Source organism: Paractinoplanes rishiriensis (assembly GCF_016862375.1).
GTDB lineage: Bacteria > Actinomycetota > Actinomycetes > Mycobacteriales > Micromonosporaceae > Actinoplanes > Actinoplanes rishiriensis.
Map to the genome: position 1 here is coordinate 1 of NZ_BOMV01000040.1, position 55558 is coordinate 55558.

General features: G+C 71.1%; 54 protein-coding genes (1 of these 54 cut by a window edge). 18 read left to right on the top strand and 36 right to left on the bottom strand.

Features of this window, described 5'->3' with window-relative positions:
• The coding region (locus Ari01nite_RS18205) for a WD40 repeat domain-containing protein (protein ID WP_203782456.1) at positions 1-921 on the top strand (921 nt) is incomplete at its 5' end.
• Between the two features lie 4 nt (positions 922-925).
• Here Ari01nite_RS18205 and Ari01nite_RS18210 read toward each other — a convergent pair.
• The 6 genes from Ari01nite_RS18210 to Ari01nite_RS18235 form a co-directional block, all read right to left on the bottom strand.
• Positions 926-1711: a prenyltransferase/squalene oxidase repeat-containing protein gene (locus Ari01nite_RS18210; RefSeq protein ID WP_203782457.1), complete on the bottom strand. Its 786-nt coding sequence runs from the start codon at positions 1709-1711 to the stop codon at positions 926-928.
• A gap of 117 nt (positions 1712-1828) precedes the next feature.
• Positions 1829-3010, bottom strand: coding sequence for an adenylyltransferase/sulfurtransferase MoeZ (gene moeZ / locus Ari01nite_RS18215; protein WP_203782458.1), 1182 nt, complete (start codon positions 3008-3010; stop codon positions 1829-1831).
• A 108-nt stretch (positions 3011-3118) separates the two neighbouring features.
• Positions 3119-3964 (bottom strand): DUF3152 domain-containing protein, encoded by an 846-nt coding sequence (locus tag Ari01nite_RS18220; protein WP_203782459.1) that lies wholly within the window; start codon positions 3962-3964, stop codon positions 3119-3121.
• A 128-nt stretch (positions 3965-4092) separates the two neighbouring features.
• A complete protein-coding gene (locus tag Ari01nite_RS18225) occupies positions 4093-4896 on the bottom strand; it encodes a DUF3152 domain-containing protein (protein WP_203782460.1) in 804 nt (267 codons plus the stop codon).
• Between the two features lie 58 nt (positions 4897-4954).
• Positions 4955-5917: an alpha/beta fold hydrolase gene (locus tag Ari01nite_RS18230; RefSeq protein WP_203782461.1), complete on the bottom strand. Its 963-nt coding sequence runs from the start codon at positions 5915-5917 to the stop codon at positions 4955-4957.
• Positions 5914-8034, bottom strand: coding sequence for a hypothetical protein (locus tag Ari01nite_RS18235; RefSeq protein WP_203782462.1), 2121 nt, complete (start codon positions 8032-8034; stop codon positions 5914-5916). Before Ari01nite_RS18235 ends, Ari01nite_RS18230 begins: the two co-directional genes overlap by 4 nt.
• Positions 8035-8473: 439 nt before the next feature.
• Between Ari01nite_RS18235 and Ari01nite_RS18240 the strand changes: the two genes are divergently transcribed.
• The 3 genes from Ari01nite_RS18240 to Ari01nite_RS18250 all read left to right on the top strand — a co-directional run bounded on the left by Ari01nite_RS18240 (position 8474) and on the right by Ari01nite_RS18250 (position 11449).
• Complete coding sequence (locus Ari01nite_RS18240; protein WP_203782463.1) at positions 8474-9133, top strand: TetR/AcrR family transcriptional regulator; 660 nt, start codon at positions 8474-8476, stop codon at positions 9131-9133.
• A gap of 38 nt (positions 9134-9171) precedes the next feature.
• Positions 9172-9396, top strand: a complete 225-nt coding sequence (locus tag Ari01nite_RS18245) for a DUF3107 domain-containing protein (protein ID WP_097322850.1) — start codon at positions 9172-9174, stop codon at positions 9394-9396.
• Positions 9397-9652: 256 nt separating this feature from the next.
• The gene (locus tag Ari01nite_RS18250; protein WP_203782464.1) at positions 9653-11449 is read left to right on the top strand and encodes a DEAD/DEAH box helicase; all 1797 of its coding nucleotides are present in this window, start codon (positions 9653-9655) and stop codon (positions 11447-11449) included.
• Between the two features lie 63 nt (positions 11450-11512).
• Here the strand turns inward: Ari01nite_RS18250 and Ari01nite_RS18255 are convergent, their stop codons facing one another.
• Complete coding sequence (locus tag Ari01nite_RS18255) at positions 11513-11815, bottom strand: DUF2470 domain-containing protein (protein WP_203782465.1); 303 nt, start codon at positions 11813-11815, stop codon at positions 11513-11515.
• A gap of 14 nt (positions 11816-11829) precedes the next feature.
• The gene (locus Ari01nite_RS18260; RefSeq protein WP_203782466.1) at positions 11830-12495 is read right to left on the bottom strand and encodes a biliverdin-producing heme oxygenase; all 666 of its coding nucleotides are present in this window, start codon (positions 12493-12495) and stop codon (positions 11830-11832) included.
• Positions 12496-12586: 91 nt separating this feature from the next.
• Here Ari01nite_RS18260 and Ari01nite_RS18265 point away from each other — a divergent pair, with 91 nt between their 5' ends.
• Positions 12587-13726: a class I SAM-dependent methyltransferase gene (locus Ari01nite_RS18265; protein ID WP_203782467.1), complete on the top strand. Its 1140-nt coding sequence runs from the start codon at positions 12587-12589 to the stop codon at positions 13724-13726.
• Here Ari01nite_RS18265 and Ari01nite_RS18270 read toward each other — a convergent pair.
• The 5 genes from Ari01nite_RS18270 to Ari01nite_RS18290 all read right to left on the bottom strand — a co-directional run bounded on the left by Ari01nite_RS18270 (position 13715) and on the right by Ari01nite_RS18290 (position 18979).
• Complete coding sequence (locus Ari01nite_RS18270) at positions 13715-14722, bottom strand: DUF8832 domain-containing protein (RefSeq protein ID WP_239162829.1); 1008 nt, start codon at positions 14720-14722, stop codon at positions 13715-13717. The genes Ari01nite_RS18265 and Ari01nite_RS18270 overlap by 12 nt on opposite strands.
• Before the next feature lie 96 nt (positions 14723-14818).
• Positions 14819-15031 (bottom strand): heavy-metal-associated domain-containing protein, encoded by a 213-nt coding sequence (locus Ari01nite_RS18275; protein ID WP_203782468.1) that lies wholly within the window; start codon positions 15029-15031, stop codon positions 14819-14821.
• Between the two features lie 27 nt (positions 15032-15058).
• Positions 15059-15364, bottom strand: coding sequence for a metal-sensitive transcriptional regulator (locus Ari01nite_RS18280; RefSeq protein WP_203782469.1), 306 nt, complete (start codon positions 15362-15364; stop codon positions 15059-15061).
• A 58-nt stretch (positions 15365-15422) separates the two neighbouring features.
• A complete protein-coding gene (locus tag Ari01nite_RS18285; RefSeq protein ID WP_239162830.1) occupies positions 15423-17579 on the bottom strand; it encodes a RecQ family ATP-dependent DNA helicase in 2157 nt (718 codons plus the stop codon).
• A 65-nt stretch (positions 17580-17644) separates the two neighbouring features.
• Positions 17645-18979 carry a glycosyltransferase gene (locus Ari01nite_RS18290; protein WP_203782470.1) on the bottom strand — a complete coding sequence of 445 codons (1335 nt, stop codon included), beginning with the start codon at positions 18977-18979 and terminating at the stop codon, positions 17645-17647.
• 74 nt (positions 18980-19053) lie between these two features.
• Between Ari01nite_RS18290 and Ari01nite_RS18295 the strand changes: the two genes are divergently transcribed.
• Positions 19054-19452, top strand: coding sequence for a hypothetical protein (locus Ari01nite_RS18295; protein ID WP_203782471.1), 399 nt, complete (start codon positions 19054-19056; stop codon positions 19450-19452).
• A gap of 4 nt (positions 19453-19456) precedes the next feature.
• On the opposite strand, the gene Ari01nite_RS18300 is transcribed toward Ari01nite_RS18295, so the two are convergent.
• From Ari01nite_RS18300 to Ari01nite_RS18345, 10 genes are all read right to left on the bottom strand, one after another.
• Positions 19457-20182, bottom strand: coding sequence for an SDR family NAD(P)-dependent oxidoreductase (locus tag Ari01nite_RS18300; protein ID WP_203782472.1), 726 nt, complete (start codon positions 20180-20182; stop codon positions 19457-19459).
• 9 nt (positions 20183-20191) lie between these two features.
• Positions 20192-21895 carry a serine/threonine-protein kinase gene (locus tag Ari01nite_RS18305; RefSeq protein WP_203782473.1) on the bottom strand — a complete coding sequence of 568 codons (1704 nt, stop codon included), beginning with the start codon at positions 21893-21895 and terminating at the stop codon, positions 20192-20194.
• Between the two features lie 91 nt (positions 21896-21986).
• Positions 21987-23480 (bottom strand): fused MFS/spermidine synthase, encoded by a 1494-nt coding sequence (locus Ari01nite_RS18310; protein ID WP_203782474.1) that lies wholly within the window; start codon positions 23478-23480, stop codon positions 21987-21989.
• On the bottom strand, positions 23477-24490 hold the full coding sequence (locus Ari01nite_RS18315; protein WP_203782475.1) for a coiled-coil domain-containing protein: 1014 nt from the start codon (positions 24488-24490) through the stop codon (positions 23477-23479). Before Ari01nite_RS18315 ends, Ari01nite_RS18310 begins: the two co-directional genes overlap by 4 nt.
• 63 nt (positions 24491-24553) lie before the next feature.
• A complete protein-coding gene (locus tag Ari01nite_RS18320) occupies positions 24554-25315 on the bottom strand; it encodes an SDR family NAD(P)-dependent oxidoreductase (RefSeq protein WP_203782476.1) in 762 nt (253 codons plus the stop codon).
• Between the two features lie 9 nt (positions 25316-25324).
• Positions 25325-26134, bottom strand: a complete 810-nt coding sequence (locus Ari01nite_RS18325) for an inositol monophosphatase family protein (RefSeq protein WP_203782477.1) — start codon at positions 26132-26134, stop codon at positions 25325-25327.
• A complete protein-coding gene (locus Ari01nite_RS18330; RefSeq protein WP_203782522.1) occupies positions 26127-26570 on the bottom strand; it encodes a response regulator in 444 nt (147 codons plus the stop codon). Before Ari01nite_RS18330 ends, Ari01nite_RS18325 begins: the two co-directional genes overlap by 8 nt.
• An 11-nt stretch (positions 26571-26581) precedes the next feature.
• A complete protein-coding gene (locus Ari01nite_RS18335; protein WP_203782478.1) occupies positions 26582-28189 on the bottom strand; it encodes a sensor histidine kinase in 1608 nt (535 codons plus the stop codon).
• Complete coding sequence (locus Ari01nite_RS18340; protein WP_203782479.1) at positions 28186-29391, bottom strand: PP2C family protein-serine/threonine phosphatase; 1206 nt, start codon at positions 29389-29391, stop codon at positions 28186-28188. Before Ari01nite_RS18340 ends, Ari01nite_RS18335 begins: the two co-directional genes overlap by 4 nt.
• Before the next feature lie 79 nt (positions 29392-29470).
• Positions 29471-29806 carry a hypothetical protein gene (locus Ari01nite_RS18345; RefSeq protein ID WP_203782480.1) on the bottom strand — a complete coding sequence of 112 codons (336 nt, stop codon included), beginning with the start codon at positions 29804-29806 and terminating at the stop codon, positions 29471-29473.
• Between the two features lie 75 nt (positions 29807-29881).
• Between Ari01nite_RS18345 and Ari01nite_RS18350 the strand changes: the two genes are divergently transcribed.
• The gene (locus tag Ari01nite_RS18350) at positions 29882-32233 is read left to right on the top strand and encodes a M28 family peptidase (protein WP_203782481.1); all 2352 of its coding nucleotides are present in this window, start codon (positions 29882-29884) and stop codon (positions 32231-32233) included.
• A 39-nt stretch (positions 32234-32272) separates the two neighbouring features.
• On the opposite strand, the gene Ari01nite_RS18355 is transcribed toward Ari01nite_RS18350, so the two are convergent.
• Together Ari01nite_RS18355 and Ari01nite_RS18360 are read right to left on the bottom strand one after the other, a co-directional pair.
• Positions 32273-32557: a Smr/MutS family protein gene (locus Ari01nite_RS18355; RefSeq protein WP_203782482.1), complete on the bottom strand. Its 285-nt coding sequence runs from the start codon at positions 32555-32557 to the stop codon at positions 32273-32275.
• Between the two features lie 10 nt (positions 32558-32567).
• Positions 32568-32939: a tetratricopeptide repeat protein gene (locus tag Ari01nite_RS18360; RefSeq protein ID WP_203782483.1), complete on the bottom strand. Its 372-nt coding sequence runs from the start codon at positions 32937-32939 to the stop codon at positions 32568-32570.
• Between the two features lie 136 nt (positions 32940-33075).
• On the opposite strand from Ari01nite_RS18360, the gene Ari01nite_RS18365 reads away from it, so the two are divergent.
• On the top strand, positions 33076-35241 hold the full coding sequence (locus Ari01nite_RS18365) for a hypothetical protein (protein ID WP_203782484.1): 2166 nt from the start codon (positions 33076-33078) through the stop codon (positions 35239-35241).
• On the opposite strand, the gene Ari01nite_RS18370 is transcribed toward Ari01nite_RS18365, so the two are convergent.
• A complete protein-coding gene (locus tag Ari01nite_RS18370) occupies positions 35186-35548 on the bottom strand; it encodes an RCC1 domain-containing protein (protein WP_203782485.1) in 363 nt (120 codons plus the stop codon). The two genes, Ari01nite_RS18365 and Ari01nite_RS18370, sit on opposite strands and share 56 nt — an antisense overlap.
• A 116-nt stretch (positions 35549-35664) precedes the next feature.
• Between Ari01nite_RS18370 and Ari01nite_RS18375 the strand changes: the two genes are divergently transcribed.
• The 5 genes from Ari01nite_RS18375 to Ari01nite_RS18395 all read left to right on the top strand — a co-directional run bounded on the left by Ari01nite_RS18375 (position 35665) and on the right by Ari01nite_RS18395 (position 42429).
• The gene (locus Ari01nite_RS18375; RefSeq protein WP_275410857.1) at positions 35665-36402 is read left to right on the top strand and encodes a response regulator transcription factor; all 738 of its coding nucleotides are present in this window, start codon (positions 35665-35667) and stop codon (positions 36400-36402) included.
• Between the two features lie 55 nt (positions 36403-36457).
• Positions 36458-37906, top strand: a complete 1449-nt coding sequence (locus Ari01nite_RS18380) for a sensor histidine kinase (RefSeq protein WP_438872194.1) — start codon at positions 36458-36460, stop codon at positions 37904-37906.
• A 188-nt stretch (positions 37907-38094) separates the two neighbouring features.
• The gene (locus tag Ari01nite_RS18385; protein WP_203782487.1) at positions 38095-39177 is read left to right on the top strand and encodes a 3-deoxy-7-phosphoheptulonate synthase; all 1083 of its coding nucleotides are present in this window, start codon (positions 38095-38097) and stop codon (positions 39175-39177) included.
• A 64-nt stretch (positions 39178-39241) separates the two neighbouring features.
• The gene (locus tag Ari01nite_RS18390; RefSeq protein WP_203782488.1) at positions 39242-41203 is read left to right on the top strand and encodes a glycosyltransferase family 39 protein; all 1962 of its coding nucleotides are present in this window, start codon (positions 39242-39244) and stop codon (positions 41201-41203) included.
• Positions 41200-42429: a bifunctional glycosyltransferase family 2/GtrA family protein gene (locus tag Ari01nite_RS18395; protein WP_203782489.1), complete on the top strand. Its 1230-nt coding sequence runs from the start codon at positions 41200-41202 to the stop codon at positions 42427-42429. Before Ari01nite_RS18390 ends, Ari01nite_RS18395 begins: the two co-directional genes overlap by 4 nt.
• Here Ari01nite_RS18395 and Ari01nite_RS18400 read toward each other — a convergent pair.
• The 4 genes from Ari01nite_RS18400 to Ari01nite_RS18415 form a co-directional block, all read right to left on the bottom strand.
• Positions 42418-44133, bottom strand: coding sequence for an alpha/beta hydrolase (locus Ari01nite_RS18400; RefSeq protein WP_203782490.1), 1716 nt, complete (start codon positions 44131-44133; stop codon positions 42418-42420). The two genes, Ari01nite_RS18395 and Ari01nite_RS18400, sit on opposite strands and share 12 nt — an antisense overlap.
• Positions 44134-44592: 459 nt before the next feature.
• Positions 44593-44877 carry a DUF3040 domain-containing protein gene (locus tag Ari01nite_RS18405; protein ID WP_203782491.1) on the bottom strand — a complete coding sequence of 95 codons (285 nt, stop codon included), beginning with the start codon at positions 44875-44877 and terminating at the stop codon, positions 44593-44595.
• Between the two features lie 164 nt (positions 44878-45041).
• Positions 45042-46136 carry a winged helix DNA-binding domain-containing protein gene (locus Ari01nite_RS18410; RefSeq protein WP_203782492.1) on the bottom strand — a complete coding sequence of 365 codons (1095 nt, stop codon included), beginning with the start codon at positions 46134-46136 and terminating at the stop codon, positions 45042-45044.
• A 38-nt stretch (positions 46137-46174) separates the two neighbouring features.
• Positions 46175-46792: a GNAT family N-acetyltransferase gene (locus Ari01nite_RS18415; protein ID WP_203782493.1), complete on the bottom strand. Its 618-nt coding sequence runs from the start codon at positions 46790-46792 to the stop codon at positions 46175-46177.
• A 123-nt stretch (positions 46793-46915) separates the two neighbouring features.
• Here Ari01nite_RS18415 and Ari01nite_RS18420 point away from each other — a divergent pair, with 123 nt between their 5' ends.
• Positions 46916-47554, top strand: coding sequence for a TetR/AcrR family transcriptional regulator (locus Ari01nite_RS18420; RefSeq protein WP_239162831.1), 639 nt, complete (start codon positions 46916-46918; stop codon positions 47552-47554).
• A gap of 16 nt (positions 47555-47570) precedes the next feature.
• Here the strand turns inward: Ari01nite_RS18420 and Ari01nite_RS18425 are convergent, their stop codons facing one another.
• Positions 47571-48809, bottom strand: a complete 1239-nt coding sequence (locus Ari01nite_RS18425; RefSeq protein ID WP_203782494.1) for a saccharopine dehydrogenase family protein — start codon at positions 48807-48809, stop codon at positions 47571-47573.
• Positions 48810-48895: 86 nt separating this feature from the next.
• Between Ari01nite_RS18425 and Ari01nite_RS18430 the strand changes: the two genes are divergently transcribed.
• Positions 48896-49531 (top strand): cysteine hydrolase family protein, encoded by a 636-nt coding sequence (locus tag Ari01nite_RS18430; protein WP_203782495.1) that lies wholly within the window; start codon positions 48896-48898, stop codon positions 49529-49531.
• Here Ari01nite_RS18430 and Ari01nite_RS18435 read toward each other — a convergent pair.
• Positions 49515-49880 (bottom strand): YybH family protein, encoded by a 366-nt coding sequence (locus tag Ari01nite_RS18435; protein WP_203782496.1) that lies wholly within the window; start codon positions 49878-49880, stop codon positions 49515-49517. The genes Ari01nite_RS18430 and Ari01nite_RS18435 overlap by 17 nt on opposite strands.
• A gap of 70 nt (positions 49881-49950) precedes the next feature.
• Here Ari01nite_RS18435 and Ari01nite_RS18440 point away from each other — a divergent pair, with 70 nt between their 5' ends.
• Complete coding sequence (locus Ari01nite_RS18440) at positions 49951-50841, top strand: LysR family transcriptional regulator (RefSeq protein WP_203782497.1); 891 nt, start codon at positions 49951-49953, stop codon at positions 50839-50841.
• Positions 50842-51020: 179 nt separating this feature from the next.
• Positions 51021-51383: a GatB/YqeY domain-containing protein gene (locus Ari01nite_RS18445; RefSeq protein ID WP_203782498.1), complete on the top strand. Its 363-nt coding sequence runs from the start codon at positions 51021-51023 to the stop codon at positions 51381-51383.
• On the opposite strand, the gene Ari01nite_RS18450 is transcribed toward Ari01nite_RS18445, so the two are convergent.
• Positions 51358-51936 carry a TetR/AcrR family transcriptional regulator gene (locus Ari01nite_RS18450; RefSeq protein WP_203782499.1) on the bottom strand — a complete coding sequence of 193 codons (579 nt, stop codon included), beginning with the start codon at positions 51934-51936 and terminating at the stop codon, positions 51358-51360. The genes Ari01nite_RS18445 and Ari01nite_RS18450 overlap by 26 nt on opposite strands.
• A gap of 55 nt (positions 51937-51991) precedes the next feature.
• Here Ari01nite_RS18450 and Ari01nite_RS18455 point away from each other — a divergent pair, with 55 nt between their 5' ends.
• Positions 51992-53047: an FAD-dependent oxidoreductase gene (locus Ari01nite_RS18455; RefSeq protein WP_203782500.1), complete on the top strand. Its 1056-nt coding sequence runs from the start codon at positions 51992-51994 to the stop codon at positions 53045-53047.
• Between the two features lie 139 nt (positions 53048-53186).
• Here the strand turns inward: Ari01nite_RS18455 and Ari01nite_RS18460 are convergent, their stop codons facing one another.
• The 3 genes in view from Ari01nite_RS18460 to Ari01nite_RS18470 are tightly spaced (at most 51 nt apart) and all read right to left on the bottom strand, a layout consistent with a single transcriptional unit that may run on beyond the window.
• Positions 53187-53735 (bottom strand): kinase, encoded by a 549-nt coding sequence (locus tag Ari01nite_RS18460; RefSeq protein ID WP_203782501.1) that lies wholly within the window; start codon positions 53733-53735, stop codon positions 53187-53189.
• Positions 53723-54427, bottom strand: coding sequence for an FAD-binding oxidoreductase (locus tag Ari01nite_RS18465; protein ID WP_203782502.1), 705 nt, complete (start codon positions 54425-54427; stop codon positions 53723-53725). The genes Ari01nite_RS18460 and Ari01nite_RS18465 overlap by 13 nt, the downstream gene beginning before the upstream one ends.
• A 51-nt stretch (positions 54428-54478) precedes the next feature.
• Positions 54479-55558 carry the 3' portion of an NAD(P)/FAD-dependent oxidoreductase gene (locus Ari01nite_RS18470; RefSeq protein ID WP_203782503.1) on the bottom strand. 120 nt of this gene lie beyond the right edge of the window, so only the last 1080 of its 1200 coding nucleotides appear in the window; the start codon falls outside the window, past its right edge; its stop codon occupies positions 54479-54481.

Genomic DNA, 55558 nt, shown 5'->3' on the forward strand with positions numbered 1-55558 from the left:
GCAAGCGACGACCAAACCGTCCGCATCTGGGGTGCCCCAGCGGCACGACCGACCGTGGCTTCGACCGGCCGCTCCGCCGGCCCAGTTACTGCCGTCGCAGCTCCACCTGGCGGCGCCTGGATCGTCGCCACCGGCGAGGACCGGACCGCCCGCATCTGGGACCCGGCCACGGCACAAGTCCGCGTCACACTCACCGGCCACGAAGGGCGAATCACCGCGGTTGCCGTCGCGCGAGACAGCGGGATGGTTGCCACCGCGAGCACCGATCGGACGATTCGCATCTGGAACCCGGCTGACGGTACGGCGAGCCAGACTCTGACCGGGCACAGCGAGACCTCCACCGGTGTCGTTTTCACGCCCGATGGTCAGCTCGCCAGCACGAGCAACGACCAAACCGTCCGCATCTGGGATCCGGCCACCGGACAAACCCGCGCCGTGTTCACCGGTCACACCGACTGGGTCACCGCCGTCGCCGTCGCACCCGACGGCCGGTGGCTTGCCACCACGAGCAACGACCGCACCGTCCGTATCTGGGACCTGGAAACGGGACGGACGCGAGCGGTGCTGGCCGGCCATACGGACTGGGTAACTGGCGTGGACATCTCCGCCGACGGCCGATGGATCGCCACCAGCAGCAACGACCGAACCGCCCGCATCTGGGATCCGGTCACCGGCGAAACCCGCACCGTTCTCACCGGCCATACCGATCGGGTGTCATCGGTCGCGTTCACACCTGACGGCCGATGGGTCGCCACCACCGCCGCGGACAACACGATCGTCCTCTGGGACCCGGACACCGGCGAACGGGGTGCCCTGATGCGCGTCGCGCGACGCCCCCGCGCATGCCACTGGGTCAGCGGCAGCACGCTGGCAGTCGCCGGCGAGGGAGGGCTGTACCTCTTCGAACTGTGGCGGCGGTAGCCACTCAGCGGCAGGCGCGCAGCACCGTGAGGGTGGTGTTGACGTCGAAGTTCGGGCCCTCGGCGCTGTCCCAGCCGCCGTCGATGCGCTGCGTCTCGGCCAGCCGCTTGCGGGCGCTCTGCAGCAGCCAGTCGTCGCCGAGGTTGAGCCGGCGGAGGGCCGCGGCCATCGACGCCACGTCGGCCGGCTCCATGTCCGGGAGCCGGTCGCCGAGCACCAGCTGGACCCGCGCCGACTCGTAGAAGTACTGCTGGCCGTGCAGCAGGCCGGCGGCGTGCCAGCCGGCCGCGAGGAACGACGGCCAGCGGCCGTCCGGGCGCAGTTGCTGGACCAGCCAGGCGGCCGCGGTCGCGGCCGTGTTGCCGAAGCGCGGCGGCTCGGTCTCAGCCACCGTGAACCAGAACCCGGTGACCGCGGTCAGGTAGAGCGTCGCCTCCGGGTCGCCGGGCATCGCCCAGGCCGGCGCCTCGGCGGTCAGCGACTCGTTTTCCTGCCACGTGCCGTCCGGACGCTGGTTGGCGGCGAGCCAGCCGAGCGCCCGGCCGACCACGTCGGTGTGCAGGCTGCCTAGGTCGTCGAGCTCGCTGATCCGGAAGCAGGTGGCGTCCACCGAGGGAATCACCCCGTCGGTGGACGCCGGCCAGCCACCGGCGGGCATCTGACCGGCAGCGATCCGTTCGACGATCTCGTCGGGCGCCCGCTGACCCGTGCGCAGGTAGGAAAGCCGCGCCCGTTCCACCGGATCGCCGTGCGCGACGACGTAACCGATCGCGGCATCAATATCGACCACGTCGGTTGACGCTACCTTCCGGCCCGGCGATCCGCTGCTGCGTCTCGACTGTTGTCTAAGTCTTGTCGGGGTCTGTCCGTTCCGTCACCCCAACATCACGCTGGGGAGTTACCCCCATCAGTACGACGGGAGGGACGGATCGACGGTGTTCACCCACGAGACGACGCCACCCTGGACGTGTACCGCGTCCTTGAAGCCGGCCGCCTTGAGGGCCGCCAGCGCCTCCGCCGACCGCACACCCGACTTGCAGTGCAGGACGATCTGCCGGTCCTGCGGGAAGCGGGACAGCGCCTCGCCGGACAGGATCTCGCCCTTCGGGATGAGGGTGGCACCGGGGATGCGGACGATCTCGTACTCCGCGGGCTCGCGGACGTCGACCAGGAACAGGTCCTTGCCGGAGTCCTGCCACTCCTTGAGCTCACGGGCCGTGATCGTGGCGTCGGCCGCGGCCGCCTCGGCCTCGGGCGAGACCGCGCCGCAGAAGTCCTCGTAGTCCTCGAGCAGGTCGGTGACCGTCGGGTTCTCGCCGCAGAGCGCGCAGTTCGGGTCCTTGCGGACCTTGATCTTGCGGTATTCCATCTCCAGGGCGTCGTAGACCATCAGCCGGCCGACGAGCGGCTCGCCGATGCCGGTGATCAGCTTGATCGCCTCGTTGACCTGGATCGAGCCGATCGACGCGCACAGCACGCCGAGGACGCCGCCCTCGGCGCAGCTCGGCACCATGCCGGGCGGCGGCGGTTCGGGGTAGAGGCAGCGGTAGCACGGGCCGTGCTCGGACCAGAAGACCGACGCCTGGCCGTCGAAGCGGTAGATCGAGCCCCACACGTACGGCTTGCCGAGCAGCACGGCCGCGTCGTTGACCATGTAGCGGGTCGCGAAGTTGTCGGTGCCGTCGACGATCAGGTCGTACTGGCTGAAGATCTCCTTGACGTTGTCGCGGTCCAGCGCGGTGTTGTGGATGACCACGTTCACCAGCGGGTTGATCTCGCGGATGCTGGAGGCGGCGGACTCGGCCTTGGGCCGGCCCACGTCGGAGACGCCGTGGATGATCTGGCGCTGGAGGTTGGACTCGTCGACCGTGTCGAAGTCGATGATGCCGAGCGTGCCCACCCCGGCGGCAGCCAGATAAAGCAATGCGGGCGAGCCGAGCCCGCCGGCGCCGACGGCGAGCACCTTGGCGTTCTTCAGCCGCTTCTGCCCGTCCATCCCGACGTCCGGAATGATCAGGTGTCGCGAGTAGCGGCGGATCTCGTCGATGGACAGCGCGTCGGCCGGCTCGACGAGCGGGGGCAGTGCCACGGTTTACTCCCCGGGTTGGTGGTAAGGATCGCTAGCCATTGTTGCTCGTTCGCGGCCCGGCGAGCCATGACGTTGCCCACCGGCCCGACATGCGAGACACGGAATATTTCAGGGCCGGGCGGCATCCGGGTACGGCCACGGATTGGCGAGACAACCCTTCAAGCCGTACGTCTGCTGCATCATCACCGGAGCCCGGCGACCCTTGCCGAGGCAGGACTCGTGCCCGTGCCCGAACTGATGACCCACCTCGTGGTTGATCACGTACTGCCGGTACGTCGACAGCGGGGCGCCATAGCCGCGCACCGAGCCCACCCACCGGTCGTCGTTGATGATCACCTGTTCGGACAGCCGGCAGGACGTGTAGCCGTCGGTCTCCAGCCCACCCTTGCGGCACATTTCTTCGGAGCTACGTGCGGACGCCAGGAAGACGGTGAACTCCGCCTTCGCCGACATCGGCACCCGTTGCAGCCGGAACTTGCGGGTATGGATCCAGCTCCGCGGGTCGCCGAGCGCACGGTTGACCTCGTCGGCGAAGTCGGCCGCGGCGTCCGCGCTCACCGGCTGCTCGACCACCACCCGGAAGCGACGGATCGGCCCGGCCGTGCCCAGTACCGGGCCGTAGCCGGTCACCGAGCGGAACTTGCCGCTGGTGCCCGCCTCGTGCGGGTGCGGCGCCGGCGACGCGGGTGCGGGCGCAGACGGGGCTTCGGTGGAGACGCCGGCGGTCGCGGCCGGCACCGCCGGGACCACGATCGGGTCACCGTCGTCGGCGCGCACGTAGCGGCCCAGGAACAGCACGATGCCGGTCAGCAGCAGATAAAAGAGGGCGGTCAGGACCCGCCGGCGCCGTCGTCTGGTGCGGCTTCCGGTTGGTTCCGGTTCCTCATCCAGGTACGCGAACTCGGGCGGGAGTTCCGGCAGCGGTGCCGGGCGGACCAGGGGTGTCCGGCTCATCGCGGGCGGGTTGCGCCGAGGGTCCCACGGTGGCGGCTCGATCAGCCGCTCTCGCGGGGGCGCCTCGGTTCTCGCAGCCCGTGCCATGACATTTCAGACATTGCCACGCTTTATTGAGGTTTTCTCGGTTATCTGAGCGGGCCGATCAGAAAGTCGTTCCCGCGCCGCGGCCAGGGATACGGCCGGCAACCACGCGTGCTCAGCGTCTGCTGCACCATCACCGGCGCCGGACCACCCGCCCGGGGGCAACCCTGGTGCTGATGCCCCAGCTCGTGGCCCACCTCATGGTTGATCACATACTGCCGGTAGCTGGACAGCGGCACCTTGGCGTTACGGAACGGCGTGGCGCTGAGCCGCCAGCGGTCCAGGTTGATGATCGCCTTGCCGGCCGTCCGGCAGGAGGTGTACGGGACGCCGCCCACCCGGATGCTGGTGCCGCCGCGCTGGCACATCTCGCCGGCCGTCTCGCGGGTGGCCAGCAGCACCGTGAAGTCGGCCCGGTCGGCGCCGGTCACCTGCTGGAGCCGGATCGTCCCGCCGCCCACCCAGCTGCGCGGGTCGCCCAACGTCCGGCCGACCTCCTCGGCGAACGCGGTCACGTCCTCCCCGCTGCCCCGCTCGACGGCGACCTTGAAGCGGCGCAGCGGGCCCTTGCTGCCGAGCACCGGGCCGCGCGTGGTGGCGTACCAGAACTTGCCGGAACCGCGCTTGGGCAGGGTCGCCGCCAAGGTCGTGACCGGCACCGGTTTGGCCGCACTTTCCAGGACCGGAGGGGGTGCGGGCGGGGATTCCGACGGCTCGACCGACGGCGGGGCGACGACCTGACTCTGCGCCTCGATCCCGCGTCCCAGCAGGAAACCCGAGGACGTGACGGTGACCAGCATCAGGAGCAGCAGCCACCCACGCCGCCAGCGGTCGGTTCGATCGATCATCGCTCGCCAGCGTTGCACACGCAGCGATCGCTGTCGTTCCCTGAAACGCCCCTGTGAGTTAGGACGCGACTTTTGCGCCGACCTCGTCGAGCAGGCCCGCGATCGCCCGGGCCACCAGCCGCGGCACCTCCATCTGAGCCACGTGCCCGACCCGGGGCAGCAAGAGCAGCCGGCTGTCCGGGACGGCGCGCGCCACCTGCACCGGCACCCGCGCGTCGATCAGCCGGTCGCCGAGACCGCCGATCACCAGGGTGGGCGCGGTGATGCGGGCGGCCAGCCGCCACTGCGAATTACCGCCGGGCAGGTATGCACGCAGGAAGCTGGACACCAGGCCGCGCAGCGTGCCGAGGTAGGCCCGCGGGTAGTGCGCCACGGTGTGCCGCAGCCGGATCTCCTCGAGTGCCTCGGCCCGGCGCCGCGGGGTGGCCCGGCTGGTGTCGCCGAAACACGCGGCCAGCACCTGCTCGGCCATCTCCTCGGCGGACATCCGGTGCATGCCCCAGGCGAAGATGCGCTCGGCCCGCGGCAGGGCGAGCAACGGCAGGTAGGGCCCGTGCGCGGTGCGGCGGGGATCCAGGAACGGCATGGCCGGGGAGATCAGGGTGAGGGTACGCACCAGGTCGGGGCGCAGGGCGGCCACGCGTACGGCGATCGATCCGCCCAGCGAGTTGCCGACCAGATGGACCGGACCGCGGTCGGCGTGTTCCAGATACGCCGTCAGGGTCGCCGCGAACGCCGGGATCGAGTATCGCGGGCTCGGGTCGCTGTAGCCGAAACCGGGCAGGTCGACCGCCTGCCCGTCGAACCGGTCGGCCAGCAGCCCGGCCAGATCGGTGAAATTTTGCGAGGAGCCGCCCAGGCCGTGCACATAGACCGCGGGCGCGGCGTCCGGTGTGGTGGCCGGGGTGTCCCGCACGTGCAACATCGAGCCGCCGACAGTGACCTGCCGCGGCGGCCACGGCGGTGGTGCCTCGCCGTCCGGCAGCACCGCGCCGTCATCTGCTAGTAACGCGCCCTTCATCGAGACAAGAGTGCCTCAAGGCGGCGGTTCACCGCCGCCAATGTGGCGCGCACCATGGCGTGCCGATCGTCGCCGGTCACCACGGCGGAGCCGGACAGTTGCTCGACCCAGCCGTTGCAGGACAGCAGGAGCACCACCACGGCCACCTGGGTGCTGCCGAACGAGACGGCGGCCGCGTGCTCGACGAAACAGCGGCCCGGTCCGTCCGGATGCTCCGAGGTGGAGAGAATCTGGTCGACCGCGCCGGCCGTGGCCATCGCGCACAGGCGCAGCAGATAGCCGTCCACGGCCGGACCGCTGGCCCGGCCTGAGGCGGTCCGGTCGCCGACGCCCAGCCGGACCTCCACGCTGGCCTCGGTGCCGAACGTGTTGACGTGCACGTTCTCGATCACCACCCGGGGACCGGGCTGGTCGCCGGGATAGAGCGGGCGAGGCGGCGACGGCTCCACATCGGCCGGCACCACGGCGGCCGGCCGGCGGTCGCGCTCGACCGGGACCGGCGGCGCCGACGCCGGGCGTACGGCCGGCGAAACGGGGCGCGGGGCCGGTGGTTCCAAGGACACCGGACGGGTGGCCACCGGCGGGGACACCGGGCGGGTCGCGGAGGTGGGCACGAGCGCGGACGGCACGGCGGCCTCGCCCTTCATGGCGGCGTCCAGGCCCATCCGGTCCTGGAGCAGGCGGGCCACGCGACGGCTCACCTCGGCCGGGTCGGCGCCCTCGGCGAGGTCCAGCCGCAGGCTGTGCGCCCCGGTCGGCGTCTGCCGCAGGGAAGCATCCCGGACCCCCGCCACGCCACGGACGGCCGCGAGGATCGCCTGCACGTCGAAGCCCTCCTGCCGCTCCTGCGGCTGGAGGACGTCACCACGGCGCAGGTGGGTCGCGATCCGGGCCAGGGCCGGTGTCTCGGCCGTGGGCTCGCCCAGCGGTGGCTCCGGAACTCTGGGCACGTCCGGCTGGGCCGGTACGCGCTGGGGCAGTACCCGCGAGCCGGGATCAGCCGGCCCGCCCGTGCCGGAGCCGGTCGATGGCCGGCTGCCGAAGGCCGCGTACGCCGCGGGTGGGACGTACCCGGAGGATTCCGCCCCCGGCGCCGAGTCGTAGGAAATCCGGCGCGGGAAGCTCGATGGATCGTACGACGGCCGGGCCGGCTGCGCCTCCTCAGCGGCGGCGACCCCGGAGACGGAAGCGGAAACGGGCGCGGGGACGGAAGCCGAGACCGGCGCGGACGGGCCGGCGGGCTCGGAGCCGCCCCAGCGGCCGCCCGGGGTGGCCGGCCGGACCAGCGGGACCGCGGCGCGCTGCTGGATCGGCTGCGGCATGCTCGCGGTCTCGTCGAGGTCACCCTCGTACGGAAAGGGCGGCGCGCTGCTCGGTGTCGGCACGTCGAAGTCGCGGCGAATGGCGCCGCTGGGACGCTCGGGGTAGGCGATGTTGGCGGTGCGCTCGCCGGGCGAGCTTTCCGCGGCGAGGCGCTCACCCAGGCCGACGGGCCGCTCCCCTAGGCCGCCAGAGCGCTCTCCCAGACCGCCAGAGCGCTCACCCAGACCGCCGGAACGCTCACCCAGACCGCCGGAACGCTCACCCAGACCGCCGGAACGCTCACCCAGACCGCCAGAGCGCTCTCCCAGACCGCCGGGACGCCCCCCTAAACCGCCGGAACGCTCCCCTGAGCCGCCGGATCGCTCGCCCAGGCCGGCGGGGCGCGCGCCGGATCGCTCGCCCAGGCCGGCCGGGCGCTCGCCGGCACCTCCCGGAAGATCACCAGACGCTGCCGGGCGCTCGCCCAACCCAGCCGGCCGCTCGCCCACCACGCCCGGCCGCTCGCCCAGCGCGCTCGGGCGCTCACCCGCTCCCGGGCGGTCGCCCAATCCCGGGCGCTCGCCCAGCACGGACGAACCCGATCCCGGCCGCTGAGCCGGCGGAGCACCGCCACCGGCCAGCCCTGGTCGGCGGGTCGGCGGCGGGGCCGGCTCGACACGCTGGCTGAGCAGGTCGGCATAGCGGGAGCGATTGTCGGCCCAGCGGCTCATCTCGGGGCCGGCCGAGTCCACGGAAGAGGGAATTTCACCGGACTGCTGCGCGTCCACGAAACCCGGCGGCGCGGGTGCCGGCACCGGGGCCGGCGGAGCGGATGATGGCTTGACGGGGCTCAGCGGAGCCGGAACAGGTGACATCGTGCCGAACGGACGCTCCGAGGGGGGAAATGCCGGATTACGCGGAAATGGCGTGGGTCGGCGCCAAGCCGGAACGTCACCGTCGGCGTCCATCGCGGCGCCCGTGTTCGACCAGGGACTGTCCTGCGTCGCCCATCCGTTCACCCGAGTGCGCTCACGCGCATCGGCACCGGCGCCGTCATCGACGGCTCCGGTGTCTCCGGATTGACCTGTTTCATCCACCGCGCGCTCCTCGCTCGCCCGTGCTGAGGCTACCGTGTGGTTGCGGTGGCGATAAGTTGCAGCGTCGCGACAATTGCCCGCCCGGCTGCGACACGCGCCGATCCGGGCATTCCGCGCCGACATACCGCGGGGACCGATCCCCTGGAGGTTCAGAGAGATGACCGCAGCGTCCGGCGGAGCGCAGACCGCTCGGCCCACCCGCCTGCCCCGCTCCGCCCGCCGTAAGCAACTGCTGGCCGCAGCGCAGCAGGTCTTCGTGGCGCACGGCTACCACGCCGCGGCGATGGATGACATCGCGGAACGCGCGGGCGTCTCCAAACCGGTGCTCTACCAGCATTTCCCGGGCAAGCTCGAGCTCTACCTCGCGCTGCTCGACACGCACTGCGACGCGATCATCGAAAAGGTGCGCGACGCCATGCACTCGACCCACGACAACAAGGAGCGGGTCAAGGGCGCGGTCCGGGCCTACTTCGACTTCGTCGACCACGAGAGCGAGGCGTTCCGCCTGGTCTTCGAGTCCGACCTGCGCAACGACCCGCAGGTGCGCCAGCGGGTCGAGCGGGTCGAGCAGGGCTGCATCGCGGCGGTGACCGACACCATCATCTCGGACACCGCGCTCGGCTCCGAGGTCGCCGAGTTGCTCGCCTCCGGTCTGGTCGGGGCGGCCGGCCAGTCGGCGCAGTTCTGGCTGGCGAACGGCCGCCGCACCCGGAAAGAGGAGGCGGAGGCGCTGGTCACCGCGCTGATCTGGCGGGGCATCGCGAGCTTCCCCCTGCAGGACGGCACATCCGGCGGAACAACGGCCGAAATCGGATAACCTTCAGAGCGGTAACACCCGCACAGAGGGAGGGCCCCGTGGAGGTCAAGATCGGCGTGCAGCACACGCCGCGTGAGCTGGTGCTGGAGAGCGCACAGACCCCGGCGGAGGTCGAGCAGGCCGTGACCGAGGCGATGGCCAAGGACAGCGTGCTGTCGCTCACGGATGAGAAGGGCCGCAAGGTGATCATTCCGATTGCCAAGGTGGCGTACGTGGAGATCGCCGAATCGTCCAACCGGCCGTTCGGTTTCACCACCCGCTGAGGTAGGCAACCTCGTCGGCAGGGCACCCTGACACCGGGGTGCCCTCCCGTAACTCTGGTCTGAGGTGCGCGATCTCCCGGTCGGGTAGACTGCGGTGGTTGCCGTTGACGTCGATTCGATCCTCACTTCTTCGAGGCTCCCGAATCGCCGCGGCGACCCGCGCGTGCGGCCCGCTTTCCAGCGTGTGGCCCGCGCCCTACCCACACCGCGCCCCAAACACGAACGGGCGCACCACGAGAGGCACCCGTAAAACTTCATGACAGACATCGAGAACTCCGAACCCGCTCTGGTACCCGTCGTTAATCGCGCTCCCGTCCGCCCGGACAGCCCCACCTTTGCCGAGTTGGGTGTCCGTGCCGAGACCGTCGAGGCGCTGGCGAAGGCCGGCATCAACCAGGCTTTCGCGATCCAGGAATACGCGCTGCCGATCGCGCTGCGCGGCACCGACCTGATCGGTCAGGCACCCACCGGCACCGGCAAGACCCTCGGCTTCGGCTTGCCCCTGCTCGAACGGGTCACCTCCCCGGCCGAGGGCGCCGACGGCAAACCGCAGGCGCTCGTCGTGGTGCCGACCCGCGAGCTCGGCCTCCAGGTCGCCCGCGACCTCGCGGCCGCCGGCTCCACCCGCGGCGTGCGGGTGCTGCCGATCTACGGCGGGGTCGCGTACGAGCCCCAGGTCGACGCCCTCAAGAAGGGCGTCGAGATCCTCGTCGGCACCCCCGGCCGCCTGCTCGACCTGGCCAAGCAGAAGCAGCTCAAGCTCACCTCGATCGGCGCCCTGGTGCTCGACGAGGCCGACCGCATGCTCGACCTCGGCTTCCTCGACGACGTGGAAAAGATCCTGGCGATGCTCCCCGAGCAGCGGCAGACCATGCTGTTCTCGGCGACCATGCCCGACCCGATCGTGGCGCTGTCCCGCCGGTTCCTGAGCCACCCGGTCACCATTCACGCCGGGCACACCGCCGAGAGCGGCCCGTCGCCGCTGACCAAGCAGGTCGTCTACCGCACCCACCCGCTGAACAAGCTGGAGATGGTGGCCCGCATCCTGCAGGCCCGCGAGCGCGGCCTCACCATGATCTTCTGCCGCACCAAGCGGGCCGCCGACCGCCTCGCCGAGGATCTCGACTTCCGCGGCTTCGCGGTCGCGGCCGTGCACGGCGACCTGGGCCAGGGCGCCCGCGAGCGCGCCCTGCGAGCGTTCCGCAGCGGCAAGATCGACGTCCTGGTGGCCACCGACGTGGCGGCCCGCGGCCTGGACGTCTCGGGCGTCACCCACGTGCTCAACTTCGACTGCCCCGAGGACCCCGAGACCTACACCCACCGGATCGGCCGCACCGGGCGCGCCGGCGCCACCGGCGTGGCGGTGACCTTCGTCGACTGGGAGGACATGCCCCGCTGGCAGCTCATCGACAAGTCGATGGGCCTGTCCATGCCGCAGCCCCCGGAGACGTACCACACCAGCGCCGCCCTCTACAGCGACCTGGACATTCCCGCGGACGTGTCCGGCACCCTGCCGACCGCCGACCGCAACCGCGTCGGCCTGGCCGCCGAGGTCGAGGAAGACCTGGGCGGCGGCCGGCGCCGTCGCGGCGAGACCCCGCGCGGCCGGGGCACCCGCCGAGGCCGCCCCGGCGGCTCCGACGAACCGGCCGCCGCCGGCGAGGGCACCGAACGCCCCCAGCGCCAGCGTCGCCGCCGGCGGGTGGACGGCGCGGACACCACCGAGCCGGGGACGCCGGAAGTGGGCGGAACGCCGGACGACGCGCCGTCCCCGGACGCCACCGGCGAGGAGCAGCCGCCCGCCCGCACCCGCACCCGCCGCCGGGCTCCCGCCACGACGATGCTGTTCACCGACGGCTCGGATGCCGCACCGGCCGGCGCGGTCGCCACGTCCGACCCGATCGACGACGACTCCGCGGACGACGGTGAGGGCGGCGACCGCCCGCGTCGCCGTCGCCGCCGTGGCGGCCGCGGCAACCGCGGTTCCGGCTCGTCGTCCGCCGACATGTCGGGTGGCTCGGAAGCCGGCGTGGGCACCACCGCCGACGCCTGACCACCCCGTCGCGAGGCCCGGCCCGGCCGGGCCTCCGCGTCAGTAGCTGCCTCAGTGGCTGGATCAGTGGGTGGGTTCCTCGCCCAGGGCGGCGCAGGCCTCCCGGTACATGCGGCTGGCCTCGGACCGGACCTCGCGGCGTTCGGTGAGGCGGTGGGTGAACGGGATGCGGATCGGAACCTCGATGTCGTCGACCACCGCGGTGAACTCCATCGCGTCCTGATCCATGCCGGACATCGTGGCGGCCGTCGCGGTGGCCGCGCCGCCCAGTGCGCGCACGATCAGCAGATTGTCTTCGGCGTGGTCGTCGTTCATGTGCCGGGCGATCTGGGCGACCACCTCGGGCGGGAACGGGTCGTCGGTCATGGGGCGCCTCCGGATCAGAGCGATACGAGCCAGCGCCGGCCCAGGTCGTCCAGGACGGCGATGTTGAGGTGGTACGCCTTGGTCACCTCGGCGAGAAACTGGTCTTGTTCGAAGCGTGACCAGGGCAGCGTGTCCAGTAACCGGCGGTAGTAGGTCTTGAACGCGTCCGGGTCCAGTTCGGTGAAGACGAAGAAGCGGTGGCCGTCGTCGCTGAGGCCGTAGGCGCGGGCGACGGCGCGGCCCAGGTACTGCCCGCCGGAGAGATCACCCAGGTAGCGGGTGTAGTGGTGGGCGATGAAGCCGATCGGGCCGGCGTTGGCGGTGTCGCGCAGGCGGGTGCAGTACGTGGTGGTGGCGGGCAGCGCGGCGATCCGGCTGCCCCAGCGTGGGCCGTGCAGGAAGCGCAGGTCGGCCTCGAGCGCCGGCAGCCGGGCGAGCTCGGGAAAGACGAACGCACGGGCCACCGGATCGTGCACCATCGTGGCCGCGGCCAGTTCCAGCGACTCGTAGAGGAACCAGTGCTGCGCCGCGAGGTCGGCGTACGCCTCCCAGGGCAGCCGGCCCGCGGCGAGCGCGTCGAGGAAGCCGTTGGCCTGCGCCGCGTCGTGCACGGCGCTGGTGTCCCGGCGCAGCCGGAGGGAGAGCCGGTCGGCCCCCGGCGGGTCGGCCTTCAACGACATCAGCGCTGCACCTCGCTCTCGGGCGCACAGGCTATCGATTGATCGACTTGGCGCTGCGCAACTGCGCGGCGAGCCCCGGCAGAATGGTCCCATGCCACAACCGCTCGCAGATGCGCTTGCCCAGGTCCGGGAGCTCCTGCTCGGCCCGGGACTGACCCGCGCCGTGGCGGCCGGACGCCGCCGCGGACAGACACCGTCGGTGACAAGGGCCGAGGTACGCCCGGTAACGCTCCGGGCGGGCACGAAGCTACAGATCGTCACAGATGACGGGTCTCGTCCGTTCACCCGGAACGTGGCGCCGGGCGACGAGGCGGCCGCGGCGGTCGACGATTTGCTGTCCGAACCGTTCGGCAACTGGCATGTGGAGACCACCACGGCGACGGTCCAGGTGCGGATCACCAAGAAGGGTGACGCCCAGGTGCACCGGGCGGCCGCGGTGGTGGCGGCGCCGCAGCAGCGCGATCACGACCGGGCGAAGCAGTGGCTGCTGGATCCGGGTGACCCGCTGTTCCAGGTGATCGGCGGCACGGCGGCGAAACGGCGCCAGGTCGACGCGTTCCTGCGCGCGCTGGCGGCCACCCTGCCCGACGAGCTGCCGACGCCACTGCGCGTCGTCGACCTGGGCTGCGGGAACGCGTATCTGACCTTCGCGGCCTATCGCTATCTGACCGCGCGGGGTGCGCAGGTCCGGGTGGTGGGTGTCGACGTCCGTGAAGATCAGCGGGTACGCAACAGCGCCGTGGCCGCCGATCTGGGCTGCGGCTCGGATGTCAGCTTCGTGGCCGGCACCATCGAGGAGGCCGAGGTGCCGTTCGCCCCCGACCTGGTGCTGGCCCTGCACGCCTGCGACACGGCCACCGACCAGGCGCTGGCCCGCGCGGTCCGCTGGTCGGCTCAGTGGGTGCTGGCGGCGCCGTGCTGCCACCACGACATCGCGGCTCAGCTCAAGGGCCGGCCCGCGCCCGAGCCCTACACCGAGCTGACCCGGCACGCGATCATGCGGGAACGCTTCGCCGACGTGCTGACCGACTCGCTGCGGGCGGCCCTGCTGCGCCTGCACGGCTACCGCGTCGAGGTCGTCGAGTTCATCGACTCGGCGCACACGCCGCGGAACCTGCTGCTGCGCGCACGCCGGAGCGGCGGCAGCAGCACGCCCGCCGTGCGAGCCGAGTACGAGGCGTTGACCAGCCAGTGGTCGGTGACGCCGGCGTTGGAGAAGCTACTCGGCTAGTGCCGTCCAGGTCGCGGTGTGCACCTTGCCGCCCACCTGGAAGTCGAAGAACATCCGGTAGGTGCCGGTGCTGGGCAGCGCGATCCAGAACTTCGGCTTGCCGTCGGCGAGTTGCTCCTCCGGGTGGACGTGCACGTAGGCGAGGTCACCCTGCCGCAGCACCACCAGGTGCCCGTACGCGCCCAGGTAGGGCTCCAGCGCGGCGGCCTTTCCGTCCGGACCGTTGACCGAGATCAGCAGCGGCTGGCTGGACGAGGTGGTCGGGGTGCCCTCGTAGGAGACCGTGAAGCCGTCGGCGGTCGTCTGCCGGCCGGGCGCGGGCAGCGCGGCGGGCGCGTAGTTGCCGGCCACCGTGAGATCACCGCCCAGCGTCAAGGCGCTCTGCTTGCCGCCCACCACCGCGGTGAAGTCGGCGATCATGCGGTAGATCCCCGGCGCCGCGAGGGTGAGGTCGATCCCCCACGTTCCGTCCGGCGCCATGGCCGGGTGCAGGTGCTGGAACCCGGTCAGGTCGCGCCGGACCACGATCAGGTGCATCGGCTTGTCATGCACCACCGCGTACGTGGTGACGGACGCCCCGCCCGCACCGGTGACCCGGTACTCGAGACGATTCGGCTGCCCCGCCACGAAGTCGGTCGACGACGGCACCAGCGTCAGCCCGCCCGAACTCAGCGAAAGCCCACCCACCGCAACACCGCCGGCGGCCGGCGTGTCGCTGGCGGCCGGCTCGCCGTGCGTGTGCGGCTGGTTCTCGTCCATCACCATGCCCGGCATGGAGTCACCGGTGTGCGCCGGCTGCGGCGGCGCCGAGGCCGTGCCACCGGCGTTCAACCGGCCCAGCCCGTAACCCGCGAACAGCACGACGATGAGCACCGCACCGAACGCCGCGAGCCGAAAACCGGCCCGATCCCCCTGGCCACCCGCCACCCCGAGGGCCGGCGGTCGCTGTTCCTGCGGCTCCTGCGGCGCGACCGCCGCACCAGTACCGTCACTCATCTCCGCACCGCTCGGCTCGATCTCGCCCGGCTCTCGGACAATCAGTCGTTCCCGTCCCCGCCGCGGTTCCCGCACCACGGGCCGTCGGTCCCTTCGTCAGGCGGTGGCCAGTTCGTAGCCCGCCTCGTCGACCGCCGCGCGCACGTCGTCGGCCGCGAGGGGAGCCTCGCTGGTCACGGTGACGGCGCCGGATGCGAGGTCGACCTGCACGGCCGCCACGCCCGGCAGGGCGGACAGCTCGCCGGTCACCGCCTGGACGCAGTGCGAGCAGGTCATGCCAGTCACGGTGTAGGTGTTGGTCACAGCCATGGCAGTGCCTTTCGGAAGCGGCGGCAGTCAGGAACGGACGAGCCGGGCGATCGCATCGGACGCCTCTTTGACCTTGGCGCTCGGGTCGCCGGCCCGGGCCGCGTCGACGACGCAGTGGGCCAGGTGATCCTCGAGCAGCCCGACCGCCACGGCGTGGAGCGCGCTCTTGGCCGCGGAGATCTGAGTCAGGACGTCGATGCAGTACGTGTCCTCGTCGACCATCCGCTGCAGCCCGCGGATCTGCCCCTCGATGCGACGCAGCCGCCCGAGCAGCGCTGCCTTGTCACCCGAGTAGCCGTGCGGACCGTGTTCCGGAGTCGTGTCGTCGGACATGCGGCCAGCATACCCCCTCCCCGTATCTGGTGACGCCCGGGAGGCGAAGCTCACGCCCTCATCCGGCCACCGCCAACGCCAACGGCAGCACCCCCTCGGCGCCGGCCCGGCGCAGCGCCCGGCCGGCCAGGGCCATCGTCCAGCCGGAGTCGACCAGGTCGTCGACCAGCAGGACCGGGCCGGTCAGCCCGGACAGGGCAGCGGCCACCTCGGGCTCGACCGTGAACGCGTCGTGCAGCGCCCGTACCCGCTGGGCGCTGTTGCCGCGGGCCTCGGAGTCGGGGCCGTGCGCCGCCGTGACCGCGCCGAGCAGCGGAAGCCGGCCGACCCGGGCGATGTGCTCGGCCAGCGAGCGGACCAGCTGCGGATGGCGGCGGGAACCGACCTCGACCACCGCGGCGGGCCGCTGCGACCAGGCGTCCTCGCCGTGTGCCCAGGTCTTGAGGATCTCGACCACCGCGGCGGCCAACTCGTCGGAGATCGGCGCGTCCGGCGACTCCGGCCCGGCCGCCGCTCGCAACCGGCCGCCCCAGCCCAGGTCGGACAGCCGGCCCACGGCCCGGCCGGGCTCGATCTGGTCGGCCGGGCCGATCTTGCCCTTGACCGAGACGCCGACCGCGGCCAGGCCGGTGGGCCACATCTTTTTCGGTGCGATCTGGACGCCCGGCCGGCCCAGGAACGCGTCGGCGGCGGCCAGCGAGGCGGACGAGGCGTCGGCGTCATAGAGCGGGCCCGCGCAGTTGTCGCATCGGCCGCAGGGTGCGGCGTCGGGATCGTCCAGGCACCGGCGCAGAAATTCCATCCGGCAGGACGAGCCGCGGGCGTACTCGATCATGGTTTGTTGCTCTGTCGATCGTGCCTCGGCGACCCGGCGCAGGCGCTCGGTGTCGTAGGTCCACGGTTCGCCGGTGGACAGCCAGCCGCCGCGCGTGCGCCGGACCGCGCCGTCCACGTCGAGCACCTTGAGCATCATCTCGAGCCGGGTGCGTCGCAGGTCGACCAGCGGCTCCAGGGCCTGGGTGGACATCGGGCGGTCGGCGTCGAGATAGGCCAGGACGGACCGCACCTGCTCCTCGGGCGGGAAGGCGAGCGACGCGAAGTATCGCCAGATCGCCATGTCCTCCCGGCCGGGCAGCAGCACCACCTCGGCGTGCTCGACGGCCCGGCCGGCCCGGCCCACCTGCTGGTAGTAAGCGATCGGGGACGGCGGCGCGCCCAGGTGCACCACGAAGCCGAGGTCGGGCTTGTCGAAGCCCATGCCGAGCGCCGACGTCGCCACCAGTGCCTTGATCTTGTTGTCCAGCAGATCCTGCTCGGCGGCGCGCCGGTCGGCGTCCTCGACCTGACCCGTGTAGGAGGCCACCGGAAAGCCCCGGGACCGCAGGAAGTCGGCCGTCTCGGTGGCCCCGGCGACGGTGAGCGTGTAGATGATGCCGGAACCGGGCAGCAGGTCGAGATGGTCGGCGAGCCAGGCCAGCCGGTGCGCCGGATCGGGCAGGTCGAGCACCGCGAGGCGCAGCGAGTCACGGTCGAGCGTGCCGCGCAGCACCAGCGCGTCGCCCAGTTGGTCGGCGACGTCGGCGGTCACCCGTGAGTTGGCGGTCGCGGTGGTGGCGAGCACCGGAACCCGGCCCGGCAGCCCGGCCAGGAACGTGCGGAGACGACGGTAGTCGGGGCGGAAGTCGTGCCCCCAGTCGGAGACGCAGTGCGCCTCGTCGACCACCAGCAGGCCGGTGCTCGCCGCCAGACCGGGCAGCACGTTGTCGCGGAAGTCGGGGTTGTTGAGCCGCTCGGGACTGATCAGCAGCACGTCGACCGTGCCGTCCCGGATCTCGGCCTCGATCTCGGACCACTCGTCGAGGTTGGCCGAGTTGATCGTGCGCGCCCGGATGCCGGCTCGGGCGGCCGCGTCGACCTGGTTGCGCATGAGCGCGAGCAGCGGCGACACGATGACCGTCGGCCCGGCCGGCTCCGCGGTGACGCCCCGGCGCAGCAGGGCCGTCGCCACGAAGTAGACCGCCGACTTGCCCCACCCGGTGCGCTGCACGCAGAGCACCCGGCGGCGATCGACGGTGAGCGCCTCGATCGCCCGCCACTGGTCCTCGCGCAGCACCGCACGCTCACCGGCGAGCTTGCGCAGCACCTCCTCGGCTCGCTCGCGCACAGCTGCCCGATCGACTGCTCGCTCGGGTGGGGTCTGGGTCGTGTCGGTCACCCGGCATGTCTATCAGCCCGGACCGACAGGAATCGCGTTGTCCACAATCCACAGGGTGGCGGAACTCACTTTGCCAACAGCGACTCGACCAGTTCTCCGGCCCGCGTCACCCCACCCGCGGCCGTCATCGCCGCACCGAGTTCGGTAGCCCGCACCCGAAATGCCGGCTCGGCACGGATTCGCTCCACGGCCTGGGCCACACAGTCCGGCTGCGGCTGCCCGGTCCGCAGGTTGATCCCCGCGCCCGACCAGGCCACCCGCCGCGCCACCTCCGGCTTGTCGAGCGACGCACCCGCCACCACCAGCGGCACCCCGGCCTGAATCGAGGCCAGCACGCCGCCCCAGCCACCATTGCTGACCATCACGTCGACAAAGGGCAAGAGCAGATCATGAGGGAGGTACGCGGCGGCGCGGGCATTCGGCGGCAGCGGTCCGAGCACCGCGGGGTCGCCCCCACCGGTGGTGCAGACCACCAGCACGTCCCGGTCGGCCAGCCCGTCGAGCGTGGGCCGGATGAGATCGGCTGGGTCGGTGTCGAGGGTCCCCTGCGTAACGTGCACGACGGTCGTGGCCGCCGCGAGTTCGGGCCACCAGTCGGGCAGTTCCGAAGTGCCGCCAACCGCGGAAGGTCCCGATCCAGCAGGCCCGGTGGCATCGGCCGGATCCGGTTCGCGGGCAGGACGGGCCGGCGCGGCGGCGAGGCGTCCCACGAAATGCACGTAATCCGGCAGGTCGGGGCGCGGATATTCCAGTCCCGGGACGCCCTGGGCCAACACCAGATCCGTCGAGTAAATGCCGTCGAACAGCCGGCCCGGCTCCACCGGCCCCAGTCCCACCTGGGAGCGCAGCGCGTTGAGCCGCGTGTCGACCACCCGGCGATAGGCCACGCTGGTCACCCCGCGCAGCACCGCGTCCCGCGCCCGGCCCGCCGGACCCGTCGCCGGTGTCAGCCGCAGGCCGAACGGCGGCAGATGCCGGCTCGTCATCGACAACGGCGTCACCGCGACCGTTGCCCACGGAACGCCGAGCGCCTGCCCGGCTATCGCCCCGCCGAACGCTACCTGGTCGGTGACCAGCAGGTCGTACGGCGCCGCGGCCATGATGTCGGCGATCTGGCCCGCCGCCGTGCCGAACAGGATGTGTTCGCCGTTGGCCCGGCCGCCGCGCAGGCCCTTGCCGTCACCGATCTCGGGGAACGTGGCGGCCAGGTCGGCGTCGTCGAAGTCGGTGGCCTTGATCCAGGGCAGCCAGGTGGCGCCCGCGCCGAGGAAGCGTCCGCGGTACTTCGCGCCGGTGTAGGCGACCACCTCGTGTCCGCGCCGCACCAGTTCCGCCGCCAGCGCGCCGAGCGGGCCCACGTGCCCGGCGAAGGGCATCGACGCCACCAAGATCCGTGCCATGGGGCGAACGCTATCGTGAAATCTTTGACGACTTTTTTTGTCGGTAGAAGGATGAAGTGTGGAAGGGTGGAGTCATGTCCAAGACCATCGCCGAGAAACTGCTGATCAAGCCGCATACCACCGTGTGGCTGAACGATCCGGCGCAGTTGCCCCTGCTCACCCCGATGCCCGAGGGTGTCCGCGAGGTCGAGACGCTGGCCACCGCCAGCACCGCGGTGCTGTTCGTGGAGGACGCCGGCGGCACCCGCAAGCAGCTCGAGGAGCACCGCGCCGACCTGGGCAAACCCGGCGTTTTCTGGGTGGCCTATCCGAAGGGCAACCGGGCCGACGTCAACCGCGACTCGCTGTGGCCGATCGTGGCCGACTTCGACATGCGGCCGTGCGGCCAGGTGGCGATCGACGACCGCTGGTCCGCGCTGCGGTTCCGGACCAACCGCGAGGGCGAAGGCCGGTTCACCGGCGGCGCGAAGTAGTACCTCAGCGGCCGAGCACCGAGCCGCCGTTCACGTTGACGATCTGGCCGGTGACGTACCGGCCGCCGGGACCGGCCAGCCAGCGTACGGCCTCCGCGATGTCGGACGGCTCGCCCGGATACTTCACGAGCGTCGCGTTCACCCTCGTCTCGTGGCCCTCCGGCGTCATCCGGCCGTCGAAGAACTCGCTGTCGACGATGTAGCCCGGCGCGATCACGTTGGCCGTGATGCCCTCGCCGCCCAGCTGACCGGCCAGGTCCAGGGCGTATCCGTGCAGCGCCGCCTTGGCCGCCGAGTACGGCCCGCCGCCACCCCGCTGGGCGGCGATCGAGCTGGTCAGGATGATCCGCCCGCCGGGCCGCCGCAGCGCCGGCAGCAGGGCCGTGGTCATCAGCACCGCGGTGAGCACGTTGGAGTCGAAGTTCGCCCGCCACCGCCCGGCCACGCCGGCGAGAGTGGACTCGTCGCCGCTCAGGTACGCGCCGGCGTTGTTGACCAGCACGTCCAGCGCCCGGCCACCGACCGCCTCGACCACCGCGGGGATCTGGGCCGGATCGGACACGTCGGCGGTCACCGCGGTCGCCTGCGGGCCGATCCACTTCACCGCGTCGGCCAGCACGTCGGCGCGCCGGCCGACGATCACGACGTCGTACCCCTCGCCGGCCAGCATGCCGGCCGTCGACCGTCCGATGCCCGTACCGCCGCCCGTGACCACCGCAAGTCTCGACATGCACCGACCTTAACCACGGGCGAGCGAGAACCCGGACCCCTTCCGCGAGGCCGGCGGCGGCAGCGAGGGCAGCTGCGGCACCGACGGCACAGTGCGGTCCGCCTTCTTCTGCGGGGTGCTGCCCTTGCGGGGCGGCCGGTTGCGCTTGGGCTTCTTGGGGGAGCTGACCGACTCGACCGCAGCGCTGCCCACCACCTCGGCCCGGCACCGCCGGCCGTCCAGGGTGAACGCGATCGGCAGCGGGTTGTACTCGCGGTAGGCGCCGCGCAGCGTGAAGGTGCGCAGCTTGCCGTTACCCTTCGCGACCACCTTGCGGCCCTTCTGGCTGACCGCCTTGGGCATGCCGGTGAGCCGCTGCGACCCCGGATAGGAGAACTGCACCCGCCACGGCAACCGGCCGATCTCGTCGGTGGTCGCCACGGTCAGCAGCGCCTCGTACTCGGTACCCGAGTCCTGCCGCAGCTGGTAGCGGACCGCGCAGGTGGCGCTCCCCGCGGTCGCACCGGCCGCGACACCGGCACCGGCCGCCTGCGCCTGTTCCGCCTCCGGCGCCTTGCGGGTGGCCGCCCAGCCCGCCCCGGCGCCGAGCACCAGGGCCGTCGTCACGACGGCCGCCTGCATCCGGTGCCGCCCGCGCAGCAGGCCACCGCTGAGCAGCTGACGGGTCAGGCCACCGCCGGCGAAGAGGCCACCGCCGAGGGGCCGGATCGCGCTGCCCAGCCGCAGCATGCCGCCGAGCTTGAGGCCGGCCCGCAGCCGCAGCAGACCGATCGGTCCGACCAGCCGGCCGAGTGCGAAGCCCGGCACGACACCGGCCGTCACGGTCGCGCGCACCGGAGGCGGCGCGTCGTCGGGACGCTCGCGCAGCGGCGGAATCACCGGCTGCACCCCCACGGCCGCGCCCAGGGCGTGTGCCGCTTCGGCCGCCCCGGGCCGGTCGTCCGGGTTCTTGGCCAGGCAGGCCAGACACATCTCGGCCACCGCGGCCGGCAGTCCGTCCAGGTCGGGCAGGGGGTCCGGATCCGCGTACAGGTGCGCGCGCAGCGCCTCGGCGGTGGTCTCGGCCGGCCACGGCAACCGGGCCGTCAGCATCCGATAGAGCAGCAGCCCCATGGCGTAGACGTCGGTGGCCGCCGAGACCTGCGCGCCCGCCAGCCGCTCCGGTGCCAGATAGGCCGGTGTGCCGAGGAGACTGCCGTCCGGGGCCGCGTCGCGCTGCCCGACGATCGCCGAGATGCCGAAGTCGACCACCTTGGCGCCGGCACCGGTGAGCATCACGTTCGACGGCGTCACGTCGCGGTGCACCAACCCGCGGGCATGCGCCGTGGCCAGCGCGGAGGCCACCTCGGCGGCGACCGTCACCGCGGCGCGCCACGGCAGCGGCCCCTGCCGGCCGAGGCGGGCCGCGACCGATTCGCCGTCGTTCAGTTCCATCACCACGAACGGCACGGTCAGGCGCTCGTTGAGCGGCGACTCGCCGAAGTCGAAGATCCCGGTGATGTGCGGATGGTTGAGCCGGGCCGCGGCCAGCGCCTCCTGCCGCAGCCGGTCGCGGAACGTGCGGTCGTCGGCATGCCGGGGCGACAGCACCTTCACCGCCACCGAACGGCCGAGCGTTTCGTCGTAGCCGCGCCAGATCACCGACATGCCGCCGGTGCCCAGTTTCTCGACGAGGCGATAGCGCCCGGCGATCCGCAGCCCCGTCCGCCCCATGTGCCGATTGTGACCCGAGGGACACCCCGCCCGGCGCTCGTCCGGGAAACCCGCGCGGAGGTATCGGGGCGGTCATGCCCGATTGCCGGAATCAGCCGGCCAGTAGTTGATCCACCGGCGCGTAGTCGTCGGTCAGCACCCGGGCGTCGCCGGCGAACGAGGCGTCCCGCTGGAGCACCGGCGGTGCGTTCAGCGCGGACAGCCCGGCCTCGATGACGTCCAGCGGCAGCGGGCTCTTGGAGGCCAGGATCACGAAGTTGGCGCCGGTCTCGCCGGCCAGCGCGGCCTGCGGGGCGACCAGCGCGACGTACGGGAAAACCGCCGCGACGGTGGCCAGTTCGGCCCGGATGAACCGGTTGGGCGGATAGTCGATCACGTTCTGCGCGTAGATGCCGCCGGGCCGCAGCACCCGCGCGATGTCGACCGCCATCTCCCTGGTGGCCAGATGCCAGGGCACCACCAGGTGACCGAACGCGTCGCCGACCACCAGGTCGTAGGAGTTCGTGGCCTGCTCGGTCAGGCCGACCCGGGCGTCACCGACCTGGACCTGGAGGTCGGGCCCGGTCACCAGGCCGAGCTTCTGCCGGTCGAGGTCGACCAGGCCGCCGTCCAGCTCGATCACCCGCTGCCGGCTGCCGGGCCGGATGTCGCGCAGGTAGGCCGGCAGCGTGAAGCCACCGCCGCCCAGGTGCAGGGCGTCGATCGGGGCACCGGGACGGCCCATCAGGGCGGCCACCGCACCGATCCACTGCACGTACTCGAACTCGAGGTGCTGCGGGTCGTTCAGGTTGACGTACGAGTGCCGGGCCGAGTTGAGCATCAGCGTCCGGCCGCCGTCGACATTCGGATCGGTCACCACCTGGGCGCAGTGGTACGCCGTCTCGACGTCGCACGGGGTCGGCCCGGCCGCACCGAGCCCGGCACCGACCAGGCCGATCGACGCGAGCACGGCTCGCGTCCGCGGCTTGGCGGGCATGTCGAGCGAACGGTCCTGCCGGCGCAGCCACCAGGCCAGCACGCCGCCGCCGACGGCCAGCAGGGCCGCGAGGGTCAGGATGATCAGGCTGGTCGGCATGGCCGCCACGAAGATGAAGCCGGTGGCCAGCGTCGCGGTGATCGCGCCGAGGGTGCCCATGCTGGACAGCCGGCCGACCACCGACCCGGTGCGTTCCAGGTCGCTGAGCTGGAGCTTGACCACCATCGGGGTGACCGTGGAAAGCACGAACGCGGGCAGGAACACGGCCAGGGCGGCGAGCAGCAGGACCGCACCGGCCGCGCCACCGCGCAGCCACTCCCCGCCGTACCGGACCATCGGCAGGGTGGCGGCCGCGAAGATGGCGCCGAGCAGCAGCGCGGGAGCGAGCAGGGGGCGCGGGTCGTAGCGGTCGGCGAGACGACCGCCCACCCAGGTCCCGTACGCGATCGCGGCCAGCGCGATGCCGATCACCGAACTGCTCACCTGGAGGGTCACGCCGACGTACGGGCCGACCAGACGCAGCGCCACGATCTCGAGCACGAGCACGGCGCCGCTCGAGGCGAAGACCAGGGTGGTTGCCAGTCCCGCCGGAAGTGCGCGGGACGTCACAGCATCGACAAATGCACGTGGTTGGTGTGTGCCGCCGAGGCACTGCCGCTGCCGCTGTAGGACTTCCAGCCGGTGCCCGGCATCCAGATTTCCCTGAACCAGATCACGTACATGACGCCCAGCCTATCCGCGTTCTTGACGAAGTACGCGGCCAGGTTATTCCCATATGTCCGGTCTCCGCCGGTCGCCGCGGAAGTCTTGAACGTCGTGGCGTTGGAGGAGAAGTCGCATGCCTGGCCCTTGCCGTGCTCGCCGCTGGACTGGCTGCGGTAGCACTTCGTGTACCGGGTGAACCCGTCGGCCCGGGCTTCCTTGTAGGCGTGCAGGGTGCGCGCGGTGAGACAGCCCGAGCCGGTCGGGTCGTCGATCACGCAGGACTCGTTGGGCCAGGAGCCGTCGGAGTTGCGCTGGGCCGGCTTGGCCAGCGGCGAGTTGACGTTGACGAAGCCACCGGCCGCGCCACCGCCACCGACGCTGCCGAGCGCGAGCTCGGCCTCTTTCTTCTTCTTGGTCAGCGCCTTGACCTGCTTTTCCTGCTCCTTGATCTCCTTTTCCACGGCGAGCTTGGCCTGCTGCGCGCGGGCCAGGTCGTCGCGGTACCGGGTCAGGATCTGGCCGTCGAGCTGGGCCAGCACGTCGAGGTTCTGCACGCGTTCCAGGAAGACGTCGGGCGACCGCGCGTCGAGCAGCATGGTCATGGTGCTGGTGCGCCCCAGCCGGTACGAGCGGCCCGCGATGACGGCGACCTCGGCCTCCAGCGCCTTGGCGGAGGCCTGGGACTGCTGGACCGTCTGCTGCAGAGCCGTCTGGCGCTGTTTCGACGCCTTGAGTTTCTGGATCGCATCGGCCTGGCCCTTGGCGGCGGACTCGAGGGCGTCGCGCAGCGTCTTGCTGCCGCCCTCGTTGGGGTCGGCCAATGCCGGCCTCGCCGGACTGGTCACCAGAAGCATCGATACGGCCACCACCAGCGCCAGGACAGCGCTGAGTCGCCGTAGGGTCACCGCCGCCACGGATACCTCCCTAGAGTCAGCGCGGCAGACTCTACCGCGCTGACCAAGGGATCGGCAGATCGATCACGTGGCCGAGTAACCACCGTCGACGAAGAGTGTCTGGCCGGTTACGGCGACGGCAGCGTTGCTGGCCAGAAAGACGGCACATGCCCCAAAATCACCCGGTACGCCATTTCTGCCGATCATCGTGCGGGCGGCGTGCCGGGCCGCGATCGCCTCGTCCGCGAACGCCGCTTCGGTGAGTGGCGTGTGCACCACTCCGGGTGAGATCGCGTTGCAGTTGACCCCGCGCGCCGACCAGGCCTCGGCCTGCGAACGGGTGAGCGAGACCAGTCCACCCTTGGCCGCACCGTAGGCGCCGCTGTTCCCGTACGCCCTAAATGCTTGTTGGGAAACGACGTTGATGATCCGGCCCCAGCCGCGCTCGGCCATCCGCGGCCCGAACGCCTGCCCGAGCAGGAACGGCGCGGTCAGATTGGCCGCGATCGTGATGTCCCAGTCGTCGACGGTGAGCTCGTCGAGATGCGGCCGCAGGTTGACCGCGGCCGAATTGACCAGAATGTCGGGCGGGCCGAAGTCGGCCAGCACCCGGTCGATCACCGTGGCCGCGCCGGCCCGGTCGGCGAGATCGGCCGAGATCGCGTGACCGGCGCCGAGCTCGGCAATCACCTCGGCCATCGGCCCCTCGCGCCGGGCCACCAGCACCACGCGGGCACCGGCCCGGCCCAGCGCCAACGCCATCGCCCGGCCGATGCCGGAGCTGCCACCGGTGACCACGGCCGTCCGGCCGGCCAGACCGAAAACTTCGTTCAGGTACGCGGACACGCCAGCAATCTAAAGGATCGAGGCATCCGGAAAGAGGGTGTCGCGGACGGTGTGCCAGACGTCATCATTCGGCGCCACCAGCATCCCGTGCTCGCTGTCGGTGAGGTGGTACTCGGAGCCGTCCAGGTGCCGGACCGCGCCGCCGGCCTCCCGCACGATCAGCACGCCGGGCGCGTGGTCCCACGGCAGAATCCGCCAGAACAGCGCGAACTGCTGCTCGTCGAGCGCGACGGCCGGATATTCGTACCCGGCACAGTGCTGTCCGCGGGTGACCTCGCCCAGCTGCGGCGAGTTCGACGCGGCCACCGACCGCAGCGGCGGCGGCAGGTAGCGCTCGGCCACCACGCCGCGCAGCGCGGCCGGACCGGGATCGTCGGTGCGGGTCTTGACGCGGACCCCGTCCCGGTAGGCACCGGAACCCGCCTCGGCCAGCGTGAGGTGATCGCCGGGCACGTCCAGGATCCAGGACGCGACCAGCTCGTCGCCGCGGGCCAGCGCCACCATCATGGCGAACGGGGTGCGGCCGGCCGCGAAGTTGTTGGTGCCGTCGACCGGGTCGACAATCCACACCGGCCCGGCCTCGCCGACCCGCTTCAGCAGCGCCGGATCGGCCGCGACGCCCTCCTCGCCGACCACGATCGAGCCGGGCAGCAGCGCGGTGAGGCCGCGGGTGAGCGCCGCCTCGGACTCCCGGTCGGCGACCGTCACCAGGTCGCCGGGCGACTTCTGCTGCACGTCCTCGGCGGCCAGGTGCCGGAAGCGCGGCAGCACCTCGGTCGCCGCGACCTCGCGGAGCAGATCGGCGACCTGATCAAGCACGCGGCGGCAGCTTTACAACGCTGACGAAGAACTCGTCGATCTGCCGGATCACCGCGATGAACCGCTCGAAGTCGACCGGCTTGGTCACGTACGCGTTGGCGTGCAGCTGGTAGCTGCGCAGGATGTCCTCGTCGGCGGCCGACGTGGTGAGCACCACGACCGGGATGCGACCCAGCTCGTCGTCCTTCTTGATCTCCTCGAGCACCTCGCGGCCGTCCCGGCGCGGGAGGTTGAGGTCGAGCAGGATCAGGTCCGGGCGTACGGCGTTCGTGTATTCGCCCTCGCGGCGCAGGTAGGCCAGGGCCTCGGCGCCGTCGGACACCACCGTGAGACGGTTGCGGACCTTGTGCTCCTCGAACGCCTCCTGGGTCATCAGCACGTCGCCCGGGTCGTCCTCGACCAGCAGCACCTCGATCGGCGTGCCGTCCGCACGCATCGCGGGATTCGTCACGTGGTGACCTCTTTCCGTGTCTCCTGGCCGGGCATCTCGACGTCCAGCCCGGGCCCGCCCGGGAACACCGGCAGGGTGAACGTGATCGAAGTGCCTTCCTCGACGTCGAGGTCCAGCCAGATCCGTCCGCCATGATATTCGACGATCTTCTTGACGATGGCCAGGCCGATGCCGGTGCCCTCGTACGCGTCCCGCGCGTGCAACCGCTGGAAGATGACGAACACCTTGTCGGCGAAGTCCGCCTCGATGCCGATGCCGTTGTCACGCACGTTGATCTGCCACTCGTCGCCCTCGCGGTGCGCGGTGATCCGCACCACCGGCGGCACGTCCGGCCGGCGGAACTTCAGCGAGTTGCCGACCAGGTTGACGAAGAGCGTGGTGAGCAGCGGCTCCTCGCCCTCCACAGTGGGCAGCTCGGACCAGGTGATCTCGGCTTCCGCGCCGGCCCGGGTCTCCAGCTGGGAGTGCACCTCGGCGAGCATCTGGTTGAGGTCGATGTCGGTGAACCCGGACGTGATCCGCCCGATCCGGGAGAACGCCAGCAGGTCGTTGATCAGGCGCTGCATCCGCTGCGCGCCGTCCACCGCGAAGGCGATGTACTGGTCGGCGCGCTCGTCCAGCTGGCCGGAGTAGCGGCGCTGGAGCAGCTGGCAGAAGCTGGCCACCTTGCGCAGCGGCTCCTGCAGGTCGTGCGAGGCCACGTACGCGAACTGCTCCAGGTCACGGTTGGACCGGGTCAGCTCCTCGGCCTGCACCTTGAGCTGATCGTTCACCCACTCGACCTGGCTGCGCGCCTCGCGGACCTCGCTCAGCTCGGACGCGATCTTGCGGCGCATGCCGTCCACATCGTCGGCCAGGCTGGCCAGTTCGGGCGATCCGCGGCTCTCGATACGCCGGTCGTAGTCGCCGTCGGCCACCTTGCGCACCTGATCGGCCAGGTCGACCACCGGGCGGCTGACCAGGCGGTCGAGCAGCAGCAACAGGCCGGCACCGGCGACGATGACGATCACCGCGGCGGAGATCTGGATGGCCACCATGGTCTGGCTGCTGGCCCGGGCGGCGTCGGCCGACTCGGTGCGCAGCACCTGGATGTCGCCCTGCATCTGGTTGATCGCGGCGCGCAGCGCGTCGAACGCGCTGGTCGACCCCGCCGCGATCATGGCGAGGCCGGCCTCGGACCCGCTGGTGCGGATGGCGGTCAGCACCGGATCGGCCACCTCGGCGTGCCAGACCGTGGCGCGCTGCTTGACCTCGTCGAGGGCCGCCCGTATCTCGGTGTCGCCCGGTTCCAGCAGGTCCTCGAGGAGGATGATCAGCCGCTGCTCCTCGGCCACGCCGTTCTCGTACGGCTTGAGGTTGGCCACGTCGCCGCTGATCGCGTAGCCGCGGATGCCGGTCTCCTGGTCGACGAACGCGGTGTTCAGCGTCTCGCCGGCGGCCCGCATCGGGCTGGCCCGGTTGAGTACGTCGTTCAGCTGCCGGTTGTGCTGCGCCGCGGTGACCGTGGCCAACGCGGCCAGCGCCCCGAGCAGGATGCCGGTGGCCACGCACAGCGCCGCGATCCGCCGCCGCAGGGTCCAGGTACGCAGGTCGAACAGGCTCACCGGCCACTCCCCCGGGAGATCAGCAGCATCGCCACGTCGTCGGCCAGCGGACCGCCGTTGGCCTGGTCGGCCCGGCCCACCAGCCAGGCCGGCAGCGCCGCCAGCGGCACGGTCGTGGCGGCCGGCTCGTCGAGCACCCCGCACAGGCCGTCGACGTCGAGGCGTTCGGTGCTGCCGGCGCCGGTGTGACCCTCGATCAGGCCGTCGGTGTACATCAGCAGCGACCAGTCGTCGCCGGGAAGCTCCAGCTCGGTGGCCGGCGCGAGTTTCGGGCGGACGCCCAGCACGATGCCCGGCCGGGCGTCGACCGGCGCGGCCCGGCCGCCGGCCAGCAGCACCGGCGGCGGATGCCCGGCCAGCCGCACGGTGGCACGGTGGGCCGGCAGGTCGAGGACCACCGACGCGACCGTGGCGAACACCTCGCGGGCCCGCCGCTCGCTCATCAGTACCTGTTCGAGCGACGGCAGCACCTGCTCCTCGGGCACCCCGGCCAGCACCAGCGCCCGCCAGGCGACCCGGAGCTCGACGCCCAGGGCGGCCTCGTCGACGCCGTGCCCGCAGACGTCGCCGACGATCACGTGCAGGTTGTCGTCGCCGACCTGCACCGCGTCGAAGAAGTCGCCGCCCAGCAGGCCCATGGCCCGGCCGGACCGGTAGAACGTGTGCACCGCCACCGCGGTGGTCTGCATCAACGGCTGCGGCAACAGACCCCGTTCCAGGCGGGCCGACTCGGCCTGGCGCAGTTCGATCTCGCGCAGCCGCTGGGTGTTCTCGTCGGCCCTTTTGCGTTCCACCGCGTAGCGCAGCGCCCGGGTCAGCAGGACGCCGTCGACCTGGCCCTTGACCAGGTAGTCCTGGGCGCCCTCGGCGACCGCCGCCATGCCCAGGTGCTCGTCGGACCGGCCGGTCAGCACACACACCGCGGCGCTGCCGGCGGCGGCGAGCAGCTTGCGCAGGCCGTCGAGGCCCTCGGCATCGGGCAGTCCGAGGTCGAGCAGGATGCAATTGATGCCACGCATCATCGCGGTGGCCTCGCGCAGGGTCGTCGCCACCACCAGGTCGAACGGTGCCTCGGCCTCGTGCAGCAACTCGCGCACCAGAAAGGCGTCGCCCTCGTCGTCCTCCACCAGGAGCACCCGCAGGCGTTCCTGGTAGGCCGAGGTGCCGGTGCGGCCGCGTGGGGCGACCGACCGTTCAGTCATGCCCGTACCCCACTCGCATACACCGGACTGGACCCGACGATGGTGTACCACTCCCGGCGGACGCACAACTCCGGAGACCTCACGTCGGATCCTCGGCGGCCACCCGGCGGGCGTGCTCGGCGATCACCTGTCCGAGGATGCCGTGCAGGCGTCCGCAGTCCTGGCAGTGCAGGTTTTCGTCGAGGTGCCGGCCGCCGCACTCGACGCAGCTGCCACGGTCCTCCGGGTCGCGGTAGGAGGCCAGCGCCCGGCACATCGCCCGGATCACGTGGTCGGTCATCGGGAAGACCGCCTCGCCGAGCGCGGTGCGCACCCCGACCAGCGCCACCGGGTCGGCGTCCGGCTGCGGATCGTACGGGGCCACCGCGTCGAAGAACTCCGCGATGACGGCGGCGGGGTCGATCGGCGTCTTCACCCGGACAACGCTATGCCACGCCGCAAACGATCTTCGGGCTACCCGGTGTCGTACCCACCCGCTTAGATGACACCCATGAGTGCTCCCGCCCTCGCCGAAACCACTCGCCGGGCGATTTCCGCCCTGGTCGCGGTGGTGGTGCTCGCCTTCGTCGGGCTGGCCGCGGCCCGCTCGGTGCAGCCGCCGGCGGCCCGCGACGCGTCGGCGCCGCCGGGCGAGTTCAGCGCGGCCCGCGCCTTCGATCATGTCGAGCCGATCGCGGCCGCCCCGCACCCGGTGGGCAGCGCCGCGCAAGACCGGGTCCGCGAGCATCTGCTGACCACGCTGCGTAGGCTCGGCCTGTCGCCCGAGGTACAGGACACGGTAAGCATCCAGGCCGGCGAGTTGTCGTCCAGCGCCGGCGGCAGCAACCTGGCCCGGGTCCGCAACGTGGTGACGCTGCTGCCCGGCAGCGCGCCCACCGGGCGGATCTTCCTGATCGCGCACTACGACTCGGTGCAGAGCGGCCCGGGCGCCAACGATGACGGCGCCGGCACCTCGGCGATCCTCGAGACGGCCCGCGCCCTGGCGGCCGGCCCGCGGCTGCGCAACGACGTGGTGCTGGTGCTCACCGATGCCGAGGAGGCCTGTCTGTGCGGGGCCAAGGCGTTCGTCGACCAGCATCCGCTGGCCCGCGGTGGCGGCATCGCGCTCAACCTCGAGGCCCGCGGCAGCACCGGCCCGGCGATCATGTTCGAGACCTCGGACGACAACGAACGGCTGGTGGAGGCGTACGCCGGGGTGCCCTATCCGGTCGGCACGTCGTTCGCGGTCGAGATCTACCGGTTGCTGCCCAACGACACAGATTTCACGGCATTTCGCGAGGCGGGCTTCACGGGGCTTAACGCGGCCTACATCGACGGTGCCGCCATCTATCACGCACCCACCGACCTCCCGTCCACCATGGACCTCACCAGCCTCCAGCATCACGGCAGCAACACCCTGGCCCTGGTCCGCGACCTCGGCGGGCGTGACCTGCCCGGGCTGGCGGCCGGCGCCGACGCCACCTACTTCCCGGCGCCCGGGCTGCTGGTCCGCTACCCCGGCGGGCTGGTCTGGCCGCTGGCCGTCCTGGCCCTGCTCGCGGTGCTCGGGCTGGGCTGGCTGGCCCGGCGGCGCGGCCTCACCAACGGCCGCCGGCTGTTCGGGGCCGGCGTGCTCACCCTGGTGCCGATCGTCCTGGCGCCGCTGCTGGCCCAGCTGTACTGGCTGCTGCTCACGCTGATCCGCCCGGAGTACGCGCAACTGCCGATCGACCCGTACCGGCCCGGCTGGTTCCGGCTGGCCGTGGTCGCGATCGCCGCCGCCGTGCTGCTCGCCTGGAATGCCGTGCTGCGCCGCAAGGCCGGCCCGGCCACGCTGGCCATCGCCGGTCTCGGCTGGCTCGCCGTGCTCGGCCTGGTGCTGGCCGCGGTCACCCCCGGGGGCTCCTACCTGGCCGCCGTCCCCGCCCTGGCCGGCGCCCTGGCCGGCCTCGCGGCGGTGCTCCTGCGCGGCATCTGGTCGGTCCTCGCCGTCGTCCTCGCCGGCGCTGTCGCGACGATCGTCCTGCTGCCCACGGTGATCATGCTGTTCCCGGCGCTCGGCCTGCGGCTCGGCGCCACCGGCGCGTTCCTCACCGTGCTGCTCGGTCTCGCCCTGCTACCGACCCTCGACCTGATCCACCCGGCGGCCGGTGGCCAGCGCGGGCTCGACGCGCTGCGGGCCCGCCGGCGCGGCGCCGTGCCGACCCTGGCCGCGGTACTGGCCGTTCTGGTCTGCACCGTGGTGGGCCTGCGGGTGGACGGCTTCGACGCCCAGCATCCGGCACCCACCCAGCTGATGTACGCGCTGAACGCCGACGACAACACCGCCCGCTGGCTCAGCGACGAGCCGGCCGTCCACGACTGGACCGGGCAGTTCGTGGCGGGCGGCCCGCAGCGGGTCGACGCGACTGTGCCCGCGTTCGGCCCCGAGGTGATGCGCGCCGGACCGGCGCAGCCCGCCCCGCTGCCGGCGCCGAAACTCACCCTGGAGTCGGACAGCCGTGCGGGAGACGCCCGCACCCTGCGGCTCCGGCTCCAGCCGCAGCGCCCGGTGCGGCTCACCACGCTGCACGTGGCGGCCGGCGTGCCGGTCAGCGACGTCACGGTGGGCGGCCGCCAGGTGGTGCCGGCCAAACCCGGCGACGGGCCGTGGGGTTTCGGCTTCGTCTTCCATGCGCCGCCGCCCGAGGGCGTCGAGGTGACCCTGACGGTGCCGGCGAACGGCCCGGTCCGGTTCCGGGCGATGGACGGCAGCGACGGCCTGTCCGCCCTGCCCGGCTTCCGCGAGCGTCCGGCCGGTGTGGGCATCGTGGGCTCGCACACCAGCGAAATGGTCACGGTCGCGCGAACCTATACGTTGTGAGCACCGAGATCGGTGCCGGGGATCCGCTGGGCGAGCGGCTCAGCGACCGCGCCCCCGCCGGCCGGTAGGCGCATCGAACCGGAAGTGCACGAACAGCCGGCCCCAGTTGTCGCCGTCCTTCTCGACCCGGTGGTAGAGCTGCTTGATCTCCTTCTGGTCGAGGAAGCGCAGCACCTTCTTTTTCAACGCACCGCTGCCCTTGCCCGGGATGATCTCGACCGTCGTGGCCTTCTTCTGGATGGCCTCGTCGATGATGCCGCGCAGGGCGCGATCGATCTCCTGACCCCTGTTGAAGATGTCGTGCAGGTCGAGTTTGAGCTTCACCAGGAGGATCTTAATGCTGCTCGGATTTTCCGAGCCATTCCTCGACCCGGTGCACGGCTTCCTCGTAGTCGGTGTGCTGCTTCATCGCGGCGGCCAGGCGCAGGTGCGGCAGCGCCTCACGAAAACGGCCGGCCCGTTCCAAGGTCCGGCCGAGCACGTGGTGCGCGTAGTGATCCGACGGATCGTGTTCGATCAAGGCTCGCAGCTGGGCCTCCGCGCCCACCAGCTGGGCCGAGTTGAAGTACGCGCGAGCCAGCAACTGACGCACCGCAGTGTTCTGCGGTTCGGCCTCGACGATCGGTTCGAGCAGGCGGGCGGCGCCGAGCGGGTCGCCGGACTCGAAGAAGAAGGTGGCCCTGCGGTACTCCTCGAGAAGATCCACGAGCACGCTCCTCACCCTGGCGCCGCCGACAATCACCAACGCTGGCACAACATCGGGCCAACGGCGAGTATCCGCTTGATCCAAACTTCCCCACAAATCACCGCATAGGGCGACGAGACCGGCGGACAATGCCTGAGTGGGGGACTTTCCGAGCCATCTCGTGACCGCACCCGGCCGCACCCGATTCGCCCGGGCCCGAGCGACCGCGATCGGGGTGTTCATGGTCGCGCTCTGCCTCATGCTGGCCGGCGCCACCTCGTCGCCGGCCCTGCATTCACCGGCCCTGTTGATCGAGGGGATGCGGGAGATCTCCTCGCCGCCCGAGGGCACCTCGTGGACCCCGGCGCCGGTCGACGCGAACGGGCTGACCACGGTGGCGAGCGCCGACGGCCAGCAGTTCGTGCTGCACACCGCGGCCGGTCACCGCACCTTCCTGCCCGGCGTCAACCTGGGCGGCACCACCCCGGGCCACCTGCCGGTCGAGCTGGCGATCTCGGCGGCGCAGTACCGGGCCTGGTTCGCGGCGATGTCCTGGCTCGGCATCCGGGTGGTCCGGATCTACACGATCCACCCGCCGGCGTTCTACCAGCAGCTGGCCGCGTTCAACGAGGCGAACCCGGACCGCCCGCTCTATCTCGTGCAGGGCGTCGGCCTCTTCGACGACGCCTACCGGACCACCGGGAACCTGTACGACAAGCGGGTCACCGACCCGTTCAAGCAGCAGCTCAAGGACGCCTCCGCGGCGGTAGCCGGCGACCTGGACCGGACACCCACGCCGGGCCAGCCGGCCGGCTCCTGGGACGCCGACGTGACGCCCTGGCTGGCCGGCTGGATCGTCGGCGACGAGCTGGACCCGCACGCCGCCGCCGAGTCCGACCGGCGCAACGACGACGCCCCGGCGGTGACCGGCAAGTATTTCCGCAGCGCCGGCGGGGCCACGCCGACCGAGCGCTGGCTGGCCGCGCGGATGAACGAGCTGGCCGAGTTGCAGGCGGCCCGCCGGCTGAGCCAGCCCATCGCGTTCGTGAACTGGCCGACCACCGACCCGCTCCGGCATCCCGACGAGCCGCTGGAGCAGGACGACCTGCTCCAGCTGGACGCCAACCACGTGCAGCCCACCGCGGACTGGCCGGCCGGCACGTTCGCCAGCTACCACGCGTACCCCTATTACCCGGACTTCCAGCGGCACGAACCGGCCCTCCAGCGCCACCAGTACGGCGGGCGCGTGGACCCGTACGCCGGATATCTGGCCGCCCTGCGCAAGCATCACGCCGCCATGCCCACGCTGATCACCGAGTTCGGCGTGCCGTCGTCGATCGGCTCGGCACACAGCGGCCCGCTCGGCCGCAACCAGGGCGGGCACACCGAGCAGGACGCCATGCGGATCGACGCCGAGCTGATGCGCCTGATCAAGAAGGAGGGCCTGGCCGGCGGCTTCCTGTTCGCCTGGGCCGACGAGTGGTACCGCTACACCTGGAACACCGCGGACCACCAGGTGCCCGACCGCCGCCACCTGTGGCACGACCCGCTCACCAACGAGCAGTACTTCGGCCTGCTGGCGATGGATCCCCCGGACCGGCCCGACGCCGACTCGCAGACGCTGATCGACGCGGAGGGCGGCTGGCCGGCCCGCCGGGTCGAGGCGCGCACCGACGAGTCGTTCCTGCACCTGCAGATCCGCCTCGGCGGATCTCCACCGGGCTCGCTCCAGCTGGGTTTCGACGTGCTGCCGGGATTGAGCGGTACGCCGATGGCCGGCAGCAGCGACCGGCGGCCGGATGCGGTGCTCGCGCTCAACCTGGTCGGGCAGACCGGGCAGGCGTACCTGCGGGACCAGTTGGATCCCCTGGCGCTGGACCCGGTGGTGCCGGCAGATCAGCGCGGGCCGGCGCCGCAGGGCTGGCGGGCGTTCGAGCTGATCGTGAACCGCGAGCTGACCATCCCGAGCACCGGCCAGCAGCTGCCGATCGAGATGCAGAACGCGGGGCTGCTGCGCTACGGCGACTGGCGACTGGACAGCCGGGCGCTCTGGCACGCGGAGGGCGACGAGCTCACCGTACGCGTGCCCTGGGCTCTTCTGGGTTTTGCCGATCCCTCCGCGCACCGGGTCGGCCGGCCCCGGTCCGGCAAGCTGACCACCGAGGTCAGCCCCGGGGTGTCGGTCACCCTGTCGGCCTCCGGCACCGACCAGTCGGTGGGCCGGGTGACCTGGGCGGACTGGAACCGGCCGCGCTACACCGAGCGGCTCAAGCGGGGCGCCGAGCAGTTCCGGGACGCCGTGGTGGCGGTAACCTCCGACTGACCAGCAGCAGCGCCGCGCCGCCTGCGACGAGCAGCGCCCCGAGCGTGGCCAGCACCAGCGGGGTGCTGTCGGCCCGGTACGGGTCCGGATAGTCCGCGCCCCAGCAGTACACGTCGCCGGACTCGGTCAGCGCGCACGTGCTGTCCCCGTCCGCGACGAGTTGCACCACCCGTCCGTGCAGGCCCACCTGGACCAGCCGTTCCTGGCAGTAACCGGTGCACTCGGCCGCCGGTGCCGGCCCGGCCGATCCGAGAGAGAACGCGGCGACCACGGCCAAGATCGCTAATACCCGCCGTATGATCGCCATGCAAGCATTATGGGCGTTTTATACGCTTTCGTGGCTCCCCGACACACCGCCCGGGTCACAGGTGCTACACAGGAAGCGAAAAGGCAGCGCATAGCGTCACCCGCGAAAGTAGGGGTATGACGATGGCGAACCAGGAATCCGGCACCGATTTGCGCCGCGCGGACGGCACCCCCGTTCGGGTCCTCGTGGTCGACGACGAGCCCACCCTGGCCGAGTTGTTGTCGATGGCCCTGCGCTACGAGGGCTGGGACGTGAAGAGTGCCGGCGACGGCCTCACCGCGGTGCGCACCGCCCGTGACTTCCGCCCCGACGCCGTCGTCCTCGACATGATGCTGCCCGACATCGACGGGCTCGAGGTGCTGCGCCGGCTGCGCGGCGAGACCCCCGAGGTGCCGGTGCTCTTCCTGACCGCCAAGGACGCCGTGGAGGACCGGATCACCGGCCTGACCGCGGGCGGCGACGACTACGTGACCAAGCCGTTCAGCCTCGAGGAGGTGGTGGCCCGGCTGCGCGGGCTGATGCGGCGGATGGGGCACGCGCCGATGCGTACCGAATCGCAGTTGGTGGTCGGCGATCTCACCCTCGACGAGGACAGCCACGAGGTGCGCCGGGGCGGTGCCCTGGTCACGCTCACCGCCACCGAGTTCGAACTGCTGCGCTATCTGATGCGCAACCCGCGCCGGGTGCTGAGCAAGAGCCAGATCCTCGACCGGGTGTGGAACTACGACTTCGGCGGCCAGGCCAACGTGGTCGAGCTGTACATCTCGTACCTGCGAAAGAAAATCGACGCGGGGCGCGCACCGATGATCCACACGATGCGCGGAGCGGGTTATGTCCTCAAGCCAGCCGACTAAGCCGCGCTGGCGCAACCCCGCCGTCTGGTCGCTGCGGGCCCGGATCGTGGCGACCATGATGGTGCTGCTCACCCTGCTCGGGCTCGCGGTTGGCAGCACCGCCGAGATCTTCCTGCACCGGACGCTCTACCACCAGATCGACGTCAAGCTCGAGCAGGCGATGAACCCGAAGCCGCGGGGCGGCGGACCGTACCGCCGGGTCCCGGACCGGCCGTCCCCGGGCCAGGAACCCGGCTCGATCGCCGTCACCTTCGAACCGGACGGTGAGATCCGCGGCGGCCAGGTCACGATCGTGGCGGCCGGCGGTGGTCTCGGCCTCGAGTTCACCCCGCTGTCCGACGCGGCGACGGCCGAGCTCGCCGAGCTACCGGCGAACGGTGTCAAGCGCAACGTCACGCTCACCGGGTACGGCACCTTCCGGGCCGCCGCCATCCAGTCCGACGATTCGATCGAGATCACCGCACTGTCCCTGACGGACACCCAGGACACCCTGCTCCGGGTCGCCCTGGTCACCGGCGCCGGCGTGCTGATCACCCTGGTGATCGCGGGCTGGGCCGGCGCGTTCATCGTCCGCGGCACGCTCCGGCCGCTGCGCCGGGTCGCGGCCACCGCCACCCGGGTGTCCGAGCTCAGGCTCGACCGCGGCGAGGTGCAACTGGCCCAGCGGGTCCCGGAACGCGACACCGACCCGCGCACCGAGGTGGGCCAGGTCGGCAACGCGCTCAACCGGATGCTCGACCACGTGGGCAACGCCCTGGAGGCGAGGCACGCCAGCGAGATGCAGGTACGCCAGTTCGTCGCGGACGCCAGCCACGAGTTGCGCACGCCGCTGGCCGCCATCCGCGGCTACGCCGAACTGAGCCGCCGCAGCCGCGCGCCGGTCTCCGACGAGATCGCGCACGTGCTGGGCCGGGTCGAGTCCGAGGCGCAGCGGATGACCGGGCTGGTCGAGGACCTGTTGCTGCTGGCCCGTCTGGACGCCGGCCGCCCGCTCGGGCAGGACCCGGTCGACCTCACCATGCTGGTGGTCGACACGGTCAGCGACGCGCACGCCGCCGGGCCGCGGCACTACTGGCAGCTCGACGTGCCGGACGCGCCAGTCACCGTGGTCGGCGACCAGCAGCGACTGCACCAGGTCCTGGCCAACCTGCTGGCCAACGCGCGCACGCACACCCCCGAGGGCACCAGCGTGACGGTCCGCGTGGACACCACCCGGGACGCCGCGACCGTCCAGGTCATCGACGCCGGTCCGGGTATCCCGCCGGAGTTGCAGCCGCACATCTTCGAGCGTTTCGCCCGCGGTGACAGCTCGCGGTCCCGGGCGGCCGGCAGCACCGGGCTCGGCCTGTCGATCGTGCACGCCGTGGTCACCGCGCACGGCGGCACGGTGTCGATGCAGAGCGCGCCCGGCCAGACCGTGTTCACCGTCGCGCTGCCGCTGACCGGCCAGTCCGCCGTCTCAGCAACTGGTCAGTTGGCACGGAGCACCCCGCCGGGACGATGACCCGCTATGCTGTCCCACATGTCTCGGTGGTATCGGTGGTTTACGGGGCCGGCTCAAGCCGGTGCCTCGGTTATCACCGCATGACCTGAGACACCACGCCAGAGCCGGCTGAGGCAGCGACGACGTCGCTGCCTTTTGTTTTGCCCACGAGCTAAGCCGGCTCTCGCCTTCGGGCGCCGGCGGAGGAGATGAGGAACGTGACCATCCCCGAGGTCCAGCGCGTCCGTGACCAGCGCATCAGTGCCGTCGTGCCGCTGATGAGCCCCGCGCTGCTGCACCACGAGCTGCCGCTGACCGCCGAGTTGCACGACACGGTGCTGGACGGCCGGCGACAGGTCGAGGACGTACTGAACGCCCGAGATCCGCGGCTGCTGGTCGTGGTCGGGCCCTGTTCGGTGCACGACCCGGCAGCCGCCGGCGAGTACGCCGACCTGCTGCGGGAGCAGGCCAACCGACTCGCCGACGACCTGCTGATCGTGATGCGGGTGTACTTCGAGAAGCCCCGCTCCACGGTCGGCTGGAAGGGCCTGATCATGGACCCGGCGCTGGACGGCACCGGCCACGTCGGCACCGGCTTGCGGGTCGCCCGCAAGCTCCTGCTCGAAATCGTCGGGCGCGGCCTGCCGACCGCGGTCGAGTTCCTCGACCCGATCACGCCGCAGTACATCGCGGACACTGTGGCCTGGGGCGCGATCGGTGCCCGTACGGTCGAATCCCAGGTCCACCGCCAGCTCGCGTCCGGTCTGTCGATGCCGATCGGCATGAAGAACCGTCCCGACGGCAGCATCAGCACCGCGATCGACGCCATCAACGCGGCTGCCGTCCCGCACGTGTTCCCCGGCATCGACTACTCCGGCACGCCGGCGATCCTGCACACCACCGGCAACCCGGACACCCACCTGGTCCTGCGCGGCGGCGGTGGCAAGCCCAACTACAGCGCCGCCGACGTCGAGCATTCGCTGCAACTGCTGCGCAAGGCCGAACTGCCGGAGCGCCTGGTGATCGACTGTTCGCACGGCAACAGCAACAAGGACCACCTGCGCCAGCCGATCGTCGTCGACGACGTGGCCGGCCAGGTCGCCGACGGCCAGCACGGGATCAGCGGGGTGATGCTGGAGAGCTTCCTGGAGCCGGGCCGGCAGGACCTGGGCGGTCAGCTCACCTACGGCCAGTCGGTCACCGACGCCTGCATGGGCTGGCAGCCGACCGTCGAGGTGCTCGAAAAGCTGGCCAAGGCGTCGGCTCACAGGAGGCGCACAGCACGGGCATAACGGTGCGACAGGGCCGGCGTCGAGGGTTGGTCGGGTAAGCATCCGCCTGCCTGTGGAGAACTCGATGACCTCGACGCTGTCCGTACCCCCGAAAGTGGGGCCGCTAGCTCCGGAAGCCGCGCCCCGCCCACCGCGCTGGGTGCGACCGGCCCTGATCGGGCTGCTGCTGGCCACCGGCGTGCTCTACCTGTGGGGGCTCGGCAGGTCCGGCTGGGCCAACGCGTTCTACTCGGCCGCGGTCCAGGCCGGCGCGGAAAGCTGGAAGGCGTTCTTCTTCGGCTCGTCCGACGCGGCCAACTCGATCACCGTGGACAAGACGCCGGCGTCGCTGTGGGTGATGGCGCTCTCCGCCCGGATCTTCGGAGTCAACGCCTGGAGCATCCTGGTGCCGCAGGCGCTGATGGGCGTGGCCAGCGTCGGTGTGCTGTACGCGACCGTGAAGCGCTGGTACGGCCCGGCGGCCGGGCTGCTCGCCGGTGCGGTGCTGGCGCTCACTCCGGTGGCCGTGCTGATGTTCCGCTTCAACAACCCGGACGCGCTACTGGTGCTGCTGATGGTGGCCGGCGCCTGGGCCACGGTTCGTGCCGTCGAGACCGGCGGGACGAAGTGGCTGGTCCTGGTCGGCGTCTTCATCGGGTTCGGCTTCCTCACCAAGATGCTCCAGGCACTGTTGGTGGTGCCGGCGTTCGCCCTCACCTACCTGATGGCCGGCCCGCCCCGCCTCGGCAAGCGCATCGGTCAACTGCTGCTGGGCGGACTCGCGATGATCGTGTCGGCCGGCTGGTACATCGCGATCGTCGAACTGGTGCCAGCCTCGATGCGCCCCTACATCGGCGGTTCCCAGAACAACAGCCTGCTCGAACTCACCCTCGGCTACAACGGCCTGGGCCGGCTCAGCGGCAACGAGACCGGCAGCGTCGGCGGTGGCGGCGGCTGGGGTTCGACGGGCCTGCTGCGGATGTTCGACAGCTCGCAGGGCGGCCAGATCTCGTGGCTGCTGCCCGGGGCGCTGATCGTGCTGGTGGCGGGCCTGGTCCTGACCGCGGCCCGGCCACGGACCGACCACCGGCGGGCCGGATTCGTGCTGTGGGGCGGATGGCTGCTGGTCACCGGGCTGGTGTTCAGCTACATGCAGGGCATCTTCCACGCCTACTACACGGTGGCGCTGGCGCCCGCGATCGGCGCGGTGGCCGGCATGGGAACGGTGCTGCTGTGGCGGGCGCGACGCAACCTGGTGGCGTCGGCGACGCTCTCGGTGGCGGTCGCGGTGACCGCGTGGTGGAGCTACCGCCTGCTGTCGCAGAGCCCCGGCTTCCTGCCGTGGCTGCGGACGGCGGTGCTGGTGGGCGGGCTGATCGCCGCGGTCGCGCTGTTCGTCACGCAGCTCTTTGCCACCCGGCGCCTGGCGCCGCGGCTGGGGCTGATGGTTGCGGCGGGCGCGTTGGTCGCGGTCCTTTCCGGGCCGGCGGCGTACGCGGCACAGACGGCATCGGAGGCACAAACCGGCTCGATCCCGTCCGCCGGCCCGGCGACGGCCGGAGGCTTCGGCCGCGGTCCGGGCGGTGGCTTCCCGGGAGCCCAGGGCGGCACCACCCCCAACGGCGGTTTCGCGCGCGGCGGCGGAATGCGCGGCGGCGGCCTGCTTAACGCCGCGACCGTGGGCGATGAACTCAAATCCATCCTGGACGCGAACGCCGACCAGTACATCTGGGTGGCCGCCGCGGTCGGTTCACAGAGCGCATCCGGCTACCAGCTGGCCACCGGCGACCCGGTGATGGCGATCGGCGGCTTCAACGGCTCCGACCCCTCGCCCACGCTGTCCCAGTTCCAGCGATACGTAGCCGACGGCAAAATCCACTACTTCATCGGCGGTTTCGGCGGCGGCGGTTTCGGCGGCGGCAGGCGCGCCAACGACACCGGCGGCAGCGACTACAGCACCCAGATAACCGAGTGGGTGCAGGCCAACTTCACCGCCGAGACCGTCGGCGGCACCACCCTCTACGACCTGACCACCCCCACCTCATGAGCTTCTCGACGCTGCCCTCGCACCTCGCCGCCGGAATCGACCACCACGCCCCGGTGCTCGACGTGGTCGTGCCGGTGTACAACGAGGAGATCGACCTCGAGCCGTGCGTCCGGCGTCTGCACGCGTACCTGCGCAGCCACTTTCCCTACCGGTTCCGGATCACGATCGCCGACAACGCCAGCACCGACGCCACCGCCGACGTGGCCCGCCGGCTCACCCGCGAACTCCCCGGCGTCACCGCCGTCCACCTGCCCGAGAAGGGTCGCGGCCGGGCTCTCAAGCACGCCTGGACCCACTCCGACGCCGCCGTTCTCGCGTACCTGGATGTGGATCTCTCCACCGATCTGGGTGCCCTGCTCCCCCTGGTCGCGCCGCTGATCTCCGGTCATTCCGACCTGGCCATCGGCTCCCGGCTCGCGCGCGGCTCCCGGGTGGTGCGCGGCGCCAAGCGGGAGTTCATCTCGCGCAGCTACAACCTGATCCTGCGCGGCACCCTGGCGGCCCGCTTCACCGACGCCCAGTGCGGTTTCAAGGCGATCCGCTCGGACGTGGCCGCGCGCCTGCTGCCGATGGTCGAGGACACCGGCTGGTTCTTCGACACCGAGATGCTGGTGCTGGCCGAGCGGGCCGGCCTGCGCATCCACGAGGTACCGGTCGACTGGGTGGACGATCCGGACAGCCGCGTCGACATCGTCTCGACCGCGCTCGCCGACCTGCGCGGCATCGTCCGGCTGCTGCGCGGGTTCGGCTCCGGCCGCCTGCCGCTGGCCGCCCTGCGCGAACAACTCGGCCGCAACCCGCTGCCGGTGCCCGGCGTCCCGGCCGGCCTGACCGGCCAGCTTCTGCGTTTTGCCGCGGTGGGTGCGGCGAGCACGCTGGCCTACCTTTTGCTGTACGCGCTGCTGCGCATCGGCGCCGGACCACAGTGGGCCAACCTGATCGCGCTGTTGATCACGGCAATCGCGAACACGGCGGCCAACCGTCGACTGACTTTCGGCGTACGCGGAACCGGCGGCGCCTGGCGTCACCAGTTCCAGGGCCTGCTGGTCTTCGCGGTCGGCCTGACCCTGACCAGCGGTTCCCTGACCCTGCTGACCACGGTCACCGACGACCCGGCCCAGCACCTCGAACTGGCCGTCCTGGTTGCCGCCAACCTGCTGGCCACCGCGGTCCGCTTCCTCCTGCTGCGAGCGTGGGTCTTCCGCCGCACCGGCTCACGGCCATAGGTAGGGCGACCGGACCGGACGCGGCTCCTTCGGCTGCCGGTACGGATGCGCCCGGAACTGCTCGCTGTGCAACCCGAACGACCGGTCCAGCTTGGGCATCCAGTACGAGTCGGCGTGGTTGCCCGGCCCGAGTTGGTAGTCGTGCCGGACGCCCTTGGAGGCCAGCGCCACGCTCATCGACCGGGCCGCGGTGCCGAAGCCGTACTCGTCCTGGTCACCGCCGTCGAAGTAGAACCGGTGCCGCCCCAACTGCTCGGCCGTCAGCGCGGTGACCATGGTGATCGGCCGCAGTCCCGCGTTGGCGGCCTGCTCGGCAGCCGTGCCGGCCAGCGGCGGAATGCTCAGCGCGCCGATGTGGCTGGCGATCGAACTGAACAGCTCCGGGTGCGTGAGCCCGAGCGTGAACGCCCCCTGCCCACCCATCGACACACCCGAGATGCCCCGGTGCTCCCGGTCCGGGATGGTCCGGTACGCCCGGTCGACCAGCGGCACGATCTCGCCCACGATCATCGACTTGAACCTGCCGGCTGACGTGTCCACGTACCAGCCGCTGCCACCGTCCGGGAAGACGACGATCGTTTCCTCGAGGCCCTTCTCCCGGATCAGCCCGTCCAGCACGGAGTCCATGTCACGGGCTTCCCATTCGATGTTGCTGCCGTTCAGACCGTTCAGCATGTAGACGACCGGATACCGCCTGGCCGTCGTACGCGTATAACTTTTGGGCAGGTAGACGTTGAACTGCATCCGCCGCTCCATCGCCGCCGACTCGTAGGCGTCCCGGAAGAACCGCGCGTGGTCGCCCAGCTCGACACCCTTGCGCGGATCGAAATAGAGCATCTCCCGCTGCGGCGGCGCACCCGTCCAGCTGCGAATCGTGTCCACCACGAGCCGCCCCTGGTCGTCCACGAAGACCTCGGCCTGCGCATCCGTGTAGCCGGAGGCAGCTACCTCGGCGAGCCGGCGAGCCGCCGTGTCTCCCTGATGGAAGAACCCCGGAGCCAGAGTCGCGGCATAACCGCGAAGATCGTGGCTGGCCATCGCCCGTTGCTGCCGGCTCAAAATCCTGCAGACGTACGCGACCTGAGCCCTGCTGGCCGCGGTCCCCGTGATCCCGGCGAGCGCCCGCAGTCGCGCCTTGGAGAAGAGTCCCACCGGCCCCGAGTAGAACCCACCGCCCCCGGTCCCGTCATACATCCGAACCGCGAGCACGTTGGTGCCGCCCCAGTTGAGCACCCCGTCCGCCGGGTAGTACTCCCGCGGCACCTCCCACGTAGAGTCAAACCCCGGCGGAAAACCCCCGGTCTTGCCGATCTCAGTCCCGTTGAGAAACGCCTGGTCAGCATCGTCGATCCGCCCCAACGCCGCCACCACGGCCGAGTCGGTGACCCCCACCGGCCGCTCCGGCAACACAAACGTCTTGCGATACCAGGCAAACCCGTCATATGAGGCCAGCGCCGCATCGTTGTTCCAGTTGTCCGGAACGGCCCAGTCCCGCCACCCGGTGTCCACGAACGACGGCGCCGCCCACCCCGGATCGTCCCCCGTGGTGAACCGCCACCCGCCGCCCGCCAGGTCAACCCCAAAGTCGACAGACCCGGTAGTGGCACAACCGGCATCGGCCACCGCAGGCTCCCCCGGGACCACGGTAACGCTGGAAGCAACAAGAACAACGGCCAGCAACTTGACCAGGCGGTGGTCCGGCATGGACTGCTCCTCAGCTGTCTGCCACGAGGCCCCGACGCAACCGTCGAACACTCGCAACATTCCCCACCGTTGTCAAACGATCGTTAAGGAGCCAACTCCCACCGCCAGACCCAGGCCCACAACGCGCAGACTCCCCACCCAGCCCCGCCGCGCACACTCCCAGGCAGCCACGCCAAAGCCGCCCGCCACCGCCCGGAATCCAGAACCCAGCCACCTCAGCCGAGCGATCGCTTCCGGGCCGCAAACAATGCGCCCCACATCGCACCGCGCGCCCCGCACCGCGGACGGCCGCCACCGTTGACTGCGCCCGTCCCAGGCACCTACCCGCCACCGGCAGGAGCCCTGACCCGCGATCAATTTCGCGATGCCCGATATTTCGATATTTCCGTGGCTTTATGCCATCCCTTTCATGCCGCGGCTTCATCGACGGACCGGAGCTAGCGGTGAGCTAGCGGTGAGCTAGCGGCCCGGGGCTCGGCTGCGGATGAGGCGGTGGGCTGCTGCGGCTGCGGTCATCGTGGCGCCCAGGGCGGATACGGCGGCGGGGATCCACCAGCCGGCCACGGCCAGGATCAACGCCATGACGTAGAGCGCCACGGTGCCGACCATCAGCACCACCGGGGCTCGCCGATGGCCGGCCGGTGAGGACTGGCCCTCTCTCATGCGGGCGCAGAAATCGGGATCGTCGCGTAGCAACTGGCGCTCCAACTGCGCCAACCGACGGCTGTCTTCCCTGCTCAACATGTCGCCACCTCCGGTCGGCCCGGCTGCAGATCGATCGAGGAGGAGCTATCTCGATCGGTGCCATTGTTACTCGTACGTCACCTGATTGGCACTCCCGGTGATGCCAGTTCCCCGCCGCCGCAAGATTTACCCGCGGGACTTGCGCTGCCGTCCATATGGGGCAATCACTCGAACGTGACGGTGGCCTCGCCGACCTCGCGTGCCCGGGCGACGTGGGCAGCCTCCTCCTCCACCTGCTTGCGGCGCGCGGCCGGCCATGACCCGAACGCGGTGACGGTGAGGTCGACCCGCTTGCGCCCGGCCGTCTTGGCCCGCCAGACTCCGACGATCTCACCGTCCGCCAGCACGACGCCCGGGTTGCCCAGGATGCGCCACACCTCTTTCTGCTGGCCGCGGTCGGGCACCAACAGGTCGCGGTCGCGGGACTGGAGCAGCGGATCCATCCCCGCCAGCAACCGCACGCCAGACGGCCGCTCGGCCTTGGACAGCGTGGTCTCCGCGTCGGCCGGCAGCCAGCACTTCCGGCCGTCGACCTGCACCTCGACCAGGCCGTCGGGCCACACCCGTTTCATCTCGGCGGTCGTGCTGCCCAGGTATTTCCCCACCTCCATGGGCGTGGCCGGGCCGAGGAACCGCAGATAGGTCCTGATCAGGTCGCCGATGCCCTCGTTTTCGCTGGGCTGCGGCGGACCGTCCGGGATCGGGCCGAGCATCGCGTCGCGGCCGCGGGACTGCACCTCGACGCCGCCGGCCAGCCCGGAATGCTGCCAGACGTTGCCCGCGATGTGCTGCGCGCCGCACGACTTGCAGTAGTAGGTGAGTTCGGCCGGGACCCGGCGGCTCACCTCGGTGCTCACCTCGCCGCGCGGCATCGGCCCGGTCAGCACTTTGCGGAACGCGGCGGCGGTCGCGGTGAACGCGGCGATCCCGAGCTTCATGCCGTCAGGAATCTGGCCGCTCTTGATCCGGGCGGTGGCGTCGGCGTCGCTGACCGGCCACAGCTGCTTGACCAGGGCGGACAGGTCGGCACGGCGATGCAGGTGGGGCGCGCCGCGCGCGGCCCACACGGTGATCAGACGGTCGTCGTCGAGGCGCGCGGTGGTGCGGGCGGCGAGCGCGACGCGTTGCGAGCCGGGCGAATATTCCTGTACGCCGAGGTCGAGCAGGGGCAGGTCGCCGGGCTTTTTCCGGCCGCGGTCGGTCAGGCCCTGCGCGGCCGAACGGTATGCCATCACCTGTGCACGATCGACGCTGACCATGGCACCTCCTCGGGTCGACTGCGACCTGTCCCGCAGGGTCATTGCCCTGATGTGCGACGACCGTACCGCCGGGCTGCGACATTTCTCAGCCGTTCGAGGCGGCTGCCCGACCGGCTCTCCACGAGTTCCCAGGTATCCAGGCTGCTCGGGCCGTGCGGGCCGACCTGGAGAATCGGCGGTTCCCCGGTGAGCTGGTATCCGCAGCGACGCGCCACCGCGATGCTCGCCGTGTTACCGGGGTCGATCCGCAGGAGCAGGCGGCTCAGTTTCAGCGTGCTTCGCGCGTACCCGGACAGCAGTGAGAGTGACCCCGACGCAAGCCCGCGCCGACGATGCCGCGCGCCCACTAGATAGCCGAGTTCGGCCTCCTTGAGGCCGGCGTCGACGCCGAAGAGCAGCACCTCGCCGAGCGGTCGCCCGCCGTCCGCGGTGATCGCGAGCTGAAGCCGCTGCCCGGTGACCCGGCCCTGATGCGCCCGTTTGAGGTAGGCGATGCCGGCCTCGACATCGAACGGTGACGGCATCGGCGTCCACCGGGCGATATCCGGTTCGTCGAGCATCTCAACAAGGTCATCGAGGTCCTCGGACCGCCACTCGCGCAGGACGATGCCGTCTCCCGTCAGGGTGATCGGGAAGGGAAGACGACTGCCGGCCACAGCTTGATCCTGCCCGTATGGACCCGGTTCCGGCCAGTAGCGATCGTTATGAAGCCCATGAGTGATAAGTCATCAGCCGCTCGGCTGGCGCTGCGGTTACGGCCCAGGTCCTACGGTTGACCCGTGAACGAGCCGAACGCGGTGGCAGCACAACGAGGCGAAACCTACGGTGGCCGCTCCCGCCAGCAGCGCTCCGCCGACCGCCGCGACCGCATCCTCGCCGCGGCCCTGCAACTTTTCGGCACGCGCGACTACGAAGCGGTCACGGTCGCCGATGTCTGCACCGCTGCCCGAGTGGCCAAGCGGTACTTCTACGACCACTTCATCGACCGCTGCGATCTGCTGCGCGCCCTGCACCGCCAGCAGAACGAATGGCTCCTTTCCGAGATCGAGACCGCAACCCCGAAGCGCCCGTCGACCATCGACGAGTTGCTGCGCCCCGGCGTGCGGAAGCTGTTGAACTTGCTTCGAGACAATCCGGAACGGGCCCAGGTCATCTATCTGAATACGCCCCGCATGGACACCCAGCGACTGGACACCCAGCGACGCGGTGTGCTGCACGAGGGCGCGGCTTTTCTCGGGAAGCTGCTGCGTCCGGTGCTGGGCCGCCCCGACGACAACGTGCGCCACGAGCTCATGCTGCTGGCCGCCGTGGCCGGAGTGAGTGAGGTCATCATCGACTGGCTGGTCCGGGGCATGACGGACGACCTCGACCAGTTGACCGATCACCTGACCGGTTTCTGCTCGGCGATCTTCCGCTAGTGGCTAATACCGGCGTTTATGACTTGGCTGCGGTTATCTCCATTCCGGCGGCGCGAAGGCGGTTGACCAGCGCGTCGCCCAGTGCGGTTGCGGGGGTGAGGACGCCGCCGCTCGAAGGAGGCAGAGCGTCGCGGTCGTGGATCAATGCGAGTGCCGATTCGCTGAGCATCACAGCGGTGGCGGCGTAGCCCGGGTCGCCCTTGGCCCGGAATCGCGCGGTGTAGCGCGCCCCGGTGCTCGTCGTGGTGAACAGGTCGATCGTGAAGTGGCCGGCATTGCGGGCCTGCTCACTCGGCCCCTCGCCCGGCTTGGGCAGAATCCGGTCGAGCACGAACCGGGTCGGCGGCAGCGACAGCCCGACGACCAGGGCGCCGAGCCCCACCTTGGTGACCATCGCCAGCACCGGGGACAGCGGCGAAGCGCCGACGCTCATCGCCTCCCGGTAGCGGAACTGTCGCCCGTACGCCCACCCGAGCAACGCGTTGCTGCGCCGCACCACCCGGGTGTTGTAAGACGCCATCACGAACGGCGCCAGCGAACCGCGCAGCCGCGGGTCGACCTCGGTCCCGTTCAGGATGGCCATGTCGTCCTGGCGGCCGAGATCCGGCTCGGCGGCCCGGTCCGGGCTCAGTGAATACGGGCTGGCGGCCAGCCGTCGCAACCGGCGGTCGTTCTTGATCACGTCGAGCTGGTTGCGCATCGAGTCGATGGTGCCGCCGCTGAACCCGCCGCGCATGCTCGTGACCACCAGCGTGGTGTCGGTGAGCTCGCCGGCGTCGTCGGCCTTGACCTGCCGATCGAGAACGTGCACCCCGATGTCCGACGGGATCGAGTCGAAGCCGCAGGAGTGCACGATCCGGGCGCCGGTCTGCGCTGCCAGCTCATGATTTTCGTCGATGCTCTCCCGGGCGAACAGCACCTCGCCGGTCAGGTCGACGTAGTCGGTGCCGGCGGCGGCACAGGAGTGCACGAGCGCCTTGCCGTACTTCGCGTAGGGACCCACGGTGGTCAGCACCACCCGGGCCGAGGCCGCGAGGCGATCAACGGCTGCCGCGTCGGACGCGTCCGCCACCAGGATCGGCCAGTCGACGCCGAGCCGCTGCCTGACCTCGGCGAGCCTGGATTCGGACCGGCCCGCCAGTGCGACGCGCGTGCCGGCCGGAGCGTGACCGGCCAGGTATTTCGCCACCAGCACCCCGACGAAGCCGGATGCGCCGTAGACGACGATGTCGTGCTCGCGGACCGACCCGCTCATGTTTGCCTCCATCCGCATAAGTTACTTCGCGGTAACGCCCGCCGCGAGATGTCGCGGCCAACTGCCGGCCGTGCGAGGGTGACGAGATGGCCGCCGACCCGCACCTCGCGCCGCACTGGGACACGGCGGCGCTGATCACCATCGACATGCAGCGCGACTTCCTGTCGGATGCACCGTTCGGCCTGGCGGGCACGACCGAGATCCTCCCCAACCTGGCGAAGCTCACCGAAACCTTCCGCGCCACCGGCCGGCCGATCGTCCACATCGTCCGGTTGTACCCGGTAGACGGTCAGGACGTCGATCGCGTGCGGCGGACGCTGGTGCAGGGCGGCGCGGTGTTTGTCCAGCCCGGCACCCCCGGCCGGCTGCTGGCGCCCGGTCTGGCCCCGGCCGACGACCTCGACGACGAAACCCTGCTGCGCGGCGAACCACAACGGCTCGGTCCGGCCGAGTACGCCGTCTACAAGCCGCGGTGGGGCGCCTTTTATCGCACCAAGCTCGACGAACTGCTCGCCGGCCACGGTGTCGACACCCTCGTCTTCGCCGGCTGCAACCTGCCGAACTGCCCCCGCGCCAGCATCATCGAGGCGCACGAGCGCGACTACCGGGTCGTCCTCGTTACCGACGCTGTCTCCCAGGCCAGCGAGCAGGGCTTCCGCGAGATCGAGGGCCTCGGGACGGTGCTGTGCACCACCGCCGAGGCGGTCAGCCCGTCGGCGTGACGAACTCGGGCTGATCCAGCACCCGCAGCCACGTGCCGTCGGGCTGACGGCGCACCACCTGCGCCCGCGCGCCGGAGCCGTCCCGCGGGGGTGTCGAGGTCAGCGCCAACTCACCGCTGATCAGCGTGGGCAGCGGTTCCTCGGGCTCGAACTGTGGCATGTGCGGCAGCGCCTCCTCCCACAGGTGCTGGATCGCGGCCCGTCCGACGGTCTGCCGACCCGGCGGATAGGCCATCACGGCATCCTCCTCGTAGAGCTGGGCCAGGCCCTCGGCATCCTTGGCGTTGGCGCGTTCGACGAACAGCCGGGTCAGGTCTTCGGGCTTGTGAGCCTTGTTGCGTTCGGTCATGCACCTACCCTTCTCCGAGGTAGTTGAGAAGTCCAATGCATGGTCTTTCTAGTTACTAGAATCTGCGCTTATGGAACTGCGCCAGCTGGAATACTTCGTGGCGGTGGCCGAGACCGCCAACTTCACCCGGGCCGCCGAGCGCGTGCACATCTCCCAATCCGGGATCAGCGCGCAGATCAAGGCACTGGAGACCGAGCTGGGCACCCCGCTCTTCGACCGCTCGGGGCGAACCGCGCGGCTCACCGAGGCGGGTGTCGTGGCGCTGCCGTACGCGCAGATCGCGCTGGACGCTGCCACCGACCTGAGGAGCGCGATCGACGATCTGAAGGGGCTGGTACGCGGTCATCTCACCATCGGCATGGTGACCGGGTGCGAGGTGAAGCCGCTGTTCGCCGCGCTGGCCGCGTTCCACCGCGAGCATCCCTACATCGAGCTCGAACTCATCGAGGGAACCTCGGACCATCTGATCGCCGCGGTGCGTGCCAGCGTCGCCGACATCGCGCTGGTCGGGACGGCCGGCGAGCCACCGGAATACCTCGAAGCCCAGGTGATCGCCCGGGAAGGCCTGGTGGCGCTGGTCCAACCCGACTCTCCACTGGCGACAAAATCGGAGTTACCACTGATCAAGCTGACGGAGTACGCTCTCGTCACGTTGCCCGAGGGGACCGGTATCCGCGCCACTTTCGACGAGGCGTGTGTGACCGCGGGCCTGATGCCTGACGTTGCGCTGGTCGCGTCAGCACCGGGAGCCGTCGCAGATCTGGCGTCGCGCGGCATGGGAGTAGCGGTGCTGAGCGAGTCGATGGCTGTCGCCTACCCGAACCTGGTGGCAGTGCCGATCACCGAGGTTGGCATGCCGGCGTTGCTGACGCTGGTCTGGCGGCCGCGGGTCAGCTCGGCGTTGGCCGCACTGCTGCCGCACTGCCGGCGTGCCTTCGGCGAGGCGGCACCGGAGACCTGACGTCGGTGAAACCTGCGGTTGACGAAGCCTGAGGCCAATGAAGCCTGCGGTCGACGGAGCCTGAGGTCAATGAAGCCTGCGGTCGACGAAGCCTGAGGCCAATGAAGCCTGCGGTCGACGAAGCCTGAGGTACGAAATCCGCATGCCTGACGGAAAGGAGATCGCTAAGGTCGCAACTCATGACGGAAACCCCGCTGCGGCAACGGCTCCGCGAGGCGCTGCCGGCCGCGATGAAGTCCCGCGACCGAGCCGCCACGGCGGTGCTGCGCGCCACGCTTTCGGCAATTGACAACGCCGAGGCGGTCGCGCCGGATCCGGGTACGCGCGGCGCGGGAGCCATCGAGGAGGCCCCGATCGGCGTGGGTGCCACCGACGTGGCCCGGCGGACGCTCACCGACGCGGAGGTGGAGGCCATCGTGCGCGGCGAGGTCGCCGAACGGGAGACGGCGGCCGACCAGTACGAGCAGGCCGGCCGAACGGACCGGGCCGAGCAGCTGCGCAGCGAGATCCGCGCACTCACCGCCCACCTGGCGCAGGCCTGACCACCGCGAAGGCGCGAACCACCCGGGTCAGGCGGGCGTCGAGGTCGGCGTCCGGGTCGGGGTGGGTCAGCTCGTGCAGGATCATGCCCTCCACGTGGTCGAGGATCAGTTCGCAGGCCGCCTCGGGGTCGATGGCGCCGATCGCTCGTAGCCACTCCGCGCCCCAGCGACGGATCTCGCGGGCCGAGTCGGCCAGCTGTTGCTGGACGTCGGGGCGCAAGGCGGCCTCGATGAACAGGACGTAGCGGGCGACGGTCAAGGGGCGGTCCTGGTCTACCGCGCGGCGGACGTAGGCGGCCAGGGTCGCGGCCAGGTCTTCGGGTGTGCGCGGAGCTACCAGTGTGGCCAGCGTTTCCCAGGTGGCTCGGTCGCGGGCGGCGAAACGTCCGATCACGGCGCCGATCAGGGCTTCGCGGGTCTTGAAGTAGTTCGACGTCGAACCCGAAGGGAGGCCGGCGGCTGCGTCGACAGCGCGGTGGGTCAGGCCGCGTGAGCCCTCCTTGCCCAGAACAGCGATTGCGGCGTCGAGCAGCGTTTCCAAACGGGACGGCATAGCTCCGGATACTACAGCAGTAGTTTCAGCACTACATCTGTGGTAGCTTCGTGCCATGAGGCGTGCCATCAGGACAGCGGCGATCATCGGGGGTGGCATCGGCGGGCTGGCAGCGGCCATCGGGCTGCGGCGGGCCGGCTGGCGGGTCACCGTGTTCGAGCGGCAGGAGGCGATCCCGGCCACCGGGACGGCGCTGGGCATCTGGCCGGCCGCGTTGCAGGCGCTCGACACGCTCGGGGTGGGCGCGGCGGTGCGCGAACGGGCGGAACCGCAGCAAGCGGGCGAATTCCGTCGGCCGGATGGCAGCCGGATTGCCTCGATCGACGTGGAACGGCTCGAACGGCGTACCGGCGACCGGGTTTTTTTGCTCTCCCGGCCCGGACTGCTCGGCCTGCTGCACTCCGCGGCGAGCGACTGTGACCTGCGATTTGGCACGCCGGTCGGGTCGGTCGTGCCGCTGCGGGCGGAATTCGACCTGGTCGTGGCGGCCGACGGGGTGTTCAGCCGGGTTCGCGAGGAGGTGTTCGGCGTGCGCGCCCGGTACGCCGGCAGCACCGCCTGGCGCGGCTACCTCGACAACCTGCCGACCGGCACGTTCACCGAGGTGTGGGGCGCGGGCGCGAAGTTCGGCGTCACCCCGATGGAGGGCGGGCGCACGAACTGGTACGCCTCGGCCGGCGCACCCGAGGGCCAGTTTCACCCGGGCGCCGAGCTCGGCGTGCTGCGCGGGATGTTCGGCACCTGGCCCGCCCCGGTCGCCACGGTGCTCGCGGCCCTCACCGAGCAGCGCATCCTGCGCCACGACATCTACGTCACCCCCCACCTGCCGTCCTATGTGTCCGGCAATGTCGTTCTTCTCGGCGACGCCGCCCACGCCATGACCCCCGACCTGGGCCGCGGCGCCTGCGAGGCGGTCATCGACGCGGTCACGCTGACCAACTGCCTGATCAAAGACCAAAACCTGATGGCGTACGACGCAAAGCGTCGCCGAACCACCCAGCGCCTGGCCCGGATGGCAGGCGCCGCGGCCTGGCTGACCCACGTCCGCCGCGGCGTCCCGGTCCGCGACGCCCTCCTGAAAGCCAGCCTCCGAGCCGGCCCACCCGCGTAAGGCACTGAGTGCGGCCCACCCGCGTAAGGCACTGAGTGCGGCGCAACGGCGGAAGGCGCTGAGCGCGGCACCGGCGGCGGAAGGCACTGAGCGCGGCACCGGCGGCGGAAGGCACTGAGCGCGGCACCGGCGGCGGGATCTAGGTGCGGCAGCGGGTGCAGGCCACGGGGCATGGGGCGGTCGCGGGCTCTGCCTCCAGGGACGACGTCTGCAGGATGAAGTCGACCGTTTCGGGCAGCGACGAGGACTCCGGCACGATGCGTTCGCCGGGGATGGACAGGGCGTCGTTCGGCACGTACCACTCCTGCATTTGATCGGGGGCGAAGTCGGCTGCCTGGGGGCGTGCGGCGTGCCGGGTCAGCGACTCCTCGAAGGACACGTCCAGGTAGTAGGTGTGGGTGGGGCCGGGATTTGCGGCGATCAGCGCGGTCAGCGCCTGCCGGTAGTGGGCCGCCACCAGGCTGCCCTCCAGCACCACGTGATAGCCGCCGGCCAGGGCAGTCTCCGCCACCGACGTGATCAACCTTGGGGCGAGGCCGCCGGTCGTGTCGTGCTCGCGGAGGAGGATCCTGCGCAGGTAGTCCTGTTCGATCAGGGCGCAACCCCGGCCGTAGCGGCGGCGGACCTCGCGGGCCACCGACGATTTGCCGGCGCCGGAGTTGCCGCGGATCACGATCAGCGTAGGCATGTGCCGAAGATGTCATAGCGCACCCGATCCCCGGGCACGCCCAGCCGGTCGAGGCGGCGCAGGGTCGACTCCACCATGGGCGGCGAGCCGAAGACGTAGAAGTCGTGGTCGGGCCACGGGCCGTGCCGCGTCACCACGTCAGCGATCGGGGCCTGGTCGCCTGCCTCGTCCGGCTCCTCGCTGGTCGCTCGCACCACCGTCAGCCACGGGTGCCGCAGCGCCAGGCGGTCCACGTGTTCGCGGTCGTAGAAGTCCCGTCGGTAGCGCTCGCCCCGGAAGAGGTGGATCCAGCGGGTGCGGTTGCAGCGGGTCAACTCGTCGATCATGGCTTTTGCGGGTGCCAGACCGGTGCCGCCGGCTACGAAGACCACGTCGCGGCGGGAGTAGCGGTCCAGCGTCAGGTCGCCGCGGGGTGGGCTCAAGCGCAGCAGGTCGCCCGGTTTCAGGCGGGTGACCAGGGCGTCCGAGACTCCCGCCGGCACCGCGGCCCGCACGTGGAACTCCAGCACGCGGTCCGGTCGCGGCGCGTTTGCCATCGCGTACGCGCGGGACTGCCACGGGCGGTACGCGCACTCGATCGTCACGTGCTGGCCGGCCCGGTACGGCAGCGGCTGGCCGGGCCGGCAGGTGAAAACGGCGACGTCGCGGCCCCGGCGCTCGTGGGTGAGCACCTCGGCATGCCACCTGTTCACGGCACAAGAGTCACCGATCTCACGGCCGCGAGTCGCACAGGTTGTGCGAGATCAGGAGGTAAGCGACGCCAGGTCCACGCCGGGATCGGCGAGCCGGGCCGGATCGATCCGGGCACCGGAGCGGATCACGGCGTCGATCTGGTCGGTGACGTCCCAGACGTTGACGTTCATACCGGCCGCCACCCGGCCGTCCACCAACCAGAACGCGATGAACTCCCGGCTCTCCAGATCGCCGCGGACGACCAGGTCGGGCGAGGCGCCGCGGGCCACGTAACCCACGTACTCCATGCCGAGGTCGTACTGATCCGTGAAGAAGTACGGCAGTTTGTCGTAGCTGACGTCCTGGCCCAGCATCGCCTTGGCCGCGACCGGGCCGGTGTTCAGGGCGGTCGCCCAGTGCTCCACCCGGACCCGCTGCCCGAGCAGCGGATGGTCCACGTTGGCGATGTCGCCGGCCGCGAAGATGTCCGGGTCGCTGGTGGCCAGCCGGCGGTCGACCAGCACGCCGTTGTCGACCGCGAGGCCGGCCTCGGACGCCAGGTCAACGTTGGGGCGTACGCCGATGCCGGCGATCACAACGTCGGCGGGCAGCAGGGCGCCGTCCGCGAGCCGCACACCCTTCTCGTCCACCCCGGCGACCTCGGCTCCGAAGTGGAAGGTCACGTCCTGTTCGCGGTGCAGGTTGGCGAACACGTTGGCGATGTCGTCGCCCAGCACGGCCTGTAGCGGCAGGGCGGCGGTCTCGACCACGGTCACGGCCGCGCCGCGGGTGCGTGCGGCGGCCGCGACCTCCAGTCCGATCCACCCGGCGCCGATCACCACGACCTGGGTGCCGTCCGTGACGGCTTCGGAGATCCGCTGCGAATCCGAGAGCGTACGCAGGAGAAGCGCACGCTCGCCGCCGGGCACCGGCAAGGGTCGCGGGGTCGAACCGGTGGCCAGCAGCAGCTTGTCGTAGGCCACCGTCGCGCCGTCACTCAGCCGCACCGTCTTGGCCGCTCGGTCCACGCCGGTGACCGTCGAACCGGTGCGGAGCGTGACATCGTGCTCCGCATACCACTCCGGTGTGTGCACGAAGACACTCTCCGGCTCATCGTTGCCGAGGAGCACCCCCTTGGAGAGCGGCGGTCG

What these genes read in the sequence shown, in the direction of transcription:
- Ari01nite_RS18265 (WP_203782467.1), top strand. Translation starts at nt 12,587, where the DNA reads ATGCCACAACCGCTCGCAGATGCGCTTGCCCAGGTCCGGGAGCTCCTG.
- Ari01nite_RS18260 (WP_203782466.1), bottom strand. Translation starts at nt 12,495, where the DNA reads ATGTCGTTGAAGGCCGACCCGCCGGGGGCCGACCGGCTCTCCCTCCGG.
- Ari01nite_RS18390 (WP_203782488.1), top strand. Translation starts at nt 39,242, where the DNA reads ATGACCTCGACGCTGTCCGTACCCCCGAAAGTGGGGCCGCTAGCTCCG.
- Ari01nite_RS18400 (WP_203782490.1), bottom strand. Translation starts at nt 44,133, where the DNA reads ATGCCGGACCACCGCCTGGTCAAGTTGCTGGCCGTTGTTCTTGTTGCT.
- Ari01nite_RS18250 (WP_203782464.1), top strand. Translation starts at nt 9,653, where the DNA reads ATGACAGACATCGAGAACTCCGAACCCGCTCTGGTACCCGTCGTTAAT.
- Ari01nite_RS18445 (WP_203782498.1), top strand. Translation starts at nt 51,021, where the DNA reads ATGACGGAAACCCCGCTGCGGCAACGGCTCCGCGAGGCGCTGCCGGCC.
- Ari01nite_RS18240 (WP_203782463.1), top strand. Translation starts at nt 8,474, where the DNA reads ATGACCGCAGCGTCCGGCGGAGCGCAGACCGCTCGGCCCACCCGCCTG.
- Ari01nite_RS18305 (WP_203782473.1), bottom strand. Translation starts at nt 21,895, where the DNA reads ATGGGGCGGACGGGGCTGCGGATCGCCGGGCGCTATCGCCTCGTCGAG.
- Ari01nite_RS18230 (WP_203782461.1), bottom strand. Translation starts at nt 5,917, where the DNA reads ATGAAGGGCGCGTTACTAGCAGATGACGGCGCGGTGCTGCCGGACGGC.
- Ari01nite_RS18385 (WP_203782487.1), top strand. Translation starts at nt 38,095, where the DNA reads ATGAGGAACGTGACCATCCCCGAGGTCCAGCGCGTCCGTGACCAGCGC.
- Ari01nite_RS18350 (WP_203782481.1), top strand. Translation starts at nt 29,882, where the DNA reads ATGAGTGCTCCCGCCCTCGCCGAAACCACTCGCCGGGCGATTTCCGCC.
- Ari01nite_RS18435 (WP_203782496.1), bottom strand. Translation starts at nt 49,880, where the DNA reads ATGACCGAACGCAACAAGGCTCACAAGCCCGAAGACCTGACCCGGCTG.
- Ari01nite_RS18405 (WP_203782491.1), bottom strand. Translation starts at nt 44,877, where the DNA reads ATGTTGAGCAGGGAAGACAGCCGTCGGTTGGCGCAGTTGGAGCGCCAG.
- Ari01nite_RS18370 (WP_203782485.1), bottom strand. Translation starts at nt 35,548, where the DNA reads ATGGCGATCATACGGCGGGTATTAGCGATCTTGGCCGTGGTCGCCGCG.
- Ari01nite_RS18300 (WP_203782472.1), bottom strand. Translation starts at nt 20,182, where the DNA reads ATGTCGAGACTTGCGGTGGTCACGGGCGGCGGTACGGGCATCGGACGG.
- Ari01nite_RS18220 (WP_203782459.1), bottom strand. Translation starts at nt 3,964, where the DNA reads ATGAGCCGGACACCCCTGGTCCGCCCGGCACCGCTGCCGGAACTCCCG.
- Ari01nite_RS18425 (WP_203782494.1), bottom strand. Translation starts at nt 48,809, where the DNA reads ATGAGCGGGTCGGTCCGCGAGCACGACATCGTCGTCTACGGCGCATCC.
- Ari01nite_RS18295 (WP_203782471.1), top strand. Translation starts at nt 19,054, where the DNA reads ATGTCCAAGACCATCGCCGAGAAACTGCTGATCAAGCCGCATACCACC.
- Ari01nite_RS18410 (WP_203782492.1), bottom strand. Translation starts at nt 46,136, where the DNA reads ATGGTCAGCGTCGATCGTGCACAGGTGATGGCATACCGTTCGGCCGCG.
- Ari01nite_RS18395 (WP_203782489.1), top strand. Translation starts at nt 41,200, where the DNA reads ATGAGCTTCTCGACGCTGCCCTCGCACCTCGCCGCCGGAATCGACCAC.
- Ari01nite_RS18275 (WP_203782468.1), bottom strand. Translation starts at nt 15,031, where the DNA reads ATGGCTGTGACCAACACCTACACCGTGACTGGCATGACCTGCTCGCAC.
- Ari01nite_RS18375 (WP_275410857.1), top strand. Translation starts at nt 35,665, where the DNA reads ATGACGATGGCGAACCAGGAATCCGGCACCGATTTGCGCCGCGCGGAC.
- Ari01nite_RS18270 (WP_239162829.1), bottom strand. Translation starts at nt 14,722, where the DNA reads ATGAGTGACGGTACTGGTGCGGCGGTCGCGCCGCAGGAGCCGCAGGAA.
- Ari01nite_RS18450 (WP_203782499.1), bottom strand. Translation starts at nt 51,936, where the DNA reads ATGCCGTCCCGTTTGGAAACGCTGCTCGACGCCGCAATCGCTGTTCTG.
- Ari01nite_RS18455 (WP_203782500.1), top strand. Translation starts at nt 51,992, where the DNA reads ATGAGGCGTGCCATCAGGACAGCGGCGATCATCGGGGGTGGCATCGGC.
- Ari01nite_RS18330 (WP_203782522.1), bottom strand. Translation starts at nt 26,570, where the DNA reads ATGCGTGCGGACGGCACGCCGATCGAGGTGCTGCTGGTCGAGGACGAC.
- Ari01nite_RS18255 (WP_203782465.1), bottom strand. Translation starts at nt 11,815, where the DNA reads ATGACCGACGACCCGTTCCCGCCCGAGGTGGTCGCCCAGATCGCCCGG.
- Ari01nite_RS18430 (WP_203782495.1), top strand. Translation starts at nt 48,896, where the DNA reads ATGGCCGCCGACCCGCACCTCGCGCCGCACTGGGACACGGCGGCGCTG.
- Ari01nite_RS18460 (WP_203782501.1), bottom strand. Translation starts at nt 53,735, where the DNA reads ATGCCTACGCTGATCGTGATCCGCGGCAACTCCGGCGCCGGCAAATCG.
- Ari01nite_RS18380 (WP_438872194.1), top strand. Translation starts at nt 36,458, where the DNA reads ATGATGGTGCTGCTCACCCTGCTCGGGCTCGCGGTTGGCAGCACCGCC.
- Ari01nite_RS18290 (WP_203782470.1), bottom strand. Translation starts at nt 18,979, where the DNA reads ATGGCACGGATCTTGGTGGCGTCGATGCCCTTCGCCGGGCACGTGGGC.
- Ari01nite_RS18440 (WP_203782497.1), top strand. Translation starts at nt 49,951, where the DNA reads ATGGAACTGCGCCAGCTGGAATACTTCGTGGCGGTGGCCGAGACCGCC.
- Ari01nite_RS18280 (WP_203782469.1), bottom strand. Translation starts at nt 15,364, where the DNA reads ATGTCCGACGACACGACTCCGGAACACGGTCCGCACGGCTACTCGGGT.
- Ari01nite_RS18225 (WP_203782460.1), bottom strand. Translation starts at nt 4,896, where the DNA reads ATGATCGATCGAACCGACCGCTGGCGGCGTGGGTGGCTGCTGCTCCTG.
- Ari01nite_RS18340 (WP_203782479.1), bottom strand. Translation starts at nt 29,391, where the DNA reads ATGACTGAACGGTCGGTCGCCCCACGCGGCCGCACCGGCACCTCGGCC.